Origin of the sequence: Collinsella sp. AF29-7AC (assembly GCF_003475665.1) — a bacterium.
Taxonomy (GTDB): Bacteria; Actinomycetota; Coriobacteriia; order Coriobacteriales; family Coriobacteriaceae; genus Collinsella.
Map to the genome: position 1 here is coordinate 1 of NZ_QRQX01000006.1, position 57671 is coordinate 57671.

Annotated in this window: 52 protein-coding genes and 1 riboswitch; of the genes, 42 read left to right on the forward strand and 10 right to left on the reverse strand. The window is 59.7% G+C overall.

The genetic code is table 11. The features are described 5' to 3' along the window. Window positions 1-151: 151 nt before the first annotated feature. The 29 genes from argF (at window position 152) to DWZ15_RS03800 (ending at window position 32317) form a co-directional block, all read left to right on the forward strand. Window positions 152-1147 (forward strand): ornithine carbamoyltransferase, encoded by a 996-nt coding sequence (gene argF, locus DWZ15_RS03660; RefSeq protein ID WP_117584234.1) that lies wholly within the window; start codon window positions 152-154, stop codon window positions 1145-1147. Window positions 1148-1285: 138 nt separating this feature from the next. Continuing rightward, entirely contained in the window at window positions 1286-2773 is a 1488-nt protein-coding gene (locus DWZ15_RS03665) for a YfcC family protein (protein WP_369833210.1), read from the forward strand. A gap of 605 nt (window positions 2774-3378) precedes the next feature. Next, complete coding sequence (locus DWZ15_RS03670; protein WP_006234276.1) at window positions 3379-4860, forward strand: DUF1846 domain-containing protein; 1482 nt, start codon at window positions 3379-3381, stop codon at window positions 4858-4860. A gap of 256 nt (window positions 4861-5116) precedes the next feature. After that, window positions 5117-5455: a hypothetical protein gene (locus DWZ15_RS03675; protein ID WP_040358312.1), complete on the forward strand. Its 339-nt coding sequence runs from the start codon at window positions 5117-5119 to the stop codon at window positions 5453-5455. 178 nt (window positions 5456-5633) lie between these two features. Further along, window positions 5634-7295 carry a CTP synthase gene (locus tag DWZ15_RS03680; RefSeq protein WP_055286060.1) on the forward strand — a complete coding sequence of 554 codons (1662 nt, stop codon included), beginning with the start codon at window positions 5634-5636 and terminating at the stop codon, window positions 7293-7295. Between the two features lie 2 nt (window positions 7296-7297). Beyond that, window positions 7298-8239, forward strand: coding sequence for a site-specific tyrosine recombinase XerD (gene xerD / locus DWZ15_RS03685; protein WP_199580022.1), 942 nt, complete (start codon window positions 7298-7300; stop codon window positions 8237-8239). A gap of 461 nt (window positions 8240-8700) precedes the next feature. Then, window positions 8701-9135: a division/cell wall cluster transcriptional repressor MraZ gene (locus tag DWZ15_RS03690; RefSeq protein WP_006234269.1), complete on the forward strand. Its 435-nt coding sequence runs from the start codon at window positions 8701-8703 to the stop codon at window positions 9133-9135. A 20-nt stretch (window positions 9136-9155) separates the two neighbouring features. Next, the gene (gene rsmH, locus DWZ15_RS03695) at window positions 9156-10121 is read left to right on the forward strand and encodes a 16S rRNA (cytosine(1402)-N(4))-methyltransferase RsmH (protein WP_006234266.1); all 966 of its coding nucleotides are present in this window, start codon (window positions 9156-9158) and stop codon (window positions 10119-10121) included. A 90-nt stretch (window positions 10122-10211) separates the two neighbouring features. After that, window positions 10212-10682: a hypothetical protein gene (locus tag DWZ15_RS03700; RefSeq protein WP_022094483.1), complete on the forward strand. Its 471-nt coding sequence runs from the start codon at window positions 10212-10214 to the stop codon at window positions 10680-10682. Window positions 10683-10942: 260 nt separating this feature from the next. Next, entirely contained in the window at window positions 10943-12565 is a 1623-nt protein-coding gene (locus tag DWZ15_RS03705; RefSeq protein WP_118449471.1) for a penicillin-binding protein 2, read from the forward strand. 127 nt (window positions 12566-12692) lie between these two features. Beyond that, a complete protein-coding gene (gene murF, locus DWZ15_RS03710; protein WP_118449473.1) occupies window positions 12693-14117 on the forward strand; it encodes a UDP-N-acetylmuramoyl-tripeptide--D-alanyl-D-alanine ligase in 1425 nt (474 codons plus the stop codon). Window positions 14118-14120: 3 nt separating this feature from the next. After that, complete coding sequence (mraY, locus tag DWZ15_RS03715; protein ID WP_089571579.1) at window positions 14121-15140, forward strand: phospho-N-acetylmuramoyl-pentapeptide-transferase; 1020 nt, start codon at window positions 14121-14123, stop codon at window positions 15138-15140. 9 nt (window positions 15141-15149) lie between these two features. Continuing rightward, window positions 15150-16556, forward strand: a complete 1407-nt coding sequence (murD, locus tag DWZ15_RS03720) for a UDP-N-acetylmuramoyl-L-alanine--D-glutamate ligase (protein WP_118449475.1) — start codon at window positions 15150-15152, stop codon at window positions 16554-16556. Between the two features lie 168 nt (window positions 16557-16724). Then, window positions 16725-18086 (forward strand): putative lipid II flippase FtsW, encoded by a 1362-nt coding sequence (ftsW, locus tag DWZ15_RS03725; RefSeq protein ID WP_158572491.1) that lies wholly within the window; start codon window positions 16725-16727, stop codon window positions 18084-18086. Then, window positions 18076-19191 (forward strand): undecaprenyldiphospho-muramoylpentapeptide beta-N-acetylglucosaminyltransferase, encoded by a 1116-nt coding sequence (gene murG / locus DWZ15_RS03730; protein WP_118449479.1) that lies wholly within the window; start codon window positions 18076-18078, stop codon window positions 19189-19191. Before ftsW ends, murG begins: the two co-directional genes overlap by 11 nt. Before the next feature lie 97 nt (window positions 19192-19288). Beyond that, a complete protein-coding gene (murC, locus tag DWZ15_RS03735) occupies window positions 19289-20707 on the forward strand; it encodes a UDP-N-acetylmuramate--L-alanine ligase (RefSeq protein WP_118449481.1) in 1419 nt (472 codons plus the stop codon). A gap of 5 nt (window positions 20708-20712) precedes the next feature. Beyond that, window positions 20713-21624 (forward strand): UDP-N-acetylmuramate dehydrogenase, encoded by a 912-nt coding sequence (gene murB, locus DWZ15_RS03740; protein ID WP_117564655.1) that lies wholly within the window; start codon window positions 20713-20715, stop codon window positions 21622-21624. 193 nt (window positions 21625-21817) lie between these two features. Next, window positions 21818-22837: a cell division protein FtsQ/DivIB gene (locus tag DWZ15_RS03745; protein WP_233544628.1), complete on the forward strand. Its 1020-nt coding sequence runs from the start codon at window positions 21818-21820 to the stop codon at window positions 22835-22837. Window positions 22838-23036: 199 nt separating this feature from the next. Further along, window positions 23037-24191, forward strand: coding sequence for a cell division protein FtsZ (gene ftsZ / locus DWZ15_RS03750; protein WP_055251674.1), 1155 nt, complete (start codon window positions 23037-23039; stop codon window positions 24189-24191). A gap of 210 nt (window positions 24192-24401) precedes the next feature. Beyond that, window positions 24402-25202 (forward strand): polyphenol oxidase family protein, encoded by an 801-nt coding sequence (locus DWZ15_RS03755; protein WP_089571585.1) that lies wholly within the window; start codon window positions 24402-24404, stop codon window positions 25200-25202. Next, window positions 25199-26035 (forward strand): phosphate ABC transporter substrate-binding protein, encoded by an 837-nt coding sequence (locus DWZ15_RS03760; RefSeq protein WP_089571586.1) that lies wholly within the window; start codon window positions 25199-25201, stop codon window positions 26033-26035. The genes DWZ15_RS03755 and DWZ15_RS03760 overlap by 4 nt, the downstream gene beginning before the upstream one ends. A gap of 1 nt (window position 26036) precedes the next feature. Continuing rightward, window positions 26037-26963 (forward strand): phosphate ABC transporter permease subunit PstC, encoded by a 927-nt coding sequence (gene pstC, locus DWZ15_RS03765; protein WP_117736389.1) that lies wholly within the window; start codon window positions 26037-26039, stop codon window positions 26961-26963. Window positions 26964-26966: 3 nt separating this feature from the next. Next, window positions 26967-27872, forward strand: coding sequence for a phosphate ABC transporter permease PstA (gene pstA / locus DWZ15_RS03770; RefSeq protein WP_055251684.1), 906 nt, complete (start codon window positions 26967-26969; stop codon window positions 27870-27872). A gap of 12 nt (window positions 27873-27884) precedes the next feature. Beyond that, the gene (gene pstB, locus DWZ15_RS03775) at window positions 27885-28688 is read left to right on the forward strand and encodes a phosphate ABC transporter ATP-binding protein PstB (RefSeq protein WP_035137966.1); all 804 of its coding nucleotides are present in this window, start codon (window positions 27885-27887) and stop codon (window positions 28686-28688) included. Between the two features lie 92 nt (window positions 28689-28780). Continuing rightward, entirely contained in the window at window positions 28781-29638 is an 858-nt protein-coding gene (locus DWZ15_RS03780; protein ID WP_117564647.1) for a PhoU domain-containing protein, read from the forward strand. Between the two features lie 119 nt (window positions 29639-29757). Next, window positions 29758-30495: a YggS family pyridoxal phosphate-dependent enzyme gene (locus DWZ15_RS03785; protein WP_118449483.1), complete on the forward strand. Its 738-nt coding sequence runs from the start codon at window positions 29758-29760 to the stop codon at window positions 30493-30495. A gap of 60 nt (window positions 30496-30555) precedes the next feature. Further along, window positions 30556-31278, forward strand: coding sequence for a cell division protein SepF (locus DWZ15_RS03790; RefSeq protein ID WP_022094497.1), 723 nt, complete (start codon window positions 30556-30558; stop codon window positions 31276-31278). 57 nt (window positions 31279-31335) lie between these two features. Beyond that, window positions 31336-31581 carry a YggT family protein gene (locus DWZ15_RS03795; RefSeq protein ID WP_227790178.1) on the forward strand — a complete coding sequence of 82 codons (246 nt, stop codon included), beginning with the start codon at window positions 31336-31338 and terminating at the stop codon, window positions 31579-31581. A 61-nt stretch (window positions 31582-31642) separates the two neighbouring features. Next, entirely contained in the window at window positions 31643-32317 is a 675-nt protein-coding gene (locus tag DWZ15_RS03800; protein WP_117854958.1) for a DivIVA domain-containing protein, read from the forward strand. Between the two features lie 165 nt (window positions 32318-32482). On the opposite strand, the gene DWZ15_RS03805 is transcribed toward DWZ15_RS03800, so the two are convergent. From DWZ15_RS03805 to DWZ15_RS03815, 3 genes are all read right to left on the reverse strand, one after another. Beyond that, window positions 32483-33013: a nitroreductase family protein gene (locus DWZ15_RS03805; RefSeq protein ID WP_118449485.1), complete on the reverse strand. Its 531-nt coding sequence runs from the start codon at window positions 33011-33013 to the stop codon at window positions 32483-32485. 283 nt (window positions 33014-33296) lie between these two features. Continuing rightward, window positions 33297-33920 (reverse strand): DUF47 domain-containing protein, encoded by a 624-nt coding sequence (locus DWZ15_RS03810; protein ID WP_055251695.1) that lies wholly within the window; start codon window positions 33918-33920, stop codon window positions 33297-33299. A gap of 67 nt (window positions 33921-33987) precedes the next feature. Then, window positions 33988-35037, reverse strand: coding sequence for an inorganic phosphate transporter (locus tag DWZ15_RS03815; RefSeq protein ID WP_118449487.1), 1050 nt, complete (start codon window positions 35035-35037; stop codon window positions 33988-33990). Between the two features lie 286 nt (window positions 35038-35323). Between DWZ15_RS03815 and DWZ15_RS03820 the strand changes: the two genes are divergently transcribed. From DWZ15_RS03820 to DWZ15_RS03840, 5 genes are all read left to right on the forward strand, one after another. Then, entirely contained in the window at window positions 35324-35626 is a 303-nt protein-coding gene (locus tag DWZ15_RS03820) for a hypothetical protein (RefSeq protein ID WP_118065208.1), read from the forward strand. Window positions 35627-35706: 80 nt separating this feature from the next. Beyond that, window positions 35707-36402 carry a Bax inhibitor-1 family protein gene (locus tag DWZ15_RS03825; RefSeq protein ID WP_117854963.1) on the forward strand — a complete coding sequence of 232 codons (696 nt, stop codon included), beginning with the start codon at window positions 35707-35709 and terminating at the stop codon, window positions 36400-36402. 140 nt (window positions 36403-36542) lie between these two features. Beyond that, a complete protein-coding gene (locus tag DWZ15_RS03830) occupies window positions 36543-37676 on the forward strand; it encodes a TIGR02452 family protein (protein ID WP_118449489.1) in 1134 nt (377 codons plus the stop codon). A gap of 78 nt (window positions 37677-37754) precedes the next feature. Further along, window positions 37755-38414 (forward strand): SGNH/GDSL hydrolase family protein, encoded by a 660-nt coding sequence (locus DWZ15_RS03835; protein WP_117584214.1) that lies wholly within the window; start codon window positions 37755-37757, stop codon window positions 38412-38414. 85 nt (window positions 38415-38499) lie between these two features. Then, window positions 38500-39105: a pentapeptide repeat-containing protein gene (locus DWZ15_RS03840; protein ID WP_233544629.1), complete on the forward strand. Its 606-nt coding sequence runs from the start codon at window positions 38500-38502 to the stop codon at window positions 39103-39105. A 145-nt stretch (window positions 39106-39250) separates the two neighbouring features. On the opposite strand, the gene thiD is transcribed toward DWZ15_RS03840, so the two are convergent. Together thiD and thiC are read right to left on the reverse strand one after the other, a co-directional pair. Further along, complete coding sequence (gene thiD, locus DWZ15_RS03845; protein ID WP_117757013.1) at window positions 39251-40081, reverse strand: bifunctional hydroxymethylpyrimidine kinase/phosphomethylpyrimidine kinase; 831 nt, start codon at window positions 40079-40081, stop codon at window positions 39251-39253. Between the two features lie 178 nt (window positions 40082-40259). Continuing rightward, on the reverse strand, window positions 40260-41594 hold the full coding sequence (gene thiC, locus DWZ15_RS03850; protein ID WP_118449491.1) for a phosphomethylpyrimidine synthase ThiC: 1335 nt from the start codon (window positions 41592-41594) through the stop codon (window positions 40260-40262). Beyond that, window positions 41587-41702, reverse strand: a riboswitch (TPP riboswitch). It overlaps the preceding gene by 8 nt. A 63-nt stretch (window positions 41703-41765) precedes the next feature. Between thiC and DWZ15_RS03855 the strand changes: the two genes are divergently transcribed. Beyond that, on the forward strand, window positions 41766-42281 hold the full coding sequence (locus DWZ15_RS03855) for a hypothetical protein (RefSeq protein ID WP_117637535.1): 516 nt from the start codon (window positions 41766-41768) through the stop codon (window positions 42279-42281). 40 nt (window positions 42282-42321) lie between these two features. Here DWZ15_RS03855 and DWZ15_RS03860 read toward each other — a convergent pair whose 3' ends face one another. Together DWZ15_RS03860 and DWZ15_RS03865 are read right to left on the reverse strand one after the other, a co-directional pair. Next, a complete protein-coding gene (locus DWZ15_RS03860) occupies window positions 42322-43131 on the reverse strand; it encodes a YaaA family protein (RefSeq protein WP_117798204.1) in 810 nt (269 codons plus the stop codon). 103 nt (window positions 43132-43234) lie between these two features. After that, window positions 43235-44632, reverse strand: coding sequence for an aminopeptidase (locus tag DWZ15_RS03865; RefSeq protein ID WP_117637537.1), 1398 nt, complete (start codon window positions 44630-44632; stop codon window positions 43235-43237). 166 nt (window positions 44633-44798) lie between these two features. Here DWZ15_RS03865 and polA point away from each other — a divergent pair, with 166 nt between their 5' ends. Continuing rightward, window positions 44799-47543 carry a DNA polymerase I gene (polA, locus tag DWZ15_RS03870; RefSeq protein WP_118449493.1) on the forward strand — a complete coding sequence of 915 codons (2745 nt, stop codon included), beginning with the start codon at window positions 44799-44801 and terminating at the stop codon, window positions 47541-47543. A gap of 277 nt (window positions 47544-47820) precedes the next feature. Here the strand turns inward: polA and DWZ15_RS03875 are convergent, their stop codons facing one another. Beyond that, window positions 47821-48648 (reverse strand): Cof-type HAD-IIB family hydrolase, encoded by an 828-nt coding sequence (locus tag DWZ15_RS03875; RefSeq protein WP_118449495.1) that lies wholly within the window; start codon window positions 48646-48648, stop codon window positions 47821-47823. A 553-nt stretch (window positions 48649-49201) separates the two neighbouring features. On the opposite strand from DWZ15_RS03875, the gene DWZ15_RS03880 reads away from it, so the two are divergent. The 4 genes from DWZ15_RS03880 (at window position 49202) to ndk (ending at window position 53170) form a co-directional block, all read left to right on the forward strand. After that, the gene (locus DWZ15_RS03880; protein WP_118449497.1) at window positions 49202-50428 is read left to right on the forward strand and encodes an argininosuccinate synthase; all 1227 of its coding nucleotides are present in this window, start codon (window positions 49202-49204) and stop codon (window positions 50426-50428) included. A 233-nt stretch (window positions 50429-50661) separates the two neighbouring features. After that, window positions 50662-50832, forward strand: a complete 171-nt coding sequence (locus DWZ15_RS10480; protein WP_156058436.1) for a hypothetical protein — start codon at window positions 50662-50664, stop codon at window positions 50830-50832. A 118-nt stretch (window positions 50833-50950) separates the two neighbouring features. Continuing rightward, entirely contained in the window at window positions 50951-52381 is a 1431-nt protein-coding gene (gene argH, locus DWZ15_RS03885; RefSeq protein ID WP_118449499.1) for an argininosuccinate lyase, read from the forward strand. Window positions 52382-52765: 384 nt separating this feature from the next. After that, window positions 52766-53170 carry a nucleoside-diphosphate kinase gene (ndk, locus tag DWZ15_RS03890; protein ID WP_055251725.1) on the forward strand — a complete coding sequence of 135 codons (405 nt, stop codon included), beginning with the start codon at window positions 52766-52768 and terminating at the stop codon, window positions 53168-53170. Between the two features lie 180 nt (window positions 53171-53350). Here the strand turns inward: ndk and rpiB are convergent, their stop codons facing one another. Next, entirely contained in the window at window positions 53351-53818 is a 468-nt protein-coding gene (gene rpiB, locus DWZ15_RS03895; RefSeq protein WP_035138007.1) for a ribose 5-phosphate isomerase B, read from the reverse strand. A 270-nt stretch (window positions 53819-54088) separates the two neighbouring features. Between rpiB and DWZ15_RS03900 the strand changes: the two genes are divergently transcribed. After that, window positions 54089-55408: a serine dehydratase subunit alpha family protein gene (locus DWZ15_RS03900; RefSeq protein WP_117629410.1), complete on the forward strand. Its 1320-nt coding sequence runs from the start codon at window positions 54089-54091 to the stop codon at window positions 55406-55408. Here the strand turns inward: DWZ15_RS03900 and DWZ15_RS03905 are convergent. Further along, on the reverse strand, window positions 55405-56163 hold the full coding sequence (locus tag DWZ15_RS03905; protein WP_117757023.1) for an HAD family hydrolase: 759 nt from the start codon (window positions 56161-56163) through the stop codon (window positions 55405-55407). The two genes, DWZ15_RS03900 and DWZ15_RS03905, sit on opposite strands and share 4 nt — an antisense overlap. A 315-nt stretch (window positions 56164-56478) precedes the next feature. On the opposite strand from DWZ15_RS03905, the gene rpsA reads away from it, so the two are divergent. Then, entirely contained in the window at window positions 56479-57645 is a 1167-nt protein-coding gene (rpsA, locus tag DWZ15_RS03910; RefSeq protein WP_022095232.1) for a 30S ribosomal protein S1, read from the forward strand. The last annotated feature ends 26 nt before the right edge of the window (window positions 57646-57671 follow it).

A 57671-nucleotide genomic window follows, 5' to 3' on the forward strand; every position in this document is an offset into this window, starting at 1 on the left:
CGGCCCGCGCTGCATGAGCATGCCCTTCTGGCGCGAGGACCTCTAAGTCTTTCCGTTTCCGGTGCGGTCCCCCTACAACCGCACCGGTTTCGCCCGTCAAACGGGCACCGCTACTATTTACGTAATTCATTTTTTCGAAAGGATTTGAACCATGGGTGTTAACCTCTCCGGCCGTAGCTTCCTCAAGCTCCTCGACCTCACCACCGAGGAGATCGAGTACCTGCTCAAGCTCTCCAAGAACTTTAAGGACATGAAGCGCGCTGGCGTTCCGCACCGTTATCTCGAGGGCAAGAACATCGTTCTGCTCTTCCAGAAGACCTCCACTCGTACCCGCTGCGCCTTCGAGGTCGGCGGCATGGATCTTGGCATGGGCGTCACCTACCTCGATCCCGGTTCGTCGCAGATGGGCAAGAAGGAGTCCATCGAGGACACCGCCCGCGTTCTCGGCCGCATGTATGACGGCATCGAGTTCCGTGGCTTTGCCCAGGACGACGTCGAGGAACTCGCTGCTAAGTCTGGCGTGCCCGTGTGGAACGGCCTGACCACTGAGTGGCATCCCACCCAGATGCTCGCCGACATCCTGACCGTCCAGGAGAACTTCAACTACGACATCAAGGGCAAGACCCTCGTCTTCATGGGCGACTGCAAGAACAACGTTGCTCGCTCCCTCATGGTCGTCTGCTCCAAGCTCGGCATGAACTTCGTGGCCTGCGGCCCCGAGGAGTGCATGCCCGCCGATGACGTCATCGAGGCCTGCAAGCCCATCGCTGAGGCCAACGGCTGCACCATCAAGCTGACCACCGACGTCAAGGACGGCGTTACCGGTGCCGACGTTCTCTACACCGACGTGTGGGTCTCCATGGGCGAGCCCGACGAGGTTTGGGCCGAGCGCATCGCTCAGCTCACCCCGTATCGTGTCACCTCCGAGGTCATGGCTATGGCCAACCCGGGTGCCATCTTCCTGCACTGCCTGCCCAGCTTCCACGACACCAACACCACCATTGGCGCCGAGAAGTGCGAGCAGTTCGGCATCACCGAGCAGGAGGTCACCGACGAGGTCTTCGAGAGCCCCGCTTCCAAGGTCTTCGACGAGGCCGAGAACCGCATGCACACCATTAAGGCTGTCATGTACGCCACGCTCAAGTAAGAGCATCTAGCATCTCGCTCGGGGTGTATTGCTGCACACCCCGAGCGGTTTTATCTGGTAAAAATCTCGCATCAAGCGGCAGGCACGGCACGGAAGAGCCGCTTCGGGCGAGATCAGTAAATGATTTATGAAGGGGGGATGAGAACTATGACTGAGACCGCTAAGAAAAAGCGCGGTATGCCTTCATCGTTCACCATTCTTCTTGCTCTGCTGGCAATCGTCGCGGTTATCACCGTTATCGTCTCCGGTACGTCCGGTGGCGCGGTTACCGCTGCCCGCTTGAGCGATTTCTGCACCGCCCCGGTCAAGGGCTTCGCTGACGCTCTGCCCGTCTGCCTCTTCGTTATGATCCTCGGCGGCTTCCTCGGCATGATGACCGAGACCGGCGCCCTGGACAACGGCATTGCCGTTCTGGTGCAGAAGCTTAAGGGCAATGAGATCATGCTCATTCCCGTGCTGATGTTCATCTTCTCCCTCGGTGGTACCACCTATGGTATGTGCGAGGAGACCGTTCCCTTCTACGCCCTGCTCGCCGCCACCATGATGGCTGCTGGCTTCGACCCCATGGTCGGCGCTGCTACCGTCCTGCTCGGCGCTGGCTGCGGCTGCCTCGGCTCCACGGTTAACCCGTTTGCCGTCGGTGCTGCCGTTGACGCTCTGACTGGCGTTGGCATTGAGGTCAACCAGTCCATCATCATCGGCCTCGGTGCCGTCCTGTGGATTGTTACCACCGTCATGTCCATCGTCTTCGTCATGAGCTATGCCAAGAAGGTCAAGGCTGACAAGGGTTCCACCATCCTTTCGATGCAGGAGCTCAAGGACGCCGAAGAGGCTCACGGTAAGGCTGCTTCCGAGGTTAACAAGGAGGTCAAGCTCACCGGTCGTCAGAAGGGTGTTCTGATCGCCTTTGCCTTCACCTTCGTCGTCATGATCGTCGGCTTCATCCCGCTGGCCGACCTCAATGAGGGCGTCGCCAACTTCTTCGATGCTGGCGCTGTCTATGACGCCGACGGTAACGCCATCGTTCAGGGCTGGTCTGCCCTGATCACCGGCCTGCCCATTGGCCAGTGGTACTTCGACGAGGCTTCCACCTGGTTCTTCCTCATGGCTGTCCTGATCGGTATTATCGGCGGCCTGTCCGAGAAGCAGATCGTCAACACCTTCATCACCGGCGCTGCCGACATGATGTCCGTTGTCCTCGTTATCGCTCTTGCCCGTGGTATCTCCGTCCTCATGGCCAGCACCGGCCTCGACGTCTACGTCCTCGACGCTGCCGCCAATGCTCTGTCCGGCCTGTCCGGCGTGATCTTCGCTCCCATGAGCTTCTTGGTCTACTTCGGCCTGTCCTTCCTGATCCCCTCGACCTCCGGCATGGCCACCGTCTCCATGCCCATCATGGGACCGCTGGCTGTCAAGCTCGGCTTCTCGCCCGAGGTCATGGTCATGATCTTCTCCGCCGCCATCGGCGTTGTGAACCTGTTCACCCCGACTTCCGGCGCCATCATGGGCGGTCTCGCTCTGGCCAAGATCGAGTGGACGACCTGGCTCAAGTTTGCCCTTAAGCTCATCGTCGCTCTCTCCGTCGTCTGCGCCATCATCCTGACCGTCGCTTGCGTGATGCTCTAAGTACCCAACGGGTACCCCACGGAAACCTTGACGATCCTGTAAAGGATCATCTGGTCATCGTCTGTCCGGTGGGGTCAACCCACCGGTAGACTCCTACCTTTAGCCTCCTCCCGTTCCGTGCGCGGGGGGAGGCGCTCTTGTGTTCCGGCGTTTTACCAAACGCCGGAACCACTCGACGCTGCAAGCCCGCCAGAGCGGCAATCTGACGTTCAATCGTCGGGCATGGCCAAAAGGCCTATGCCCTCCTCTTTCACGTCACCTTGCTCGCTCTGGTGGGCTTTCGCTGACTTATGCTCAACCTGCGGCGCTGCCATTGTTGGCGCAGGGGGCGGCTTGCTCGCTCTGGTGTCTGTTCGCTGTCCGTTCTCTGCCCGCGACGTTTCTGCTGTTGGTGCAAAGGGGTCAGGTTACTTTGCGCCAAAAGGTGAAGTTGCGGTGGAATAGTTCCCGTTTGGCCGTCTTGAGGGGTTAAACAGGAGCTATTTCACCGCAACTTTTCGATGGCGTGTTTGGTTGGTGCCTGTTGATGGTCTGGTTATCGGGGAGGGCGGGCTCCGTTATAATCGCGTAGGAACTTAATTTACGAAACGGGACGGGAGCCATATATGCGCCAGGGTTTCGACAACGCGAAGTATATCGAGCTGCAGGCCGCTCATATTAAGGAGCGCATCTCGCAGTTTGGCGGCAAGCTGTATTTGGAGTTTGGCGGCAAGCTGTTCGATGACTATCATGCCAGCCGCGTGCTACCGGGTTTTGAGCCGGACAGCAAGTTCCGCATGCTCAAAAGCATCGCCGACGATGTCGAGGTTATCATCGCGATCAACGCGAACCACATCGAGAAAAACAAGGCTCGTGGTGACCTTGGCATTACCTATGACGAGGATGTGCTGCGCCTGGTTGACCTGTTCCGCGGCAACGGCTTTGCTGTCGCGGCCGTGGTCATCACCCAGTACGCTGGACAGCCCGCTGCCGATGTGTTCCGCAACCGCCTGAACGCGCTCGGTATTCCCGCCAAGCTGCACTATCCCATCGAGGGGTATCCGCACGATGTCGATCTGATCGTGTCCGACGACGGCTATGGCAAGAACGAGTTTGTCGAGACCACCCGACCGCTCGTTGTCGTGACGGCGCCCGGCCCTGGCTCGGGCAAGCTCGCCACTTGCCTGTCTCAGCTCTATCACGAGCACAAGCATGGCACGGCCGCCGGCTATGCCAAATTCGAGACCTTCCCGGTTTGGAATCTGCCCCTTACGCATCCGGTCAATATTGCCTACGAGGCCGCCACGGCAGACCTCGATGACGCCAACATCATCGACTCCTTCCACCTGGAGGCCTACAACAAGACCACGGTCAACTACAACCGCGACGTCGAGGCCTTCCCGGTGGTCCGTGCTCTGATGGAAAAGATCCTGGGCAAGAGCCCCTACCAGAGCCCCACGGACATGGGCGTCAATATGGTCGGCTTTGCCATCACCGACGACGATGCCTGCCGCGACGCTTCCAAGATGGAGATCGTTCGCCGCTACTTTACCGCGGTCGAAAATGTGCGCCGTACCGGCGTGGGCGATGAGCAAGTCGACCGTCTCAAGATTATTATGAAGAAAGCCGGCATCGATAAGAACTACTCACCGGCACGCTCGGCGGCCCTCACCAGGGAACAGCTGACGGGTGGTCCCGTGGGTGCCATGGTCATGCCCGATGGCTCCGTGGTGACCGGTAAGACCTCCACGCGCCTGGGCGCCGCAAGTTCGCTCATTATGAACGCCCTCAAGCATGTCTCGGGCGTCGACCTTGAGCTCGAGGTCATTAGCGATGAGGCGATCGAGCCCATCAGCAAGCTCAAGACGCATTTCCTGGGTAGCAAAAACCCGCGCCTCCACACCGACGAGACGCTTATGGCGCTGTCGATCACCTCGGCCACGAGTGAGACGGCCGCTCGCGTCCTTTCGGGCCTGGAGCAGTTGCGCGGTTGCGATGCCTTCTTTAGCGTGATCATCTCGCCGACGGACGAGACGGTACTGCGCAAACTGGGTATCAACGTGTGCTGCGAGCCCAAGTTTGAGCGCCGCGGTTTCTTCCATCGCTAAGTTTGAAGCACCGCGGTAATTGCATTGCAGTTTGGCCGTATCGGGTTAGCGCCCGGTACGGCTTTTTGATCAATAAAGTGCCTATTTCGGCGAAAAATAGCCGTTTACCTGCCTAGAAACAATTTGAGCGGTATACAATAACCGTAACTGTTTCATCCTTAGCGGGATGCCGCATGATGGATATTACCTGCCATCGTGAGGTGTGTCGGTCGCGCACGGCGCGTTAGATGCTCGTGCTCGGTTTGAGGAGGCTGCTATGGCGGGCAAGGGTCGTGCGAGTGTCAACGATATGAAGCGTGTCGAGGTGCTGGTGTTGATGGAGATCGACCAGCAAACCGAAGACAATGGCGGGCCGTATGGTTTCTCGCGCAAAACGCTTGCCGAGCGCGTGGGGGTTTCGCCGTATCGTGCCCGCGCCGCAATCGATCGCTTGGATTCCGAAGGCATGATTGATGTCGTCTCGCGTTATAGCGACGACGGCGGTCAGCTTGCAAATGGCATTTGCCTCACCGAACGTGGCGAGTGGTATCTTGAGGGCGTCCGTACCGGCATGCTCGTTCAAGAAATGCTTGAGGACGAGGTTGCTGATCGATAGCAGCATGTAACCCTTGCCATAGCGACGCCGCCTGGGAAACCGGGCGGCGTTTTGTTTCAAGATTGAGAAATGCAATCGCGCGCGAGAAAAATTGCGGACGGTCCGCGGCGCGAGTATTACAATGAAGACCCGTAAGATGTGGATAAACAACTTCTACGGGAAGCGCAGGTAACTCAATATGACCAAGCATGTGTTCGTAACCGGTGGCGTGGTTTCGTCCCTGGGCAAGGGTATCACCGCGGCCTCGCTGGGCCGTCTGCTCAAGTCGCGTGGCTACAAAGTAACGATGCAGAAGGCCGACCCGTATCTGAACGTCGACCCCGGTACCATGAGCCCGTTCCAGCATGGTGAGGTCTTTGTAACCGAGGATGGTTACGAGTCCGACCTGGACCTGGGTCATTACGAGCGCTTTATTGATGAGAACCTGACCCGCGATTCCAACTTTACGACCGGTGCCATCTACAAAAGCCTCATCGCCCGCGAGCGTCGCGGCGACTTTTTGGGCGGTACCGTGCAGGTGATTCCTCACGTCACCAATGCCATTAAGGATAAGTTCCGCCGCATCGAGGAGCAGACCGGCTCCGATGTAGTCATCACCGAGCTGGGCGGCACGATCGGCGACATCGAGTCCCAACCGTTTGTCGAGGCCATTCGTCAGTACCGCAAGGAGGCCGGCCCCGAGAACGTCTGCTACATCCACGTGTCGCTCGTTCCCTATATCGCCGCCGCCCACGAGGTCAAGACCAAGCCCACGCAGCATTCCGTCAAGGAGCTCCGCAGCTTTGGCATCCAGCCCGATATTATCGTGTTGCGCTCCGACCACCATATCGATGACGCTATCCGCGGGAAGATCGCAAGCTTCTGCGACGTCGACACCGATTGCGTCTTTACCAACGAGGACTGCGCGAGCATTTACGATGTTCCGCAGCTGCTTGCCGAGCAGGACTTTGACCTGCGCATTTGCGAGCGCCTGGGTCTGGACCCGCGTGAGCGCGACATGAGCGAGTGGAATGAGTTCCTGCGCAAACAGAATCACGCCAACCATCACGCCGACAAGGTGAAGATCGCCGTCGTGGGCAAGTACACGCAGCTGCCCGATGCGTACCTGTCGGTTATCGAGGCCCTGCACCATGCGGGCGTCTTCTACGATCGCCATGTGGACGTCCAACTGGTCGACGGCGAGAGCCTCGACGAGCAGAATGTCTCCGAGGTTCTGGGCGACGCCTCGGGCATCCTGGTCCCCGGCGGCTTTGGCAAGCGCGCCCTGGAGGGCAAGATCCTCGCGGCCGAGTTTGCCCGTGAGCACAAGATTCCGTATCTGGGCATTTGCCTGGGTATGCAGGTGGCCGTGTGCGAGTTCGCCCGCAACGTCGTCGGCCTTGCCGGCGCCAGCTCCTCCGAGTTCGATCCGGACGGCCCATTTAGCGTCATCGATCTGATGAGCTCGCAGGAGGACGTGACCGAGAAGGGCGGCACCATGCGCCTGGGCGCCTATCCGTGCAAGCTCGCCGCCGATACCCTTGCTCGCGAGGCATATGGCGAGGAGCTCGTCTACGAGCGTCACCGTCACCGCTTTGAGTTCAACAACGCCTTCCGCGACCAGCTTGAGGACGCCGGTTTGGTTATCTCGGGTCTGTCGCCCGACGAGCGCCTGGTCGAGATGGTCGAGCTGCCGCGCGACGTGCATCCTTGGTATGTGGCAACCCAGGCTCACCCCGAGTTCAAGAGCCGTCCGACCAACCCGCAGCCGCTGTTCCGAGAGTTCGTGCGTGCCTCGATCGGTCAGCACGAGGGCGTCGATCGCCTGCAGGTGACGCCCATGAACCTCGCTACGGACTAAGGGTGCCGGCGAACAAAGAACATACCGAAGCTACTCCCTCGTCGCTCGCCGTGGCGGCGGGGGAGTATCTCGATTACCTCGCGGTCGAGCGGGGTTTGGCGCGCAACACGATTGCGGCCTATCGTCGTGACCTGACGACGTACTGCGCGTATCTGGAGCGGGCGGGCATCATGTCTTTTGATGAGGTGACTCGTCAGGTCGTGGAGGGCTTTGTCGCCGACCGTCGCGATGGGGGCTATTCCGATGCCTCGGTGGAGCGTGCGCTTGCGGCCGTGAAGGGCCTGCATGCCTTTTTGGTGCGCGATGGGATTGTGGCCCAAAATCCAACGGCGGCGTTGCGCCTGCCTAAAAAGGCTGAGCGTTTGCCGGAGTATCTATCGGTGGAGGATGTCTCGGCGCTGCTCGATCAAGACTTCCCCGAGGGCGAGATGGGCTTGCGCGACCATGCCATCTTGGAAGTGCTCTACGGATGCGGCTTGCGTGTGAGCGAGTTGGTGGGGCTCGATGTGGGCGATATCCATATCGACGATGGCTTTGTGCTCGTTCGCGGTAAGGGCTCAAAGGAACGCCTGTCCCCGCTGGTGGGAAGCGCGGCGCGAGCTCTGACGCTCTATTTAACTGAGGGGCGTTCTCGCTTGGCGGCCCATGCCCACGGAACCGAGACCTCGGCGGTCTTTTTAAATAAGAACGGCCGCCGTCTGTCGCGCCAGGGCATCCATGCCATCTGTGAGCGCTATGGGCGCCAGGTGGGGCTGGTGGGACTCCATCCCCATACGCTGCGTCACTCCTTTGCCACCCATATGCTTGCGGGCGGCGCAGACCTCCGTGTGCTGCAGGAGATCTTGGGACATGCCGATATATCGACCACGCAGGTCTACACGCATGTCGATCGTACGCAACTTACCGAGGTCTATCTGGCAGCGCACCCGCTGGCACATCGTTAACACATCGCTGGCCTGCATATCTATAGGTATTTGGGGACGGGCCCCAGATTGCCGCGGCGTGCTTTTGCGCGCGCATGGGCAATCTGGGGCCCGTCCCATTTTCGCCACTTGTCGTCGTGGTGGTGGGACGCACGTGCCTTGGGTGGGGGAGTTTGGGGGCGATGTGAACGGCATGTAAAGGGACGCAAAAATCGCCTCAAGGTCAACTTGAAGGTTGAGGTTGAAAGGCGGGGTGCCACAGGTGGCATCCCGCCGTTGCTGTAAACACAACATATTGTGTTTTCGAACATATGATTGGGGGTGTTTTGCAATATATGGTGGGTGGAGTGGTGGGGCGGGGTGGGGGAAGGGGTGGGGAAAGGTGTTGAAAAATGGGGCAGTTCCCCATATTATTAATGACGTCGACAGGCGGGGTGGTTCCCCGCGTACGTGCCATCTGAGTAACCGAGGGGAGGGCGCACATGGGAATGACTGGTGCATACGAGCGCAATCTCGATGCAAAAGGTCGTCTGTCCCTGCCTGCACCCCTTCGCGAGGAGCTTGGAGAGCACGTTCGCGTGTTCAAAGCCCTGGATGTCGATGCTCTGTACGTGTTCTCTGCCGAGGCCTTCGATAAGTGGGTCGAAGGACTCTTCGCGGGTCGTGAGGGCCACGAGGGTTTTAACCCGCGTGACATTAATGACCAGAAGCTCATGAGGGCGATCAACAAGCGCACCACGTCGATGGACGTGGACAGCGCCGGTCGTATCGGTCTTTCCGAGTCTCTCCGCAAGCAGGCGAACCTCGACCGCGAGGTCACGGTTGTGGGCAACTACGACCACCTTGAGGTTTGGGATCGCGCCGCGGCCGATGAGGACGATGACGATGAGGCCCTGCTGGACCTCTTCTTCTCGTAAGGGCAAGGCACGGGTAACGGATGGAGCGTGGGATCTTGACACAAGAATATCGGCATGAACCTGTCATGCTCGGCGAAGTGCTTGAGTCGCTGCGGCTAAAGAGCGGCTCCGTTGTCTGCGATTGCACCCTTGGCGGTGCCGGCCATTCGGTAAAGATGGCCGCGCAGGTGGGGGAGACGGGCCTTTTGCTCGGCGTCGACCAGGACGACATGGCCCTCGAGGCCGCTGGCGCCCGTCTGGACCGCGAGGTTCCCGGCGTTCCGCACCAGCTGCTGAAGGGCAACTTCGGCGACTTGGACGAGCTGCTTTGCTCGGCCGAGGTGCCCGGGGTCGATGGCTTCCTGTTCGATTTGGGCGTTTCGTCGCCGCAACTCGATATCCCTGGCAGGGGCTTTTCGTATAACGAGGACGCCCCATTGGACATGCGGATGGATCCGGGTAATAACACCTTAAACGCAGCTGAGGTCATCAACACCTATAACGAACACGACCTCGCCCGGATTCTACGCGTCTACGGCGAAGAGAAGTTCGCCTCGCAGATCGCGCGCGAGATCGTGCGCCGCCGCGAGCAAGAACCGATCGAAACCACCGGCCAATTTGTCGAGATCATCAAGGCGGGTATCCCGGCTGCCGCTCGTCGGCATGGCGGACACCCGGCCAAGAAAAGTTTCCAGGCCATTCGCATCGAGGTCAATCACGAGCTCGATGTGCTCGAACGAGGGCTTGATGCCGCCACCAGGTGGCTCAACCCGGGCGGACGTATCTGCGTCATCTCGTATCACTCGCTCGAGGACCGTATCGTAAAGAACCACTTTAAGGAGATGAGCCAGGGGTGCACGTGTCCGCCGGAGATTCCGGTGTGCGTGTGCGGCAACGTGCCGATACTCAAGGTCATCACCCGCAAACCCTTGGTTGCCCAGCCTGATGAGGTTGAGCGCAACCCTCGGGCGAGATCAGCCAAAATCCGCGTGGCGCAGCGTCTGTAGGCACGACCGCGCGATATTGGACCTCCCGCTCGCACCATAAACGAAGCTTAAACACACTACCAACGTACTCGGGATGGGAGGCGGCATATCATGGGCTACAACACTTCAAGCGCAGCACTCGCCTATGATATGAACGCCATGCCCGCCTATCGTGAGACGCCGCAGGCCCCCGTTGCTCCCCGTGAGCAGCGCACGCCGCGCTTTGATGTCTACACGGGCGCGGGCCGTCAGGCAAACCAGGCGGTAAGCCCGGTTTTCATGAGCGTTCTTAAAACGTTTTGCATCATTGCGGCCATCTTCATGACGATCGGCGTCGCCCGCGTGGCGCTCGCCGGCGTTACGGCCCAGGTGCTCAACAGCAACGCCGAGCTTACCAACACGCTCGAAAAGGCGACCGATGAGAGCTCCGACCTGGAGGTCATGCATTCGGTCTATGGCGCCGACACGCGTATTCGCGACCTTGCGGGCGCTTATGGCATGGTGGAGCCCAGCGAGAGCGTTACACTTGACTTTTCGCAGGATGCAGCCGCGGGCGCCAACGCGACCGCGACCGCTCAGTAGCAAGACGGTAGCTGAGTATGACAAATGACTATCGCCGCGGTTCCGATGGGGGCCGCGGTTCTGGACATCCCTCGTCGCGGGGACGTTCTGGTTATCAAGGAACGGGTCGGCAATCTTACAACGCCGGGCAGTCCCGTGGCAACGACCCGGCGTCGCGACTTCGCGGCTCGGGCGGCCCTCAAGTGCATAACACCAGGTCGCGCAAGAGTTCGTCGACCGAATGGCTCACAGGCACGCCTCTGCCTCGCCGCAAAGCCGTCATGGGCTTCATTGGGCTTGGCTTGGGCTTGGGCGTCTTTCGCCTTGCCGACTATCAAATTGTCGAAGCCGATAAACTGCGCGAGCGTGCTGATGCGCGTCGCCTGCTTGCGCAGACCCTCTATGCCAAACGTGGCACCATCTACGACCGCAACGGTAACGTGCTGGCGTCGTCGGTCGAATGTCGCAACATCGCCGTGAACCCGCAACTTGTCGAGGACGTTGACAAGACGGTGTCGGCGCTGGTCAAGGCAACTGGAATCGATAAAAAGACCTGCCGCAAGCTCGTCGAGTCCGATGGAACCTGGGTGTATATCAAGCGCCAGGTGGACGAAGACGATGCTGTGGTGCTGGAGAAGAAGAACCTGCCCGGCGTGCTTTTTGAGCAGGCCATGAAGCGCGTATATCCATACGGCAATCTGGCATCGCAGGTGCTGGGTGTAGTGAATGTAGACAACGACGGCTTGACTGGTCTCGAAAAGCAATACAACAAGCTTCTGACTGGCACGAACGGTTCTCTCGTACGCGAGCGCGCGAGGGACGGCAGCTATATCGCGGGCGGTGCCTATAAAAAGGTGGCTGCGGTCGACGGCGTTGATATCGTGACGACGCTCGATGTCAATATCCAGCGTGCGGCTGAGGACGCTCTGGCAGAGGCTGTCGAGAAGACAAAGGCCAAGAACGGCTCGGCTTTGGTCACCGACCCCACGACCGGCGAAATTCTCGCCGCCTGCTCGTATCCGACCTACGACCAGACCGATTTGGAAAACGCCAAGACCGAGGATATGAACCTGCGCCTGGTTACCGACGCCTACGAGCCCGGCTCGGTCTTTAAGACACTCGTGGCGGGCGCCGGCTTCGACTTGGGCGTCGTGCGATCGAGTACGTCGTTTGAGGTGCCGGCGAGCATCAAGGTGGGCGACGATACCGTCACCGATGCCGACAAGCGCGACTATGCCATGACCATGGACGTGCGCGAGATGATGCGCCGTTCGTCCAACGTGGGCTTTGTCCTGGTGGGGCGCAAGATCGGTGCCGACGACTTTGCCGCCTATGTGGACAAGTGGGGCATCGGTCACAGCTCGGGTGTCGATTTTCCGGGCGAGAGCCTGGGCATCGTCAAGGAGCGTGACCAGTATGACGGCGCCACCCTGGGCTCGATGAGCTTTGGACAGGCGCTGTCTGTCTCGCCGATTGAGATCGCACGTGCCGTGGGCGGCATCGCCAACGGCGGCGTGATGATGACCCCGCACTTCTATAAGTCCAGCAAAGGCGACGAGAAGGACTGGGGCGAAGGTGAGCGCGCGATTTCGGAGGACGCTGCCGCCCAGGTGACATCGTGCATGCAGACGGTCGTGTCCGAAGGCACGGGCGTTGGCGGTGCGGTCGATGGCTATGACGTGGCGGGCAAGACCGGTACGGCCGAGCGTGCTGACGAGAACGGTGGTTACCTCAAGGAGAACTACATGTCGTCCTTTATGGGCTTTGCGCCGGCACAATCGCCCAAGGTGCTGTGCTATATCACACTCGATGGAACGCCGAGCGGCTCGGATGCCGCCGCGGTGCCATTCCAGTCCATTATGGCCAACGCACTCGACGTGCTGGGTATCCCGCGCACGAAGTAGGGGGTTACAATCTTTGGGGCGTGGTTTGTTGTCCCATATGAGGGGTGTTCACATGCCCTGCACCACGCATGCGCGGCGCTGGGATACAATACGCCGATAGCATTATTAGGTTTACAGGGGAGCTGCAATGATAGAGATCGCCGTCAACAACCTCGCGGCCTCAACGGGGGCCCGAACCGTGACGGAAGAAGTCGATCGGGTATGCCGCGGGTGCGTTATCGACTCGCGTCAGGTCGAGGAGGGAACGATTTTCGTCGCCTTTCCCGGTGAAAACGTCGACGGCAATGATTTTGCTTCCCGTGCCGTCCAGTCGGGTGCCGGCGCCGTCGTGATGACGCGTGAGCCCGATGCCGAGTTGGTCTCGCTGGCGCAGGACAAGGGCTGTGCCATCCTGCTGACCGATGATCCCGAGGAGTTTCTGCTGCGTTTGGCGCACGCGTATCGCCTGGAGCTTGGCTGCCTGGTCATTGGCATTACCGGTTCCATCGGCAAGACGACGACCAAGGACGTGCTCGCCGCTGTTCTCGCCAAGCGCTATCGTGTCTGGGCCACCAAGGGCAATTTTAATAACCTGATCGGCATGCCGCTCACGGTGCTTTCCGCTCCGGCCGATACCGAGGTCCTGGTGCTCGAGATGGGCATGAACCATTTCCACGAGATCGAGCGCCTGTCCCAGTCCGCCAATCCCAACCTTGCCATCGTGAGCAAGATTGGCACCTCTCATATCGGTATTTTGGGCAGCCGCGAGAACATCGCCCGCGCTAAGGCCGAGATTGTCCAGGGCATGTGCGCCGCCGGCGACTATTTGCCGCTGCTGGTTTTGGGCGGAGAGGACGACTTTACGCCGTTCATTCGCGATACGTTCGCCCGGCCTGCTGGTATCGACGTGATGCTGGCCGGCGTCTCGGACGACGATGAGGTCCGTGCCCGCGACATTCGTGTTGATGACGAGGGCCGTCCGGTCTTTACGCTCGATTTTGGCCAGGGCGAGACGATCGATACCATGCTTGCCATCCCCGGCGTGCAGTCCGTTCCAAATGCCGTTAAGGCCGCCGCGGTTGCCTATCGCCTGGGCGTGACGCCCGAGCAGATCGATGCTGCCTTTAGGGGCCTCACAATCACCGGTCATCGCCAGGAGATCAAGCGCGCCAAGAGCGGTGCCCGCGTCATCGATGATTCCTATAACGCCAGTGCCGAATCCATGGCAGCCGGTCTCGACCTGCTGTGCTCGCTTTCGTGCACGGGGTCTCGCATGGCGATCCTGGGCGAGATGGGCGAGATGGGCGATGAGGCTCCTCGCATGCATGAGCTCGTGGGCGCCTATGCCGCCGCCAAGAAGCTCGACATGCTGGCGTGCGTGGGCGGTGAGCTGGCCCAGCTTATGGCCGATGCCGCACGCATGATGGGCATGGACGAGGACCGCATCCAGGTGTTCTCCGATTATCAGCAGGTGCTCGACCGCATGGGCGGCGCGCTTGAAAAACATGATGTTGTACTGGTCAAGGGTTCCCGCTTTGTTGAGCTCGACCGCTTTGTGGAAGGTGTGTGCTAGCCCATGTTCGGCAATCCCTCGTATCCAACGTATCAGGCTTTTTTGGGGCTTGGCATCGCCGCTGCCATTGCGCTGCTGCTCATGCCGTGGTGGATCAAGCTGCTCAAGGTCGAGGGTATCGGCCAGCAGGTTCGTGCCGACGGCCCCAAGCGTCATTTGGTTAAGCAGGGAACGCCCACCATGGGTGGCGTTGTCATCCTCGTCGCGATCTCGCTGACCTGCCTGCTGATGGGCAAGCTCACCACCGAGCTCGTGCTTGTGCTGCTCGCCACGCTGGCGACCGGCGTGCTGGGCCTGATCGACGACCTGACCTCCGTTACGCATGGGCGCTCGCTCGGTCTGACGCCTCATGCCAAGATGATCGGCCTAACCATTATCTGTGTCACCTTTACGGTACTTGCCGTCAACTGGTGCGGCGTCGCCCCCGAGATTCGTTTTCCCGGTGGGTTGACGATCGACCTTGGCGTGCTTTCGACTACCATCTGCGGCTATTCGTTCCCGTGGCTCTATATTGTCTTTTGCTGGCTGATGATTGCCGGTCTTTCTAATGCCGTGAACCTGACCGATGGCCTTGACGGTCTTGCTGGCGGCACCTCCATGATCGCCATGCTCGCCATGGCTGCCATGGCGTTTTTGCACGGAGACGTGAACCTGTCCATCTTCTGCACCGCGTGTGCCGGTGCCTGCTTGGGCTTTCTGTGGTTCAACTGCTATCCGGCGAGCATCTTTATGGGCGATACCGGCTCGCTTGCCCTGGGCGCCGCGTTTGCCTGCACGTCCATCATGACCAACACCGAGGTCGTCTCCCTCATCATCGGCGGCCTGTTTATCGTTGAGACCCTGTCGGTCATGATTCAGGTTGTCTACTTCCACTTTACGCACAAGCGCGTCTTCCTTATGGCGCCCATCCATCATCATTTCGAAAAGAAGGGTTGGGCCGAGACCAAGGTCGTCATCCGTTTTTGGATTATCGCTGCGGCATTTGGTGCCGTTGGCCTTGCTCTGTTCTTCCAGTTGGGATAGTGGTCTTTCATGCCTCTTGCTGATGTCTTTAGCCTGCTCGTTTTGGGTCAGGGCAAATCCGGCCTCGATGTCGCCCGCTGGGCGCTGGCACATCCAGAGCGCGTAAGCGCCGTTACCGTGTATGGCGGCGGCACCTCTGAGCCCAATGACGCCACGCGTGCGCTCGAGGCTGCTGGTGCGTCGTTTGTCTATGGGACCGAACAGGTCGAGGGCGCCTATGACGTATGCGTGACGTGCCCGGGCATCTCGGAGTTCTCGGGCTTCTTTAAGGCCGGGCGCGAACATGCCGCTCAGATTTTGGGTGAGCCAGAGTTTGCCTATCGTCTGTCGCCCGATAACTGGATTGCCATCACGGGCACCAACGGCAAGACGACCACCACGTCGCTGACTGATTATCTGCTCAAGGCTGCCGGCGAGGCCAGCGTAGCTGTCGGCAACATCGGCGAGCCGCCGGTCAACGAGATTGACGGCCGAGCCCACAACGAGTGGTTTGTGGCTGAGCTCTCGAGCTATCAGATTGCTACGACCACCGAGCTCCACCCTCGTGTGGCTGTGCTGCTCAACATCACTCCCGACCACTTGGGCTGGCATAAGAGCCATAAGAACTATGCGCTTGCCAAGATCAAACTGTTTGACAATATGGTCGATGACGATCTGGCGGTTGTCGACGTCGAAGATGCCGGCATTCACGAGTTCGATGAGTACATCTACACGCCGGGTCGTCGCATCTGCAAGGTTGCCTTTGACGAGCCAGAGGGTGAGGATGTCGCCTTTGTGCGCGATGGCAAGATGATCGTGCGCCTGAAGGGCGTCGAGACCCCGCTCATCGCTACATCCGAGCTCAAGATCTCGGGCCATCACAATGTTATCAATGCCTTATGTGCCGCCACGGCTGCTCTGGCCGTCGGTGCCGATGTCGATGGTGTCCGCCGCGGTCTGGCCTCGTTCCAGCCGCTCGAGCATCGCGTGGAGCCGTGCGGCGAGATTGACGGTGTGCGCTACGTCAACGATTCCAAGGCGACCAACACCGACGCGGTCGAGAAGGCACTGACGGCATTTCCCGATGACGACGTGATCTTGCTGCTCGGCGGCCACGATAAGGGCACGCCGCTCACGGACTTCGCGCGCGTTGTTATGGATAACGTGCGCTCGGTCGTCTGCTTTGGCGATGCGCGCGAGCGCTTCACCGCCGCTATGGACGAGGCCGATGTCGATGGCGATGTGGATATCGCCCAAGCGGATGACCTACGCGATGCCGTGGACGTTGCCCGTTCGCTGTCGAGCCGTGGCGACGTGATCTTACTTTCTCCTGCCTGCTCTTCGTTCGATGAGTTCTCGGGCTATGAGGAGCGCGGACGCGTGTTTAAGGACTATGTGGCCCAGCTTGCCGCTGCAGCGAAATCGCAAATGGAATAGGGGTTGCCGGTGAGAGAGGAGAGCCCCCGACAAGGTATGAGGAGGCCCGACTCGGACCGTGCTTCCTCGCGGCGTAGCACACCGCGTTCCGGTCGCGGCGGGCGGTCGTTTAGCGAACGCTATATTGCCGGCGTTCCCGCCCGTATCATGCGCCCCCGGTTGATATTCATGGCCTGCCTGTTTACCTTGATGTGCTTTGGCCTGCTGATGGTGTACTCGGCATCTTCGGTCGAGGCACTGCACGAGAATGGTTCGGCGACGTTTTTTTTGGGTCGACAGGCCGCGTTTACCGCGATCGGTGTTCTAGCGCTGATTGCCATCGTGCGCGTTTTGCCGGACAGCTGGTTTGGGGAGGATGTGCTCAGGATCTTCCTTATCGGCATGATGCTCTTGCTTCTGCTGGTTTTCTTGGTGGGCAGCGGCAGCCGTGGCGCCACGCGCTGGCTCAACATCGCCGGCATTCAGTTCCAGCCTTCCGAGTTTTTAAAGCCATTTGCCATCGCGTATTCGGCCATCATGCTCGACCGCTTCTTTTCGCCCGGTGGCAACATCAACGAATTCCTTCGCAAGATGGGCATCTACCTGGGCATTTCGCTCTTTCTGATCTTTATCCAGCCCGATTTCGGTACCGTCCTGATCATCCTGTTGACCCTCATGTGCATGGCGTTGTTCGCGGGTCTCGACCCCAAATTCATCCTCGGCGTGATAATCTTCGGCATTCTCGTGATCGTGATTGCGCTTGTCGCAGAGCCGTACCGTATGGTGCGTATTCAGGTTGCCTTGAACCCTTGGGCCGACGAGTATGGTGACGGCTATCAGGCCACGCTTGCGATCATGGCCTTTGCCTCGGGTGGTCTGTTCGGCCGTGGCATCGGCAACTCAACCATGAAGTACTCGTATCTTCCCGAGGCGCACAATGACTACATCCTGGCCATCATTGGCGAGGAAGTTGGCTTTATCGGAACCGTGCTGTTCTTCTTGGTGTTTGCGATGCTGATCTACTCGGCGTTTCGCATTGCCGAGCAGGCGACCGACCGTCGCGGAGCGCTTATGGCGTCTGGCTCCGCGGTCATCCTTGCGGTGCAGTTTTTGATCAACGCGCTGGGCATTCTCAATGTGTTTCCCATGACGGGCAAGCCGCTGCCGTTTATTAGCTACGGCGGCTCGTCGATTATTGTGTCGCTTATGTTCGCCGGTCTGATCCTGCGCGTTTCGTACGAGAGCGCCCGTCGCGATGAGCATGACCGCCGCCGTGAGAGCTTTGCCGTTATGGACGAGAGCACCGCCGGCGTGGCCCATGTGCGCGGTGAACGACCTTCGCGTGGCGGCTTTACCGTTCTGGATGGCTCTGCGACCGAGCCGGCAGCCCGTCCGCGTCAGCGAACGGCGCCGCAAGGTCGTCCGCAGCGCCCCAGCCCTCGCAACGCGGGCGGCGGATATAATCGAATCGATTTGAACTCGGACCCGTCGGCGCGTCTGCGCACCGACGACCAGGGACCGCGTGTACGAAGGGACTACCATGACCGATAAGATGACCGTTGCTATTGCAGCCGGCGGCACGGCAGGACACATCAACCCCGCGCTCGCCTTGGCCGAAGAGCTGCGTGACCGTGGCCACCACGTTGTGTTCGTGGGCCAGTCGCGCAAGCTCGAGGGTCGTCTGGTCCCCGAGGCTGGGTTTGATTTTGTGCCCATTACGGTCACGGGCTTCGACCGCTCCCGTCCCTGGACGGCGCTGACCTCGCTGTGGCGTGTCAACAAGGCCAAGCGTGCGCTCGCCAGTCATTTCTCAAAGGTCGGCAAGCCCGATGCTGCCATCGGTTTTGGTGCCTATGTCGAGGTTCCGCTGCTGGGGTGGTGCAAGGGCGCAGGCGTTCCGTATCTGCTACATGAGCAGAACTCTGTTCCGGGCCTGGCCAACAAGATGATGAACTCCCACGCCGCTCGCGTGTGCATCTCGGTGCCGGCAGCGCGCTCGGTCTTTGAGCGCGAAGGTGACCCTGACCACGTGCTCATGACCGGCAACCCCGTACGTCGCTCGGTGATCGAGGGCGATCGCGCTCGCGGCCGCAAGGCACTTGGCGTTCCCGAGGACGCTACGCTGCTGCTCGTCTTTGGCGGTTCACTTGGCGCCCAGCACCTCAACGAGCGCGCGGTTTCGCTCAAAAACGGGCTGCTTTCGCGCAAGAACCTCTATGTGTTGCATTCGACGGGTGCCGACGGCTTTGAGGAGACCGAGCGCGCTTTGGCGCTGACGCCCGAGGAGGCGAAGCGTTACCGCGTCCAGCCTTACATCGACAACATGGGCGATATGCTGGCTGCTGCCGATTTGGTGCTCTCGCGTTCGGGTGCATCGAGCGTGGCCGAGATCGCTGCGCTCGCCGTGCCCTCGATACTCGTGCCGTATCCGCATGCGACGGCCGACCACCAAACCACCAATGCCCGTTATCTGGTCGACGCCGGGGCCGGCGTGCTCTGTGCCGATGCCGATATCGACGGTTCTGCCTTTGCCGATGAGCTGCTGCACCTGGTCGATGACGCGGCAGAGCGCGACGTCATGCGTCAGGCGGCGCGTGGTCTGGCTCAGGATAGGGCCGCCGCTCTTCTGGCCGATGCGGTAGAGGGTTTGCGTTAGTTAGACGGGATATCGTCGGTCGCCCTCGCGCTGATGCGGTAGGTGCGGTACAGTTAACGGGTTACAGGCAGTGTTTACGCAAGGAGTACACGAGCACATGGCTGATTCCCAGACTGCAACCTCCGCGCCCGAGTTTAAGAGCGCCCACTTTATCGGTATCGGCGGCGCCGGCATGAGCGGCATCGCCCTCGTTCTGCACGAGCGCGGTTATGACGTTACCGGCTCCGACCTTAAGACGTCACGTTATATCCGCCAGCTTACACGCGCTGGTGTGAAGGTGCATGTGGGCCATGAGGCAGCCACGATCGACGAGGTCAAGCCCGACGTGGTTGTTGTCTCCACCGCTATTCCGGAGTCCAACCCTGAGCTCGTGCGCGCTCGCGAGCTGGGCATTCCCGTGTGGCCCCGTGCCAAGATGCTCTCTGCTTTGGGCCACGGCTACACTACCGTCGCTGTTGCCGGCACGCATGGCAAGACCACCACGTCTTCGATGTGCGCCACCATGCTCGACCGCATGGGTCTGGATCCGAGCTTCTTGATCGGCGGCATCGTCGAGGGCTATGACACGAACGGCAAGAACGGCTCGGGAGACTACTTTGTCGCCGAGGCCGACGAGTCCGACAGCTCCTTCCTGTTCCTGAACCCCAACGTGGTCATTGTGACCAACGTCGAGGCCGACCACCTCGATCACTACTCGGGTATCGAGGAGATCGAGGCAACTTTCGCCAAATTCATGAGCCTGGTGGGCGAGGACGGCACCGTCATCGTCTGCGGCGAGGACCCGCATCTGGTCGAGCTCGCCAAGTCGACGGGCCGTCACGTGCTTTCCTACGGCTTTGCCGAGAGCAACGACATCGTCTGCGTGCACCCGGATGTCAAGGGCATCCAGAGTGACTTTATCGTTCGCTTTGAGGACGGCACTGAGCACGCTGTGGAGATCAAGAGCAATCCCGGTCGCCACAACATGCTCAACGCCACGGCCGTGCTCACCGTCGCCCATGTCCTGGGCCTTGACATCGACGCCGCCGCCAAGGCGCTCTCGAGCTTTGAGGGCGTCCGCCGTCGCTTTACCCACGTGGGCGATATCGATGGCATCACCGTGGTCGATGATTACGGCCATCACCCCACCGAGATCAAGGCGACGCTTGCCGCCGCTTCGTCGCTGGGCTACAAGCACGTCGACGTCGTGTTCCAGCCGCACCGCTATTCGCGCCTGCAGGCCCTGTGCGACGACTTTGCCGATGCATTTGCCAATGCCGATAAACTGCTGCTGATTGATGTGTTCTCGGCTGGCGAGATGCCCATTCCGGGTGTCACCTCTAAGATGCTCGCCGATGCCGTGCGCGCCAAGCATCCTGGCAAGGAGGTCGTGTACTGCTCCAGCCGTCTTGAGCTCAATCAGGAGCTCGAGCAGATGGTGGGCGAGGGCGACCTGCTGCTCACCATGGGTGCCGGCGACGTTACGACCGTCGGTCCCGAGTTCATTGAGTATCTGACTGCCAAGAAAGACGCTTAAGTCTAATGGGTCTGTTTAACGCCGTCATGGCGCTCTCGGGCATGATCGACACGGATGTGATCGAGGACGAGCGCCTTGCGCGTCATACGAGCTATCGTATCGGCGGCAAGGCCGACCTCTTTGTGACGTGCCATAGCTATCATGCCCTCCGCCGCGCCGTGGCGGTGCTCGATCGCGAGCAGGTGCCGTGGGTCATCATCGGCAAGGGCTCCAATCTGCTGGTTGCCGATGGCGGTTATCGCGGTGCCGTCATTTCGCTCGGACGTGAGTTTCAGCGCACGGTTGTTGCCGATGACGGTTGTACGCTGACGGTCGGTGCGGGCGTGATGTTTGCGCGCCTGGTCAACGATGCCCTGTCGCGTAGCCTCTCGGGCCTTGAGTTTGCCGTTGGCATTCCTGGTTCGGTCGGCGGTGCGATATCTATGAATGCCGGCACACGGACCGAGTGGATTGGCTCGCTGGTTGAGGATGTCGTAACGTTTGACCCGGCATCCGGTATCAAGCATTATGCGGGGTCCGAGATCACTTGGGGCTACCGCGAATGTAGCCTTCCCCGCAATGAGATCATCCTCGAGTGCGTGTTCAAGCTTAAACCGGCGCCCAAGGCCGACATTCGCGAGCGCATGGAGCGGTACCTTACAAGGCGCAAGCGTACGCAGCCCATGGGTCGCGCATCCTGCGGGTCTGTCTTTCGCAACCCGCCCGATGCGAGTGTGGGCAAGCTTATCGAGGATTGTGGATTAAAGGGTTTTTCAATTGGCGGCGCGGAAGTTTCGCCCGTTCACGCTAATTTTATCGTTAATAACGGAACTGCCTCGGCCGATGACGTTGCCGCGGTTATCAGACATGTGCACGGAAAGGTGAGGGAGGCGTATGGCATCGAGCTCAGACCGGAAGTTAAATTCCTCGGCTTCTAGAGCATCGAAACCCACCTTCCGCCGCGCCGGAGGGCGTTCCGGCGCGCCTGCCAAACCTCAACGCAATACCGTCGCGCACTCTAAGTCTGTCGGGCATGCTCGACAGACCAGTCGTCCGGTCGTCGGCTCGCAGCTCGGTAATCGTCCAGCCGCAAAAAAGTCCTCGCGTCCCTCGGTGACGTCAAAGCCTGTTATGGGCGCCAAGCCTGCCCGTCCCATGGCAGCTCCCAAGCCCTCGACGGGAACTAAAGCGGCGCGTCCAGGTCGCACGCTGGGCGCATCGAAACCGCGCTCGCTGACATCGGTGCCGGCTACCGCCAAGAAGCCTTCGAGTAAAAAAGGTTTCAACCCGTTATCTTCACTTGGAGCGATGGCAAATAAAACATCAGACGCCGCTTCTGTCGTTACAGGCAAAGGCAAAATCGTGGGCGGCGTTCTGGCCGTCTTGGCCGTGCTCGTCGTCGTTGCCATCGTGGTGATCAACTCTGGATTGTTTACTGCCACTGATATTCAGATTCAAGGCAGCGAGCATGTGACGAAGCACGATGCTATCCAGCTGATCGACTTGCCCGAGGGAACGTCGCTTTTTAACGTCGATCCCGACCAGATTACCGAGGATCTCAAGCAGAACCCGTGGGTTTCGGGCGTGGATGTCCAGCGCCAGTTTCCCCATACGCTTATCATCACGCCGACGGAGCGTAAAGTTATCGCCATTGCGTATATCAGCTCCGACGACCTTGCCTGGGCTATCGGAGACGATGACACCTGGATCGCCCCGCTGTCGACGTCGGTCGAAGTGGACGACCAGGGCAACGTCATCACGACAGGGCAGGGCTCAAATACCTTGACCGGAATCGATGCCGCGCTGGCGCTCGCCAAGCATTATGGCGCGGTGTTGTTGACTGATGTCTCGGCGGATGTCGCTCCGGTTTCCGGCCAGGCGGTTAACTCCAAAGCCGTTAAGGCCGGCCTGGATTATGTGCGTGGTTTTTCGAGCGAGTTCTTGGGACAAGTCAAGGATATTTCCACGCCTTCGGTCGAAGCCATCTCGGCAAACCTCAATAACGGCATTGAGGTGTCGCTGGGCGATTCGGACGATATCGCCAAGAAGGAACGCGTAGTCACCAAGTTGCTTTCGCAGGTAGAGGGCGTAACGTATATCAATGTGCGCTCTCCGGGCAACTACACATTTAGGAATGCTCCGACCTCGTAGCGCTGGTTGATGCTTTGTTGAGGGGCCATACCACGCCGTTTATCTGGTTTGTTTGGTTTTCACGGTCAATTATTTGACTGATACGTTCATAATGTGCAAACATAATACGGTTTACCTTTGCATTTACTTTCAACCTGAAGGTTAATGTGCGCAGGGGTCGACCCATGCTATGGCTATAACCTTTGTTCGGAGGACCGACATGCACGAGACAGAGATCAACAACTACCTTGCCGTCATTAAGGTGGTCGGCGTCGGCGGCGGCGGTACCAACGCGGTCAATCGAATGATCGAAGAGGGCATCCGCGGCGTCGAGTTTGTTGCCATCAACACCGATGCTCAGGCACTCGCGATCTCTGATGCCGATATCAAGGTGCACATCGGCACCGACCTTACCCGCGGCCTGGGCGCCGGCGCCAATCCCGAGGTTGGCCGCAAGGCTGCCGATGAGTCCCGCGACGACATTGCCGAGGCGCTTGCTGGCGCCGACATGGTGTTTATCACCTGCGGCGAGGGCGGCGGCACCGGTACCGGCGCTGCTCCCATCGTTGCCGATATCGCGATGAACGAGGTCGGCGCACTGACCGTCGCCGTCGTGACCAAGCCCTTCACCTTCGAGGGCCGCAAGCGTAAGAAGAGCGCCGAGGAGGGCATCAAGACCCTCTCCGATTGCGTCGACACCATGATCGTCATTCCTAACGATAAGCTGCTCGACATCGCCGAGAAGAAGACCACCATGCTCGAGGCCTTCGCGATTGCCGATGGCGTCCTTTCCCAGGGCACCCAGGGCATCACCGACCTCATCACCGTCCCCGGTATCATCAACCTGGACTTCGCCGATGTTAAGACCATCATGAAGCAGGCCGGTACCGCCATGATGGGTATCGGTACCTCTTCTGGGGATACTCGTGCCGTCGACGCTGCCCAGCAGGCCATCTCCAGCCCGCTGCTCGAGAGCTCCATCGATGGTGCCACGCGCGTGCTGCTCTCCATCGCCGGTTCCAAGGACCTGGGCATCCAGGAGATCAGCGACGCCGCCGACGTTGTCGCCAACGCCGTCGACCCCGAGGCGAACATCATCTTCGGTACCGTTGTCGACGAGTCCCTGGGCGATCAGGTGCGTATCACCGTCATCGCTACGGGCTTCTCCGATTCCAACGTCAACCGTCAGGACGAGCTCTTTGCTGCTCAGCAGTCTCAGAGCAAGGCCGCTGCCTCCGCTGAGCCGCAGCGCACCGCTCCGGCTGCCAGCCCGGCTCAGGCCGCTCCGACCCGCAACGTCGGTGGTACCGAGCTGCCCAACTTTGGCAACGACCAGTTCGAGCTTCCCGACTTCCTGAAGCGCGGCAGCTTCTAGTTCGTTTTTCTCAACGACCTGCACGGGGTGTGTCCATTTGGATGCACCCCGTTTTGTTTCTCGTTTGTAAACGAAAGCCTCCAATCTCCTTACGTTCCCTTTACGTTTGGTCCCTACCGCTGCGGGTATCCTTTTAAGGAAGTATGACAGCCGTATAAACGCGGACTGCGCGGCGACGCCGCGGTACTTGTGTTATTAGGAGGCTTTAGTATGGCAGCACGTGCGGACAACGTTTCGCGTGTCGACCATGATGGAGTTACGTTGGTGGAGGGCGCGACATCCGATGTCCGTTTTGCCTTTACCGAGCGCACCGGTGGCGTTTCTGAAGATGCGTACTCCTCGCTCAACCTGGGCTCGCATGTAGGCGATGACCCCTTTGCTGTTCAAGAAAATCGTCGTCGAGCGCTCGAAGCTATGGGCGCCACTGAGTGCGAGCATAATCTGCTCGTGCCCAATCAGGTACATGGTGACCATATCGTTACGGTGACTTCGAACGGCGCCGACGATCTTGAGGCTGTTCGCGAGCAGATTGCCGAGGGCTGCGATGCCATCGTCTGTACGGCCCATGACGTGCCCGTGCTGCTCTGCTTTGCCGACTGCGTTCCCGTGGTGCTGGTGGCCCCTGGCGGATTTGCCGTGGTGCACTCCGGTTGGAAGGGCACGATTGCACGTATTTCTGCCAAGGCGTGCCAGGCGCTTTGCGATGCTGCCGGCTGCGATGCGAGCGACGTTTCCGCCTATATCGGCCCCCATATCTTGGCTGACGAATATGAGGTATCCCAGGAACTCATGGATCGCTTTGCCGTCGAGTTCTCTTGCATCGATGCGAGCGCCTCTCGCATGCTCGATCTTTCCGCTGCCATTTGTGAGGCGCTGGTAGATGCCGGTGTGGACGCGGATAATATCGTGGATACCCAGCTTTCGACTGTGCGTCAGAACGACCGCTTTTATTCCTACCGTAACGAGGACGGCACCTGTGGGCGCCATGCTGCGATCGGCGTGATGCTATGAGAAAGATCGTATCGGTCCTGAGCGCCGCTGTGCTTACGCTTACGCTGTGCGCCTGTTCTTCGGGATCTTCTACCTCTTCCATTACCGTGGCCGGCTCCACGACCTGCCTTCCTATCGCCGAAATTGCGGCAGAGGGCTTTAAGGAGGAGACCGGCATCGACGTGCTCGTTTCCGGTTTGGGCTCTTCCGCTGGCATCGAAGCCGTCAGCGCTGGCACGGCCGATATCGCCAGCTCCTCCCGTGGACTCAATGCCGACGAACAGGATCTGGGCCTGACTCCCATCGTCATTGCCCACGACGGTATCGCGGTCATCGTGAACGAAGACAACCCCGTCGATAACCTCTCGACCGAGCAGCTCCGCGATATCTATGCCGGCAAGATCACCAACTGGAAAGAAGTCGGTGGCGAGGACCTGAAGATTCAGGTTATCAACCGAGATGAGGCGTCTGGCACGCGTGAAGCCTTCCGCACCATCGTGATGGACGGCACCCCGTTCGATCGCCGCTCCGCCGTTCTTTCGGGCACGGGCCAGGTGCGCGACGTGGTATCTCGTTCGCGCGGGGCTATCGGCTACATTTCGCTGGGCTTCGTCGATAGCCTCAACGCCAAGACCTCGGTCAAGGCCGTCTCGGTCAATCATGTTGAGGCGTCCGAGAAGACGGTCGCGAGTGGCGGCTATCCCATCTCGCGCGACCTTTACTTCTTTGTGAAGGGTGCGCCTTCGCAGCAGGCGCAGGATTACATCGACTACGTGACGTCCGAAAAGATGGACAAGCAGATTCGCGAGGCGGGCTTTATTCCCGTCACCAACGACGAGAAGGGGAGTGAGTAGCATGGAAGCACAGGAAAACTCCCAGACTGAGCAGAATGCTCAGGCGCCCAAGAAGCGCGAGCTGGCGCTCGTATCGCGCAGCACCTATATCAAGGAGAAGGCGCTGCAGTGGATTTTCTTTGCCTGCGCGTTCTTGGCGGTTGTTACCGTCATCCTGATTTTTGTCTTTACCACGTACTCGGCGCTGCCCGTCTTTACCGACATCGGTCTGGCGGACTTCTTTAGCTTTACGTGGGCGCCCTCTGAGGGCCACTACGGCATCGTGTCGCTGCTTGCCGGCTCGGGTCTGGTGACCGTCGGTGCGCTCGCCATGGGTGTGCCCCTAGGCGTGGGCACGGCCGTGTATCTGGTCGAGATCGCCAGCAAGCGCGTGCGCAAGCTCATCAGCCCTGCCGTTGACCTGTTGGCCGGCATCCCTTCTATCATCTATGGCTTCTTTGGCATGATCATCATCCGTCCGTTTATCGCGCAACTGACCGGTGGTCTTGGTTTTGGTGCGCTGACGGCGTGGTTCGTGCTTGCCATCATGATCGTCCCTACCATCACGACGCTTACCATCGATGCCCTCAATTCCATTCCCATGGGTATTCGCGAGGCATCGTATGCCATGGGTGCTACTAAGTGGCAGACCATCTATAAGGTCGTGCTACCTGCCGCCAAGCTGGGTATCGTGGATGCGATCGTGCTGGGTATGGGCCGTGCCATCGGCGAGACCATGGCCGTGCTCATGGTCGTGGGTAACGCCCCGGTTATTCCCGACAGCATTGCGAGCCCCATCTCGACGCTCACGAGCCAGATTGCGCTCGACATGAGCTATTCCTCGGGTCTGCATCGCTCGGCGCTGTTCGGCATGGGCGTGGTCCTGTTTATCATTTCCGCCACGCTGGTGGGCATCGTCCGCCTGGTTTCCAAGAAGAAGAGGGGGTAGGCTATGTCCGATTCCGTTGACACGACGGTCGATACGACCTCGTCGCGCGAGCGCATCAAGCGTGCCCTTTCCCACGGCAAGAAGGGCCGCATCAACAAGGACCTGTCCAACAAGATCATGCTTGGCGTGTTCCGTGCCGCGGCATACATCACCACGCTGGTGCTGGTCGCTATCATCGCCTACGTGGTCATCAACGGCCTGCCACACATCTCGCTCGACTTTATCTTCGGTTGGCCCCAGGGCGTCAACGCCGAGGGCGGTATTTGGCCCACGATCGTCTCGACCGTCTATGTGACGGCGCTCGCCATGCTTATCTGCACGCCGATCGCTGTGCTGGCAGCCGTCTATCTGGCCGAGTACGCCAAGCAGGGCAAGATCGTCGAGCTCATTCGCTACGCTGCTGACGCTTTGGCCTCGGTGCCCTCCATCGTTATGGGCCTGTTTGGCTACGCCTTGTTTGTCGAGGCCATGGGCCTGGGCCTTTCGATGGTCTCGGCCGCTCTGGCGCTCGCGCTCTTGATGCTTCCCATCGTCATGCGCACCACCGAAGAGGCCATTCGCGCCGTCCCGCGCTATATCCGTTGGGGCGCGTACGGCCTGGGCGCCACCAAGTGGCAGGTTGTCTCCAAGATCGTGCTTCCTTCTGCCTTTGGCCGTATTGCCACGGGCATTGTCCTTGCCATCGGCCGTGCCATTGGCGAGACCGCCGTGGTGCTCTACACCATGGGCCAGGCCATCAATCTACCTATCTCGCCGCTCGATTCCGGCCGCCCCATGACCGTTCACCTGTACCTGCTTGCCAACGACGGCATCAACATGAACGCAGCCTACGGCACCGCGCTCTTGCTGATGGTGATCATTCTGGCCTTCAACCTGTTTGCGCGCTTCCTGTCGCGCAAGCGTCGCTAGTTAAGGAGTCCCATGTCCGTTTATCAGTCCGCTCCCACGCCGGAGCAAGCGGCCATTACGGCCAAGGATTTCAACTTTTGGTACGGTGACTTTCATGCGCTGACGGGGCTCGACCTCAACATCGCTAAAAACGCTATCACCTCCTTCATTGGCCCTTCGGGCTGCGGTAAGTCGACGTTTTTGCGCTGCATCAACCGCATGAATGACCTGATCGAGGGCACGCGCGTCGAGGGCACCATGACGCTCGACGGCAACGATATCTATGCCGAGGGCGTCGACCCGGTCGACCTCCGTCGCCGCGTGGGCATGATTTTTCAGCAGCCCAACCCGTTTCCCAAATCCATCTACGAGAATGTCGCCTTTGGCCCTCGTCTGCAGGGCGTGACTAGCAAAAGCGACCTCGATGACATCGTGGAAGAATCGCTCAAGCGCGCCAACCTCTGGAAAGAGGTATCCAATCAGCTCAACAAGGATGGTTTGGCGCTCTCGGGCGGTCAGCAGCAGCGTCTGTGCATCGCGCGCGTGCTTGCGGTGCAACCCGATGTTCTCCTGATGGACGAGCCCTGCTCCGCCATCGACCCCACGTCCGTCTCTAAGGTCGAGGATCTGATGGCCGAGCTGGCGCCCGAGATGACGATCATCATCGTCACGCATTCAATGCAGCAGGCAGCTCGTATCAGCGACTACACCGCATTCTTCTTGCAGGAAGTTGCCGGCGAGCCCGCCACGCTCATCGAGTATGGTCAAACCGACGCGATCTTCACCAGCCCGGTGGACTCGCGGACGGAAGACTATATCACCGGCCGCTTTGGCTGATCGGTGCGACTAGTCCCAAGCCGATCGGACCTAGTCCGGTGCGTATTCACTGTGCGGGCGGCATGACCGCACCCAACTGATTGGAGTGAACCATGCGCAAACTGTTTTCCCGTCAGCTCGTCGAGGCCCGTCACGAGATGCTGAGCATCTATGAGGCCGTCGATCTGGCCCTCCACGATGCCGTGAAGGCCTATGTGACCGACGACCGCAAGCTCGCCACCAAGACCAAGAAGCGCACGCTTTCGATTGACGCGCGCTGCGCCAACCTGGAGGCCGTCTGCTACAACCTGATCGCCACGCAGTCACCGGTTGCTTCCGACTTCCGCCTGCTTCAGACGATCATCTACGTCGACTTTAACCTGCAGCGCATGACCGATAAGGTCCGTCAGATCTGCCGTGCCACGCGTCATATGATCAAGGCCGACATCTCGCTGCCCCAGGAGCTTGTCGGCACGGTCGAGGCCGAGGCTGAGGCCGTGTACCAGGTGCTAGGCTCGTCGCTTTCTGCGCTCGTCACCAACGACATGTCCATCATTTGCAACCTGGCCGTCGAGGACGAGCCGGTGCATGCGGCATACGAGAAGTTCTTCCGCACCTTTAACCGTATGGATACGGGCGACTTTATGGACGATGACAGCAACTACGACGACCTGCGCCGCGCCATCATGGTTTCGCGCTACTTGGATCGCATTGCCTCGATCTCTATCGATGCCGCCTGCCGTCTGACCTTCCTTTTGACCGGACAGCGCATGACTGCCGGCGATATCGCCCGTGTGGACGAGGATGAGCTCGAGAGCATGCGCGTGCCTTCGGGCGAGGGTGTTATCATGAGGCCCGCCGTCGACGCGCGCTACGTTGCCAAGGTGCCCGCCAACGAGGTCAGCGAGGGTCTTCGCTACCTGCTCGATCATCTTGAGGACGAGGACGATGGCGAGGACGACGAGGAGTAAGTGACCCCGTTCGTCGAAAGATTGTAAATACCTAAGTGAGCGCGGCCTTGCACATGCGGGACCGCGCTCTTGCGTTAGCATGGGACTACTTGTTTGGCTGTCAGCGGAGGCGATTAGCAATGGATAACTATTTGGACTTGATGCGCGCTCGCCGCGAGCAGATTCTGGAACGTTTTTATGCGGCGCTCGATCGCGCGGGCCGCCCCCACGACGCCGCGCGCCTCATTGCCGTGTCCAAGACCGTTGGTGTCGATGAGACCGTTGCCGCCATCCAGGCGGGGTATCGCCATTTTGCCGAGAACCGCCCGCAGGAGCTGGTTCGCAAGCTCACGGGTCTGGCGGAGCATCCGGAGCTGCCCGAGGTGCGCTTCGATATGATCGGCAACCTGCAGACCAATAAGATCAATGCGGTGCTGGGCTCAGCCGAGCTGATTCACTCGGTGGGTTCGCTGCATCTGGCACAGGCGATCTCGAGCCGTGCTGTCCGCAAGATTGAGGCAGGCGAGCTCGCCGTCCTCCAGCGTGTGCTCATTGAGGTCAATGTGAGTGGTGAGGAGTCGAAGGGAGGCTTTTCGCCCGATGAGATTCGCGCCGCCGCGGGTGAGCTTGCGGAGCTTGAGGGAATTTGCGTGCAGGGGCTTATGACTATGGCGCCCCGGGGGAATAAGGATGTGGCACGCCGCACCTTTGCGGGGCTTCGTGAGCTGAGGGATGAGCTGGAGGCGGCGCATCCCGATTTGAACCTGCCTGAGCTTTCCTGCGGCATGAGCGAGGACTTTGAGCCTGCCCTTGAGGAGGGCTCTACGCTCGTTCGCCTGGGCAGGGTAGTATTTAGCCCGGAGTTTGCAGTAAAATAAGGCTCTGAAGTGCGCACTGATTATCGGGGCGCCTGCACTAAACCGCGAGAGGACACAACCATGGGCTTCCTTGACGAGATTAAAAATAAGATGCACCTGGGCGGCCAGCAGGGTTACGACCAGGGTTATGGCCAGGACGACGACTACGGCTACGATGACGGCTATGACGATGGTTATCAGGGCAACGGCTACAGCGGTGCTTCGGGCGAGGGCTTCTACACCCAAGACGAGCCGAGCAACGGCCTGCTTGGTCAGACGCGCCGTGGTGAAGCTGAGTCGGTTGCCGTGTATACGCGCTCCGGTCAGCTGGTCGGCGATGACTCCCGCCATGCCACGACGTATAACCCGCCTTCGCGCTCGCAGGACAGCGTTGCGAGCGGTTATCGTCCTGGTGCCTATGACACGCCGTCGAGCTACGCCGAGAACACCCGCGCCCGTGCCGCCGCTGCGCCCGCGCCTGCGCCGAGCGATGCCTCGGCCTATGCGAGCAATATCATCAACGCCACGCCGCAGCTGCCGGCCTATGTCCTGCGCCCCGAGAGCTATGACGACGTAGAGACCGTGGTACGCCGCGTTCGCACCAAGCAGCCTGTCGCACTGATTTTTGTGGGCGTACGCACCGAAGTTGCCAAGCGCGTCTTGGACTTCTCTTACGGCTTTGCCTGCGGTCTGGGCGCCACGGTCAAGGAGGTAGGCGACCGCGTGTTCATGGTGCTGCCCGCCGGTTGCGAGGTCAAAGATTCCGATCTCAAGAAGCTTCGTGCCGACGGCTACCTTAAGTAAAGACAAGACGAGGAGATTCCCATCAACATCTACACTATCGTCCAGCTGGTCAACACGCTGTTCAACTTCTATTCCACGCTCATTGTCGTCTACTGCTTTATGACGTGGATTCCCATGAAGCAGGGTGGTTTGCTTCAGGATATTGCCGCGGTGCTTGATAGCGTGTGCGGTCCGTGGCTCAACCTGTTCCGTCGTTTCATCCCGCCGATGGGCGGTATCGATTTTTCGCCGGTCGTTGCGATTATTGCGTTACAGTTGGTGCAGAGGCTGGTTCTGCAGCTTCTTATAGGTATACTCGTGTAGAACTGACTTAGTAACTTACGTCGGGCGTGTAGCGCCGAGGCGATGAAAAAGGAGACTTGTTATGGCTATTACCCCTGCAGACATCCAGGCTCAGACTTTCTCTGAGGCCAAGCGTGGCTACGATCCTGCCGAGGTCGACGTCTTCTTGGAGACACTGTCCTCCGAGGTTGACGCTATGCTCGCTAAGATCGTCGACCTTAAGGGTCGTCTGACTGCTACCGAGCAGCAGCTTGCCGATGCGCAGGCTCAGCTTGCCCAGGCTCAGGATGCCACCGCCCAAGCCGTTCCTGCCGCCCCCGTGGCTGCTCCCGCCCCTGACTTCTCCGCTCAGGAGCGCCAGATTTCCGCTGCCCTGATCGCTGCCCAGCAGACCGCTGAGACCATCGTCAACGATGCCAACGAGAATGCTGAGCGTATCCGCAACGAGGCTGACGCCAAGGCCCGCGAGGTTATCCGCCAGGCTCTGACCGAAAAGCAGGCCGAGCTCGAGGAGATCGATCGTCTCAAGGCTTCCCGTGAGGAGTTCAAGGCCGAGTATCTCAAGCTCATCCAGCACTTCATGGACGATGCCCAGAACTCCTTCCCGGGCGACCTCATGGCCTCCACGCCGGTCGGTTCTGCCGCTTCTCCTGCGGTGACTGTTCCCGCCGAGCCGCTGCCCGTCGCTGACCCGGTTGTCCCCGTGGCCGATCCCTTTGCCCCGATCGACAACTTTGCTGCCGACGACCTGGACTAGCATCAGAGCTACAATCTAGTGTCCTTAAGAGGAGCTCGCACCTGCGGGCTCCTTTTTTGTGGCTGTATACGGGTTGGGAAACAAAACGCCGAGCTCTGCATGCGATAGGACAGAACTCGGCGAAGGGCGCGTGGTAAAAGGTAGATTTTAAGGTATGTCTAAAAACTACTTGAGGAGGAAGTTGGAGAGGGGAATAGTGCGGGCCTCGCGATGCTCGGGATCGGCGATGTGGTCGGCGGGATAGCCACAGACGAGCATGTGATAGGGATAGACGCCCTTGGGCAGATTGAACTGCTCCTGTGCCACCTCAGGCTTAAAATGGCATACCCAGCACGTTCCCAGGCCCTGCTCGGTGGCCTCCATCATCATCTGGTCGCACACGATGGACGTATCGATTTCACTGGAATTCATCTGGTCATACGGGCGTACCCAAGCATCATCGGTAACGCTGCAAATAAGGAAGACAAGCGGAGCTCCAAAGATAGACCCATCACGAGCAAACCGAGGCTGACAAGCAGCAGCCTTCTCCAACAGCTCAGGCGTATCCAGCACCATCACACGGGCTGGATGATTATTACAAGCAGAAGGAGCAATACGCCCAGCCTCAACAATGGCATCCACCACAGCCTGCTCAACAGAACGATCCTCAAACTCGCGACAAGAATAACGACCCCGAGCCAGATCCAAATACGACATGCAAGCCCTCCAACAATTATAAATCAAACAAACCCAAAGTAACCCAAACAGTACCCAAAACAGCAATCAGCCAAACGCTCATCAAGGGCCAAAGTGTCCGAACGGGTACCATAGGTCCCTTCAGCCAAACCCCCATCGCGCTAAATCTATCAGCCAAAGTTCCCAATGGTGGTACGTAAGGCGAAGGGCCGGCCACGGTTTACTTTCGAACGACTCTGCAAAGCAGCCGGAGTGAGAAAGCAAACCGTGGCCGGCCCTTCGCCGCCGGGACACGTACCCCCAATTAACTGTTCTTCATGACAATCGAATCCACGACATCGGCCACATTCTCGCAGCAGTCGGCGCAGTACTCCAGGAAGGCGTACACGTCACGCCAAGCGATGACCTCGAGCGGGTCCTTGCCGTTAACGTGCAGGTTACGCATGGCGTTGATATAGAGCTCGTCGGCCTCGGACTCGATGGTGTTGATCTGGATGACGAGCTCGCGCAGCGTCTTGGACTTGCGGTAGTTAGGCAGCTCGACCATCAGGTCCTTCATGGCGCGGCAAGCGTCGGTCACCTTGTGGGCGATGACGATGGCGTCGGGATGGATGCTCTGGATGTTGGTGAAGTAGACGCGCTGCACGACGCCCTCGATACGGTCGAGCACGGTGTCGAGCGAGCAGCTCATCAGATCCAGGTCCTCGCGCTCAAGCGGGGTGATAAAGGCCGTGAGCAGGGCGTCCTCAAGCTCATGGTGCTTCTTGTCGGCCGCATGCTCGATCGCGTGCATCTTGTCGAGCATATCGTGAATCTTCGCGGGATCGAAGTTCTCGAAAATCTTGGTAAGCAGCTCGGCGGCCTGGACGGCAAGGTCGGCGCAGGCGACGTAGTTGTCAAAGTAGAACGAATCGGGTTTCTTTGCCATGAGTGGGTCCTTTCGAGGCGAAGACGGGTGGGCGAAGTTTTGCGGTCCGGATGGACGCTCGTTTTGACTAGATGAACATCATGAACAGCTTGGCCATGACAAAGCTGATGAGTCCGCAGGCGGGGAAGGTGAAGAACCAGGTGAACATCATGTCCTTGACGACGCCGAAGTTGATGGCCGAAAGGCGCTTGACGGCGCCGACGCCCATGATGGCGCAGGTCTTGATGTGCGTGGAGGACACGGGGATGCCGGTAAGGGTGGCAAGCAGCAGGTTCGCGGCGCCCGCCAGGTCGGCGGAGAAGCCCTGGTACTTTTCGAGCTTGACCATGCTCTGGCCAACGGACTTGATGATGCGCTCGCCGCCCACGCTGGTGCCGATGCCCATGGTGGCCGAGCATAGCAGCATAATCCAGATGGGGATGCCGGCATCGCCGACGCTCGTCTGGCCGCTGGCAAAGGCCACGCCTAAAAAGAGCACGCCGATGAACTTCTGTCCATCCTGCGCGCCGTGCATAAAGCTCATGGCCGCAGCGCTCGCGATCTGAGCGTATTTAAAGAAGACATTGGCACGTCGCCTGTTGGCGGCGGCGAAAAGAATCGAGACGAGCTTGCACAGGACCCAGCCCATGACAAAGCCCAGGCCGATGGAGAGCGCCAGGCCGTAGATGACCTTCATCCAATCGTGGACGTTGACGCTGCTCGCACCGCCGAGGGCGATGGCGGCACCGGTCAGGCCGGCGATAAGGCTGTGGCTTTGCGAGGTGGGGATGCCAAAACGCGACGCTGTGGCGCCGTAGACGACGATGGAGAACAGCGCCGCGCACAGGCAGGCGAGCGCCATGGTACTGTTTCCGCCAAAGTCGACAATATGGGAGATGGTGTTGGCGACGCTCGCGTTAAAGTGCGTCATGATGAGCACGCCGAGGAAGTTGAATGCGGCACTCATGAGAATGGCGGCGCGGGCGGGCATGCAACGCGTAGTGACGCAGGTCGCGATGGCGTTGGGTGCGTCGGTCCATCCATTGACGAAGATGGCGCCGAGCGCGAGGATCACGGTGACGGCAAGGACTGGGTTCGACACAAGTTGGCCGAGGAAGGTTGAGAACGTTACGTCCATATATGGGCTTTCTCGAAGTTTGCAGGCACGTTACAGAAACATGATAAATCGTATCACCTCCTGCGGGTTTCTTTACCGAGTTCTGATGGGAGCAGTGAATTTTTTGGCACTAAAATTGAATATTATCCCTGTTGACCGCGGGTGTTCTTTTTGCTAACACGCCATGCGGACACATGCGCGCGCCCCAACACCCCAAAACCACAGTCTGTTCGCTTTACAATATGCAAACATGCGTTCGATAATAGGAGACATGGAATATCGACAGACAGATGGCAAAACTCGGCGCGTGCACAAGCAGTATGTGGACGTCGTGGCTCGCATCCTCGCGGGCGGACAGGTCGTGCCGGTCACCGTCTGCTGGGTCGACGGTCGTTGCTTTACGATTGACGAGATTGTCTCGTCCACCGGTTTTGGCCTGACGGTTCACGGCATTCGTACGGCGACTTATAAGGTTCGTTTTGGCGGACATGCGACCGAACTGTATCTGGAAGAACAGGCACGCGAGCGACCGGATGGCTCGCAGACTCATCTGATGCGTTGGTGGGTGTGGGCGTTCGACCGAACACTCGAGAGCGAGCGCCGCAGGTAAGAACGCGTGGCGTTCGGGTACAATGGCAGGAAACTTGTCAGCTACGGCGCCGTCGCGGTGCTTTTTGAAAGGACGAAAGTATGAACGATATCCAGGGCTATCAGAATGGCCCCATCGAGACCGGCGCAAGCCGTGCCAAGGAGATGTCGCCGCGCGCGTACAACCTTGTCATGTCTGCTCTCATCTTTTTGGGCTTTTGCGCCATGGGCGCCGGTGCTTACTTTACGAGCACCATGTCGTTTGCGCGCATGATGATGAGCGGCGCCGCTTTGCCGCTGGTCTTTGGCTCATTTATTTTGACCATCGTCGGCATGGTCATGATGTCGGCTGCTGCCAGCAAACAGTCCGTGGGCCTGTCACTCGTGGGCTACGTGGTCTTTGCGAGCACCTTTGGCCTGACGGCGTCGTTTGGTCTTGCCAACTACGACCTGCCTACCATTAACACCGCCTTTATCGCCACGGCCGCCATCACCTTTGTCTTTGGTGCGCTGGGCGTGACCTTCCCCAAGTTCTTCCAGCGTGTGTATGGCATTGGTTTTGGCATCCTGTTTGCCACGATTCTGGTCGAGATCGTGCTGATGTTCATGGGCGTTTCGCAGTCCATCACCGACCTGATCGTGATCGTGGTGTTCGCCGGCTTCATCGGTTACGACACCTATGTTGCCACGACGGTGCCGCCCACGCTGCCCAACGCCGTGCTCATGGCATCCAACCTGTTCGTGGACATCATCAACGTGTTCTTGCGCATTCTGAACATCCTCGGCCGTCGCGATTAAAGCGCGGCATTGCGATGCTTCCTGCCGGACACGGTAAAACGATGCGAAAGGCGGTCCTTCGGGGCCGTCTTTTTTGTGCGCGGCGGGGTATCATGGATGAGAAAAGCCGATAGCGGCAGCGACAGGAAAGGTGACCACTTATGGCAGACGTCGACAACAGGAACCGTAACCACAGGTCCAACCGAGCGGGTCAGCCCAATCCCAAGCGCGAGGCCCGTGCCAAGGCCGCCGAGCGCCATGTGATGACTGTGTCCGAGGCCTGCGCCAAGGATATCGAGCGTTCGCTTGCCGGTGTTCGCGAGTTTGACGGCATGCCCACCGGCTTTGTCGCGGCGATGAAGGCCAAGGTTCAGACTGCTGTGGCCCCCGAAGAGCAGGTCGCCGAGGACGTCGAGAACGCGGAGACTACCGAGGTCGAGGCAGCGCCCGAGACCGAGGCGGCGCCCGAGCCCGTCGAGGAGCCTGCCGAGGAAATCGCCGAAGTTGAGTCCGCGCCTGCTGAGGAGCCCGCTCCGGTCCTGCCCGAGGTCACTGTGCTTGATGCCTCCGCCACGCAGGCAATCCTCGATAACGGTCGCGGCTATGCGCAGTTCTGCGACATGGCCGTGCTCGCCTTTGCCTCGTTTACCAATCCGGGCGGTGGATATATTCAGGGTTATCTGGGCCAGGAGGCCACGCTGTGCGCCGATTCGTATCTGTACAACGTCCTCGATAAGCAGCGTAAATGGTACGGTGAGAACCGTCGCCGCAACATCAACTGTGAGCTCTATCGTAACCGTGCCCTAGTGGTGCCTGCGGTGCGCTTCGACCGCAACCACGTGCATGCATACGCCGACGTGATCGTGGCCGCCGCGCCCAACGTTAAGCGCGCCCGCCAGGAGTATCGCGTGAGCGACGATGCTCTGCTGGATGCCCTGCGCGACCGCATCCGCTTTGTGCTCGCCATCTGCGACGAGTTGGGTCGCGAGAAGCTCGTGCTGGGCGCATGGGGCAGCGACAACAACGGCTTTGATGCCGAGGCCGTGGCCGAGCTCTTCCGCAAGGAGCTCGCATCGGGCGACTTCAAGGTCAAGCAGGTCTTCTTTGCCGTGCCCTCTACGCGCTGGGACGAGGACTTCGCCAAATTCGAGCACGTGCTGGCAAACTTCCCCGAGCGAAACGAGGAGTCCTATGCTCAGGTTGCCGCCCGCGCCGCAGCCGCCCGTGCCGCCGAGCAGGCTCAGGCCGCTGCCGAGGATGACGAGGATGGCGACGACTGGCGCAAGTACCTGTAAACGGTGCTCGTGATGCGATATACCGAGCCGACGGGAGAGGCTGCTCCTGTCGGCTTTTTATTGAGTGGGGAGCTTACGATGAAAAACGTTCTGTGCTTTGGTGACAGCAACACCTATGGTTACGATCCGGCGGGCATGCGCGACGGTACCGCGGTGCGCTATGCGCAGGATGTGCGCTGGTGTGGCGTGGTCCAACGTGACTTAGGCGAGGGCTGGCATGTAATTGAAGAAGGCCTCAACGGCCGCACGACGGTACGCGACGACATGTGCCATCTGGACACTAACCTCAACGGCATTCGCGCGCTTCCGATGCTGCTCGAGGCTCATAAGCCGCTGGACGCCATTGTGATCATGCTGGGTACCAACGACTGTAAGACGGTCTTTAACGTGACAGCTTCCGATATCGCCCGTGGCGCCATGGCGCTGATTCGCGCCGTCCGCGCGTTTCCGTGGACCGACGCTGCGCCTTGCCCGCGCATCCTGCTGATGGCTCCTATCAAGATCAAGCCGCAGATCGCCGATGTATATATGACCGATTTTGACGAGCGTTCCGTCGAGGCATCTGAACATTTTGGCGAGTACTATGCGCACGTGGCCGAGCAGTTTGGCTGCGACTTTTTGAATGCCGCCGAGTTTGCCGAGCCGGGCGATATCGACTATCTGCATATGATGCCCGAAAGCCACGAGAGCTTGGGACATGCCGTGGCAGCCAAGCTCCAAGAGATGCTCGGTGAGTAGCGCGACCCCAAGCCACCGCAAAGGGGACAGGCACCTTTGTGGTGGTTTTGCCCGGGTAAACGAACGGATTGGCTGCCATATGGGCATGGACGAGCTCATCGACCTCTTTGCCGAGGGCGATGAGCTCGTCTCCAATACCGCTTTTGAGGATTTGGATCTTGCCTACGACGTGGCGAACGGCGCGACCTTCGATGGCGTTGTGTTCCGATCTTGCGAGTTCGATAGCGTTGACTGGAGCGGCTCGACGTTTCGCGACGTGGTGTTTCGCGGTTGTCGCTTTATCCGCTGCAACATGGAAGGCTGCTGGCTCAGCCGCTGCGACTTCGTTGACTGCTCGGCACCGGGACTCAACTTGCTCAAGGCGCGCCTGTCGAGCGTGTCGTTTGGATCGTGCGATTTGAGCTATGCGAACCTTTCGGAGGGACGCATTGGCCCTATGACAGCATGCGATACACGTCTGAGAGAGGCTGCGTTTCAGGGTGCCAAGCTGGGTCAGATACGCCTGGATGGCTGTGACCTGACGCGTGTTGATGTGTTCAAGACGTCGCTTTCCGGCGTTGATGTGTCGCGCTGTACATTTGCAGCGCCCGTTGTTTCGGGCGATTACCATGAGTTGCGTGGCTTGACGGTCAATGCCGAGCAGGCGCTGGCACTCTCGGGTTTGTTGGGAATTCAACTCGCCGACGAATAGGCGCTCTGGTCCTTTGCTCGACCGCTATCTAAAATCAAACCGTCGCAACATTTAATGATATTTCGCGTTTGCACGATTTTCATCGAATGTTGCGACGGTTTTTGGTGCAAGGTAGCCTGTCTCTTTTTGGCAGGTTACTGGCTATTTAGTACTGCCACATGTGGTTGACGGGGCCAGAGCCTTTGCCCATGTCAAAGCCGGCGGCGAGAGCGCCCGTTAGGTAGGCCTTGCCGGCGTTGACGGCGTCGGCAAGATCCATGCCCTGAGCCAGCGCGCAGGCGATGGCGGACGAAAGCGTGCAGCCGGTGCCGTGTGTGTTGTCGGTCTCGATGCGCTTGTGGCGGAACCACGTGGTGAGCGGATCGCCCAGATGGTTGCCCTCGTCATCGAGTGGCGCGGGTTCGGCCAATACATCGTTGGCCTCGTTGACAAGATGCCCACCCTTAACGAGGGATGCGCAGCCAAAGCGGCGGGCGAGGAGCATGGCAGCATTTTGCTGCGTGCGCTCGGAGTCGACCTCGTAGTCGAGCAGGGCCATGGCCTCGGGAATATTGGGCGTGATAACCGTCGCCAGCGGGAACAGGCGGCGGGTGAGCGCCTCGGCGGCATCTTCGGCAATCAGCCGTGCGCCCGAGGTGGCTACCATGACGGGGTCGACTACCACGTTTGTCGCGTTCCAGGCGCTCAGGCGGTCGGCGATAACCTCGATAATCTCGGCAGAGGAAACCATGCCGATCTTGACGGCGCTTGGGCGGATATCGTCAAATACGGCGTCGATCTGCGCAGCGACGATATCAGGGGAGATATTCTGCACGGCGGTGACACCGAGCGTGTTTTGTGCGGTGATGGCGGTGATGGCCGTCTCGGCATACAGACGGTGCGCCGTGATGGTCTTGATGTCGGCCTGAATGCCGGCGCCACCGCTGGAATCGGATCCTGCGATGGACAGGACGGCAGGTACCTTACTGCGATCCATGTTTGCTCCCTTGTTCGGTCGGAATCAAATGGGTCTTTAAGCCAGCATTATAAAGATGCCCGGGCCGACTCTATGTCGAACCCGGGCGGGCGATGCAATCTTTACGCAAATGTGAGCAAATGTTCACACGTCAACAATTGACGAACACCATGTTACTGATTGTGGCTCCGGTGACGAGTTAGTCCTCCATGCCGAGATCGATCGTCGTACCCTCGAACACCTTGTTGACGGTGCGGACGGCGCACATCTTGCCACACATGGTGCAGGTGCCCTCGGTGGCGGCGGGGGACTCCTCGTAGCGCTTCTTGCCGGTGACCGGGTCGAGCGCGCACTTCCACATGGAGTCCCAGTCGAGCTTGCGGCGTGCCTGGCCCATCTTGTCGTCCATGTCGCGGGCGTGCGGCACCTTCTTGGCGATATCGGCGGCGTGCGCGGCAATCTTAGTGGCCATGAGGCCATCGAGCACGTCTTGGGCGTTGGGCAGGCACAAGTGCTCGGCCGGCGTCACGTAGCACAGGAAGTCGGCGCCGGAGCTGGCGGAGATAGCGCCGCCGATGGCGGCGGTGATGTGGTCGTAACCCACGCCGATATCGGTCACCAGCGGCCCGAGCACATAGAACGGGGCGTTGTGGCACAGGCGCTTCTGCAGTTTCATGTTGGCGGCGATCTCGTCGAGCGCCATGTGACCCGGGCCCTCGACCATGACTTGGACGCCGGCGGCCCAAGCGCGCTTGCACAGCTTGCCCAGCTCGATCATCTCGGCGGTCTCGGTGGCGTCGTTGGAGTCGTAGAGGCAGCCCGGGCGGCAGGAGTCGCCGAGCGAAATCGTCACGTCGTACTCGTGGCAGATCTCGAGCAGCTCGTCAAAGTACTCGTAGAAGGGGTTTTCGTTGCCGGTGACCTCCATCCAGCCAAACAGCAGCGAGCCGCCGCGGCTCACGATGTTCATCAAGCGGCCGGTCTCCTTAAAGGTCTTGGTGACCGACTTGTTGATGCCGCAGTGGATGGTCATAAAGTCCACGCCGTCCTCGGCGTGCGCGCGCACGACCTCGAACAGGTCATCCTTGGTAAGCTTGACCAGCGGCTTTTCCATGTAGCCGATGGCGTCGTACATGGGGACGGTGCCCACCATGAGCGGCGTCTCGTCGATGAGCTGCTGGCGGAACTGGCGCGTCTTGCCCGAGTTGGAAAGGTCCATGATGGCGTCGGCGCCAAAGTCCTCGGCGATCTTGACCTTCTTCCATTCCTCGGCGGCATCGGCTTTATCGCCCGAGATGCCCAGGTTGACGTTGACCTTAGTAGACAGGCCCTCGCCGATACCAAAGGCGCGCATGCCTTTTTTGATGTGCACGATGTTGGCGGGAATGGCGATGCGGCCGTCGGCCACGCGCTCGCGGATGTACTCGGGGTCGCGATGCTCGCGCTCGGCGACTTCCTTCATCTGCGGCGTGATCTGCCCGGCGCGGGCGAAGTCGATTTGCGTGACGAGCTTGGGCTCGGTCTGTGTGCTCATTGGCACGGCTCCCTTCGTTGGCATTACCCATATCAGGTTTGCGGGTCAGGGCGGGCGCGCCCAGTCTCAGCCTGCCGTCCTGTCCTGCAAGCTCCCCGTTTATGTAATGGGCTCAAGTATAGCTCGAATGGGTACGATTGGCCTAACGAGCGTGCCTGTGGGGAGGCGAACATGGAAGACAAGCATCTATATCGAGAGACGCAATGGGATGTATCGGCCGAGGAAAGCCGTGCGCACCATGGCCTTGTCGCGATCGGTTTTGCGGTGCTTGCCGTGCTGGTGATTGCCTTTTGTATCTGGACGTTTGGCGGTCACGGCGGCGCTGCATGGGAGTTCGAGGCCGACGATGCCCTGCCGATCATGACAGTGAAGGTTACGGGCGGCAATACCGTTGCCGCGCCGGGCGACTATTGGTATTCGCGCGATGGATTTGTCCAGCTTCAGCTGAGCGGTGGGTCTATTCCTGGTGAGGAAATCGAACGCGTGACGTATGATGCGGCGCTCAAAACGCTGACGGTGAAGCTCAAGAATCAGGGCGACGTGCCTACGACTATGGATATCGCGCTGACGGAATGGCGCTTGGAGCCCCCGACGGGTGTTGCGGTGTCCGAGGTGGAGCATGTCAAGATTACCTATCAGGACGGCTCGACAAACGAAGTTGCCAAAGCCGACGGCTTGGCGGAATAGACGCCGTGCCTGGGCAGCACATTCAAAAGTAGCGGTGGTCCTACAAGGTCTGTTCGTTCAGGAAGACCAAAGTGTTCTTATTTGAAAGCTCGGGAAAGTGACGATAACCAACGTCAAACGCGGTGAGCCCGCTTACATCCTCGAGCTTGTTTTCTGCCATCCAGCGCACCATGGAACCACGTGCCTTTTTGCTGGCGGTCGAGCGCTGGATGGGCTTGCCGTTGCGGATGCCTTCGCCAAAGAGGCACGTGACGACCGTGGCGTCGCCCGCGAGATGGGGCAGAACGGCTTTGGCGTACTCTACGCTGGCGAGGTTGACGATCGTGGTGTTTGAGCCTGCCGGGGCGATAGCCCGCGCGAGCTTGTCGCTCCAAAACGCGTAGAGGTCTGGGGCATCGTCAACGGCGAGCTTCGCGCCCATTTCCAGCCGATATGGTTCCACGGCATGAAAGGGGCGAACGCACCCGTAGAGGCCAGAGAGGATCCACAGGTGGCTTTGCAGCCATGCGAGCTGCGCGGAATCCATCACCTCGGGCGCCATGCTCTGGTATTGAATGCCGTGGTAGGACATGACGGCAGGGGAGAGGTGACAGGCGAGTGCGGGATTGTCGAGATCGCCGTTTTTCAGGATGGGCCCGAACTCATGCAGGGTGTTGAGGCAAGGCCCCAGCAGTTTGTCACTCACGTTCCATAGCGCCTGCAGGCTGTCGCTGCCTTCATTCCGCTCGATATCTAGCAGTGCGCGGTGGAGGCGAGCCGTCTCGCGCGCAAAGGGTGGGATGCCCAGGACTTCAAAAGCATCTTGGGCCGCGCGCATCTGCTTGGCGGGCGAAATGACGACCTGCAGCATGGACTCTCCTCTGCCAAAAAGGAAGTTGCGGTGGAATACGGTCTGTTTTGGCCGTTTATGGGCCAGGTTAGTCTGTATTTCACCGCAACTGATGAAGGGTTGGTTACGCGCGCTCGATGAAGGCCTTGTAGCCGCGATAGGCCTCGTAGATATCGGCCTTGTTGGCGACCTCCCACAGGGCGTGCATGGACAGGACGGCAACGCCAGAGTCGATGACGTTCATGCCGTACTTAGCCATGATGTATGCGATGGTGCCGCCGCCGCCCGCGTTGACGCGACCGAGCTCGCAGGTCTGGAAGTCCACGCCGGCCTCGTCCATGATGTCGCGGATGAGGGCCACATACTCGGCGTCGGCGTCGTTAGAGCCGCCCTTGCCGCGGCTGCCCGTGTACTTGTTAAAGCACAGGCCGCGACCCATAAAGGCTGCGTTCTTGGTTTCGAACTTGCCGGCGTAGCCCGGGTCGAAGCCGGCGGACACGTCGGAGGAGAGCATGCGGCTGCGGGCGAGCGCGCGGCGCAGGGCCAGCGGGCTATCCTCGCCGGCGAGCGTCATGATCTCGGCGACGGTGTTCTCGAAGAAGCGGCTCGTCATGCCGGTGGCACCCACGGAACCGATCTCCTCCTTGTCGACGATGAGTGTGATGCTCGTGCGCTCCACGTTGGCGACGTTGATCTGGGCGAGCATGGACGGATAGGCGCAGACACGGTCGTCGTGGCCATAGCCCAGAATCATGGAGCGGTCGAGGCCCATGTCACGGGCGGGGCCGGAGGGCACGACCTCGATCTCGGCGGAGAGGAAGTCCTCCTCCTCGACGTCGTACTGCTCCTTGAGGATATCCAGGAACATCTGCTTGACGGGCTCCTTGGGAGCGTCCTTGTCGTCCTCGTCAAACTTGACGGGGCGGCCGCCCACGATCACGTCGAGGATCTCGGCGTCGACGGCGTCCTTGGCGGGCTTGGCCATCTGCTCACTCGAGAGGTGGATCAGCAGGTCGGAGATGGTAAAGACCGGGTCGTCGGCCTTGTCGCCGATGTTGATGTCGACGGTGGTGCCGTCCTTTTTGCAGATGACGCCCACAAGCGCGAGCGGGGAGGCCACCCAGTGGTAGCTCTTGACGCCGCCATAGTAGTGCGTGTCGAGATAAGCCATGTCGCCGGCCTCGAAGGCGGGGTTCTGCTTGAGGTCCAGGCGCGGCGAGTCCACGTGGGCGCCCAGGATGTTAAAGCCCTGCTCGAGCGGGGCGGTGCCCAGGTTGACGAGCATGAGGTCCTTGCCGTGGTTGGCGGCGTACACCTTGTCGCCGGCCTTGAGCGCGCGGCCCTCGGCGATCACGGTCTCCAGATTGACGTAGCCCGCCTCCTCGGCCATCTTGATACCGGCCTTGACGCACAGGCGCTCGGTCTTGTTCTCACTCAAAAACTGCTTATAGCCGCGGCAAAGCTCCTCGAGCTCCTCGATCTGCTGTGGCGTGTACTTTTTCCATGCGCTGGGACGCTCCATGACGCAGGCTCCTTTCGGATCGATCGTGCTGGTTGATGTACCGTGAGCCATCGTATCACGCGCGGGCCCGCGGCGGCAGGGAAGCCTGATGTGCGGTGGCCGCGGGGCGGGGAGCGTGTAAACTGGTGTGAGCAAACCGTGCCCAGCCCAAAGCGAGGTATTCAATATGTCTGAAAAGCGCCGTACCTTTGCCGTCATCGACGGCAACTCGCTCATGCATCGCGCCTTCCACGCCGTGCCGCCGACCATGAACGCGCCGGACGGTCGCCCCACCAACGCGATCTTTGGTTTTCTGAACATGTTCCTCAAGATGATCGATGCCTTTAATCCCGACGGCGTTGTCGTGGCGTTTGACAAGGGCAAGCCGCGCGTGCGTATGGAGATGCTGCCGCAGTACAAGGCGCAGCGCCCGCCCATGGATCCCGACCTGCACGCGCAGTTCCCCATGATCAAGGAGCTGCTCGCCGCGCTCAACGTGCCGATTCTGCAGTCCGAGGGCTGGGAAGGCGACGATATCCTGGGAACCATGGCGCGCTTGGGTGAGGAGGCCGGCTGCGACATGCTGCTGGTGACCGGTGATCGCGATATGTATCAGCTCGTGACCGAGCACGTTAACGTGGTCTCGACCCGCAAGGGCCTGTCCGACGTGGCGATCATGACGCCCGAGAGCGTGGACGATCTGTATCACGGCATCACGCCGGCGCTCGTGCCCGACTTTTATGGTCTGAAGGGCGACACGTCCGACAACATCCCCGGCGTGCCGGGCATCGGCCCCAAAAAGGCGAGCGCGCTCATTGCGCAGTACGGTAGCCTGGATGAGGTCATCGCACACGCCGACGAGGTCAAGGGCAAGATGGGAGAAAACCTGCGCGCACACATCGACGACGCGCTGCTGAGCCGTAAGGTGGCGACCATCCGCACCGATGCACCCGTTGAGCTCGATTTTGAGGCGACGTCCTTCCCGGCGTTTTCCGCCGATGAGGTTTCCGCGGCGCTGGGCACGCTTGGTATCACCGCCATGCAGAACCGTTTCTTGGCGCTGATCGGCGGCGAGGGCGGGGCAGCTGCCAGCACGTTTGAGATTCCCGCCGTTTTGCGCGCAGCCGCCGGCGATGCTGGCGCGCTTGGTGCCGTTGCGGCTGAGGTCTCCCGCGTGATTGATGCCGGCGAGTGGGTCGCCGCCGTGGTGGACGATGACAAGGAAGAGGGCGCGCTCTTTGGGCTGACGCGCACGTTGTGGTTGGCGACGTCCAAGGGCCTGTTTGCGCTCGAGGAGGGCGACAGCGGTGCGGCGGCTGAGGTTGAGGGCTTCAACTTCGCCCACGGCGTGATTGCCGGCGTGCTCGCGCGTCTGTTTATGGAAGGCCGTGCGGCGAGCCCGGATATGAAGGCGCTTCTGCATGAGCTTTCGCCCATCGATTCTTCTGAGCTCGAGCTCATGGATCCGCTGGCAGTCGATTCCACGCGCATCTTCGATACCGTTGTTGCCGCCTACCTGTTGGATTCCGACCGCTCCGAGTTTGACGAGGTGTATCTGGCCGATACGTATCTGCAGATGGCGCTGCCTGCGGCGCGCGGCGCAGAGGGTGCTGGCGAGGACGCTCCTGCGCCCGCCGCTCGCACGGCGGCCTTGACGCTGGCGCTGGTTGCACCGCTGCGTGACCGCATGGCCCGCGAGAACGCCGCCAACGTGTTCGATGGGATCGAGATGCCGCTCGTGCCGGTGCTTGCCAAGATGGAGCGCGCGGGCATGCTCGTGGACCCCGACCGCCTGCACAGTCTGTCCGAGGGCCTGGCGACCCAGATTGCCGAGGTCGAGCGCAGCATTCGCGACCTGGCCGGCGACGAGACCTTTAACATCGGCAGCCCCATGCAACTCTCGCACGTGCTGTTTGATGTTATGGGACTTCCGACCAAGGGCCTCAAAAAGACCAAGCGCGGCTACTATTCGACCAACGCCAAGGTGCTGAGCGACCTTGCCCGCGACCACGAGATCGTGCGCCTGATTTTGGACTGGCGTGAGAAGTCCAAGATTAAGTCGACCTATCTGGACACGCTGGGCCCGCTGCGCCGTGGTGACGGGCGTGTGCACACCACGTACAACCAGACCATCACCGCGACGGGGCGTTTGTCTTCGAGCGACCCCAATCTGCAAAACATTCCGACGCGCTCGGAGCTGGGGCGTACCGTCAAGACGGCGTTCTCGGCGGGCGAGGGCAGCGTCTTTTTGGCGGTGGACTACTCGCAGATCGAGCTACGTCTACTCGCGCATCTCTCGGGTGACGAGCACCTGGTGCGCGCCTTTAACGAGGGCGAGGACTTCCACGCCGAGACGGCCGCGCGCGTGTTTGGCGTGCCGGTTTCCGAGGTAACGCCCGACCTGCGCAGCCGCGCCAAGGCCGTGAACTTTGGCATCGTGTACGGTCAGCAGGCCTACGGTCTGTCGCAGTCGCTGCACATCTCGATGGCCGAGGCGCGCGACATGATCGACCGCTACTACGAGGCCTACCCGGGTGTGCGTACGTTCCTCGACAACGTGGTGGCACGTGCCAAGCAGACGGGCTACGCTGAGACCATGTATGGCCGCAGACGCCATATTCCCGAGCTCAAGGCCAAAAATCCGCAACTCCGCGGCTTTGGCGAGCGCACGGCCATGAACCACCCCATGCAGGGCACCGCGGCCGACATCATCAAGATCGCCATGGCCCGCGTAAGCCGCCGCCTGGAAGAAGAGGGTTTTGCCGCCCACATGATCTTGCAGGTACACGACGAACTGGACTTTGAGTGCCCCGTCAACGAAGTCGAGCGCCTTACCGCCATGGTCCGCGACGTCATGGAGCACGTCGTAGACCTACGCGTACCCCTCATCGCCGAAGCCAGCACCGGCATAACCTGGGCCGACGCGAAATAGGAACGCAACCACAGTTCCAAAGTAACCAAAAACAGAAGGACGCCCCTCATCAACAAGGAGCGTCCTTCGTTCAATTAAATTCAGCCAAAGTATCTAGGCGCCAAGACGCCATCCAGGCGGCAAGCAAGTCACCGCAGGACCTGGCCGGGCGAAGCGGGTAAGTTTTTCGTAGATTCCGCACGAGCCGGAAAGCACTTAATGTGCTTTCCGAGCGAGCCCAGGACCTGACCGAACGAAAAACTAACCCGCCTCGCCCGGCCAGGTCCGACGATCTGCGTTAACGAGCCGCCAAGATGGCGTCGATGAGCGTCAGTACGCCCCCGTCGTTGTTGCTCGGAATACGCCACTTGGCATGCGCGTTCATGTGCTCCTCGGCATTGTCCACGATAAAGCTGTGTCCGACGCGCTCCAGCATGGGGATGTCGTTGTAGGTATCGCCCACGGCGGCGGCATCGGCGATATCAATGCCCAACTGCTCGCACAGATGCGCGACGCCGGCGCCCTTGTCGACACCCAGGTTCATAAAGTCGATCCACTCGCGGCCGGCATTGGTGACATAGAGCTGATCCGAGAACGCGGGGTTATAGGTCTCGCGGAACGCGGGCTCGGCATCGTAGGCAGGGAAAAAGATCGAGATCTTATTGGACTCGATATCAATGCCCTCAAAGGTGTCGACGTAGTTGATTGTGTTGTAGTAGACGCTGATCTCGTCGTGGTATTGATGGTCGCGGGCGAGAACATAGAACTCGTCGTAGCAGCACAGGACGGGAACGGCGCGCGGGTCCTCCGAGGCACGAGCGAGCACCTGCTGATACAGCGCCACATCGATGTTGCTCTTATAGATATAGCTGCCGCGATAGATGACGCAGGCTCCGTTGTCGGGACAAAAAGCAAGGCGGTTCTTGATGCCCTCGAACATCTCCTCGAGCTTGGGAGCGGGACGTCCGCTGGCGGGGCAGAATACGATGCCGGCGTCGGCGAGCTTGTCCAGACGCTCATCAAGACCCTGCGGCAACACGCGCTCGTCGGTGAGCAGCGTCTTGTCCATGTCGACGGCGATGAGTTTAATGTTGCCGATGTTGGCGTCTGATTCATAAGTCTGCATAAATGCGCCTTTCCGTTTCCAGATTGTTTCGGGCGTAATGACCCTCTGCTATGTAATCGAGCGTATTTTCGCAGGAATGGTGCGTACTTGCACTGCAATTCACAAACTAATGAAAAAACTTTTCAGAAATTTGAATTTGTCGCTTGTACAGCAGGCACTTTAGCGTAATATAGCGACCATCGAAAACGGAGACGGCAAAAGCACCGCTTACCGAGGAAAAGGTACCGTTTACGATATTAGAATTGCGCCCGGCGATAGGTGAAAGGAGAGGCAGATGCAGTTCGTAAAGATCATCACTACTGCAGACAATGCCATCCGACGCCAGCGCGCAATTTCCCGACGACGATAACAATCGTCTCTGTCCGTATGGGGCGAATTGCCTCAACAGAGTCATTTTGAGGTCGTTGGGTTTTAGCACGACATTGCTGCATGTTTCTAGGGCATGTTGTGCTGCTTTTTGCTATTTAACCTGATATTGCACGGTTTTTGACCTCGAAATGACTTGCAACTGACCGATGTTCTAACTAGCTACCAAGGGCGAAAGGAAACAGCCATGAGCAAGGAAAAAGTCGTTCTCGCATATTCCGGTGGTCTTGATACATCCGTATGTGTCAAGTGGCTCCAGGACGAGAAGAATCTCGATGTTGTTTGTGTCTGCGGCAACGTGGGCCAGGAGGAGACCGGTCTGGACGCCAAGAAGCAGAAGGCCCTCGACCTGGGCGTTCTGGATTGCCAGGTGCTCGATCTGCGCGACGAGTTCTCCGATGAGTTCCTGACTAAGGCTATCGCCGCAAACTCTATGTACGAGAACAAGTATCCGCTGCTCTCCGCCCTGTCCCGCCCGTTGCTCGCCAAGAAGCTTGTCGAGGTCGCTCACGAGTTTGGCGCGACCTACGTCGCTCACGGCTGCACCGGCAAGGGTAACGACCAGGTTCGTTTTGAGGCTGCCGTCAAGGCCCTCGACCCCGAGCTTAAGGTTATCGCCCCGGTTCGCGAGTGGGATCTTAAGTGCCGTCCCGACGAGGTCGCCTATGCTCACGCCCACAACGTGCCGGTTCCCGAGGGCGCCAACGACAACCCCTATTCCATCGACGACAACCTGTGGGGTCGCGCCATCGAGTGCGGTCACCTGGAGGATCCCTGGAACGAGCCGCTCGACGACGCCTGGGTTATGACCAAGAACCCCGAGGACACGCCGGACACCCCGACCTACACCGAGATTGAGTTTGAGGCGGGCAAGCCCGTCGCCGTCGATGGCAAGAAGATGAAACTCTCCGAGATCGTCATCGCCCTCAACAAGATTTCGGGTGACAACGGCTTTGGCCGTCTCGACTTGGTCGAGGATCGTCTGGTGGGCCTCAAGAGTCGCGAGTGCTACGAGGTTCCTGGCGCCCTGACGCTCATCACCGCCCACAAGGCGCTCGAGGACATCTGCGTCGAGGGCGACCTGCTCAAGACCAAGATTAAGCTCGAGCAGGATTGGGCCACCGCCGTGTACAACGGCCAGTGGTACAGCCCGCTCAAAAACGCGCTCGATGCCTTTATGGCCGACACCCAGAAATTCGTGACCGGCACCGTCCGTCTGAAGTTCTTTAAGGGCAACTGCCATGTCGTCGGCCGCAAGAGCCCGTTTAGCCTGTATGACTACGGTCTTGCTACCTACGACCGCGACACTACGTTTGACGAGAAGGCCAGCGCCGGCTTTATCGAGATCGATACGCTGTCGCTCAAGACGTGGGCTAAGGTCCAGGGCCCCAGCTCTGCTTCCGCCCAGGCCTAGCGCCTCCTTCCTTTGGTATCCGCGCGGCCCATCCGCGTGATACATAACGGGCGCATGGGGTCCCTACCTTTCGTTATGCTTGCTGACACTTCTTAACATCGGTGGCCCCTACGTTCCGCCCGCATATATGATGCCGCGTCTGCGGCTGAGTCCGAGCCCCGCCGGGGTTGTCCGGCGGGGCTCCTCCTATCAATTTGACGGCCCTGCGCCTATATATATGGGGAGTATCCATTATGTTCAATGCTATCGCGCATGCTTTACTTGCCCTCGCGCCCGAGTTCGATGCTGCAAAGGTCGAGGACGTTCCTATGAGCCTAAAGGCCTGGATCGATGGTTCGCAGGGCAACATTCGGAGGGAGACGTTGGGCGCCAAGTGCATGGCGCGTCACTTCTTTGCAAATTAGCTATATGGCCTCGCACATGGTGGGGAATATGCAAAACTAGCGGTTGAGAAATCGCTTTAGCGACAGGGCGCATTGCTTTGGGCGCTTGTTTTGGGATTTGATGAAAGGGGACGGTTCCATGGCTCTTTGGGGCGGTCGTTTTGAGGCAGGCGTGGCCGAGGTCACGCAGGAGTTTGGCGCGTCGTTGCCGGTTGACAAACATCTCTATAAGCAGGATATCGCCGGATCTAAGGCACATGCCAAGATGCTGGCGGCCCAGGGCATTATCAGCGCCGAGGACGAGCAGGCGATTGCCGAGGGCCTGACCGGAATCGAACAGGATATCGATGCCGGCAACTTCACCTTTGATATCAACGACGAGGACATTCATATGTCCATCGAAAGCGAGCTGACGCGTCGTATCGGCGAGGCTGGCAAGCGCTTGCATACTGGGCGTTCGCGCAACGACCAGGTGGCGACCGATACGCGCCTGGGTGTCAAGGCGTTGGCCAAGGAGCTCATGGAGGCCAATCTTGAGTTGCGCCATGTGCTGGTGGATGCGGCCAAGAAGTACGACAAGGTGATTCTGCCGGGCTACACGCACATGCAGCATGCTCAGCCCGTGCTGCTGTCACATCATCTGCTGGCGTATTCCTGGATGTTCGCGCGCGACTTTACACGCCTGAAGGCCGCCTTTGATGCCGCCGACAACTGCCCGCTGGGTGCTGCCGCGCTTGCCGGTACGAGCTATCCACTCGATCGTCAGATGACGGCTGCCGAGCTTGGCTTTGCGGGTGTGATTCCCAACTCGCTCGATGCGGTTTCCGACCGTGATTTCCTGCTCGATCTGCATTACGCCGGCTCCGTCATGGCCATGCACCTGTCGCGTCTTTCCGAGGAGATCGTGCTGTGGTCGAGCTCCGAATTTGGCTTCATCACGCTTTCCGACTCCTACTCCACCGGCTCGTCCATCATGCCGCAGAAGAAGAACCCCGACTTTGCCGAGCTTATCCGCGGTAAGAGCGGTCGCGTGTACGGCAACCTGATGCAGCTGCTGGTAACCATGAAGGGCCTGCCGCTCGCTTATAACAAGGACTTGCAGGAGGACAAGGAGGGCGCGCTCGATACCGCTCACACGCTCATGCAGTGCCTGTCCGTTATGGCCGGAATGATTTCGACCTGGACCGTCAACGAGGATGCCATGGCGCGCGAGTGCGGCGTGGGGCACCTTGCCGCCACCGATGTTGCCGATTACCTGGCAAAGCGCGGTCTACCGTTCCGCGAGGCACATGCCGTGGTGGGGCACCTGGTCCTGCTGTGTGAGAAGCGCGGCTGCAATCTTGAGGACCTGCCGTTTGAGGTGTTCCAGGAGGCAAGCCCGCTCTTTGAGCGCGATATTACCGAGGCGCTCGATATCCCGTCGATTGTCGCCGCGCGCACGACCGAGGGCGGTACCGCCCCTGCCGCCGTTGCCGTGCAGCTGCAGCGTGCCGAGGCGCAGCTCGTGGCCGACGAAGGCGTGTTTGGATCGCTAACCAAGGTTGTCGAGATGGGTCACGGGGCAAAGTAGAGGTTTGGCTGAAGACGTATTGTCCATTTATTGATAAATCGTTTTAGCTTTACGGGCGTCTGCTGATGCGGGCGCCCCTATTTTGCTGCTATGGGGGAGGGGCTTGTCGAGAACTTCTGTAGGACCTTTGGGCAGGTTGTGAAGGGGGTACGTTCGCGGGTGGCAACCGACCGCCCGCTCTGTTCCATGTGGTTGATGAGCGGTCGGATGGTACTCTAATCGGGCTTCGAAACAGAAGTGACACATATGGAGCGCTTTAATAAATTGCAGCGTTTCAATAAACAGCTTTTTGTTTAACTGCAGCTAAAACTCTGTTACGATGCAGTCCAGGCGGGTGCCGGAATGGGACTTGGGCACGCGCGAACCTACTTGAAAGGCTACCTTATGGCTATCGAGAAGACCTTCATCATGATTAAGCCCGACGCGGTGCGCGATCGCAAGATCGGCGAGATCGTTGCTCGTATTGAGCGTAGCGGCCTTGTCATCGAGCGCATGGAGATGACCACGCTCGAGCGCGCTACCGTCGAGGAGCACTACGCCCATCTGGCCGACAAGCCCTTCTTTGGCGGTCTCTGCGACTTTATGACGAGCGGTCCGGTCGTCAAGATGGTTGTTTCCGGTCTTTCCGCTGTCTCCAAGATGCGCACCCTTATGGGCGCCACCAACCCGCTTGATGCTGCTCCTGGCACCATCCGCGGCGACTTCGCCGTCGATGTCAACGCCAACGTGATCCACGGCTCCGACTGCCTGGAGAACGCCGAGATCGAGATCAAGCGCTTTTTTGGCTAAACCAGCTTTGACTCCTTAAAGCTGTTAGCGTGTGGCTTGGGCGCCGCGGAACTTCATCCGCGGCGCCCTTTTTATCCCAGTAGACTTTTGGTAAACCCCCACAAATCTACTAAAGAGCCCCCGTCCGGATGTTTCTTCCGGGCGGGGGCTGGCGGTAGCGTCGTATGGCTTTGTGAATCTTTAGGCCTCGTCGACGATCTTAAGGCCGCGCGTGTGGTCGATCTCGTTGAGGAGGTTAACGCGACGCTCGTGACGGCCGCCCTCAAACTCGGCGTCGAGCCACTCGTCGACGATCATCTTGGCGAGCTCGGAGCCAACGACGCGGGCGCCAAAGGCGAGCACGTTGGTGTTGTTGTGCATGCGCGAGAGCTTGGCGCTGAAGGGCTCGGAGCACACGACGGCGCGTACGCCCTCGACCTTGTTGGCAGCCAGGCTGATCCCGACGCCGGTGCCGCAGATCAGGATACCCAGGTCAACGTCGCCGTTGGCAACGGCCTTGCCCACTTTGTAACCGGCGATGGGGTAGTCGAAGCTCTCGGAGGTGTCGGTGCCAAAGTTCACGACCTCGCAGCCGCGCTCCTTCAGGTGCTCGGAAATGATGTTCTTGAGCTCGACGGCGGCGTGGTCGTTACCGATACCGATCTTCATGGATGGTTCCTCTCTGGTCTGTGCGGCGCAAATGCTAAAGGTGTTTACCGCGTTCGACTGCATGATAGCGCGACTTTTGCGTAAACGCTCGGGCGTTTTTTGGTCAAACGCTTTAGCAGGCAACAAGACCGGCCTCTCATGAATAATGCCGCCAATTTGTGCTTGAGCGCCGTCCGCCGGAACCGTGGTTGCGGTTTTTGATGCATTGTTATCAAATAAAGGAGCCAACTTTTTTGAGAGTCCAGCCCGTTATGCAAGCAGGAGATACCTATGCCTACCGATTCCATCCGTGATGCCGCGTTTTGCGATGTTTTGAACCGCGAGCTTGTCTGTGCACTCGGCTGCACCGAGCCCATTGCCGTTGCCTATGCAGCGGCGCTGGCGAGCCAGACGCTCGGCTGCGAACCCGATCATATGGATGTTGCCTGCTCGGGCAACATTATCAAGAACGTTAAGAGCGTGACCGTGCCCAACTCGGGCGGTATGCACGGTATTGAAGCCGCGGCCGTGCTGGGTGCCGTGGGCGGCGACGCTAAGAGCGCGCTCGAGGTGCTCGAGAGCGTTAACGATGAAGACCGCGCTCGCGTGGCCGAGCTCCTCGCCGACGCCGGCTACTGCGATGTGTCGCTTGTCGAGGGTGTGCCCAACCTCTACATCAAGGTGACTGCGACGGCCGGGGGCCATACCGCGGTCGTCGAGATTACCGATCACCACACTAATGTCACGTGCCATACGCTCGATGGTATTCCGGTATGCGGCAAGTCGGCGGGGGAGTGCGCCGCCTGCGCCGAGCGCGTGGTGGCCGAGCGTGCGGCAGATAACGCCGATACGCCCATGTCCATTGATTCCATCATCGACTTTATCGAGGACGGTGACATTGAGGGCGCCCGCGCTGCCGTTGAGCGTCAGATTGAGCTGAATGGCGCAATCAGTGCCGAGGGCCTTGCGCACGCTTGGGGCGCCGAGGTGGGTCGTACGCTGCTGGGTGCTCGTGCCGATGACGTCGCCTGCCGTGCCCGTGCCCGTGCGGCCGCCGGGTCCGACGCCCGCATGAACGGTTGCGCGCTGCCGGTCGCCATTGTGTGCGGCTCGGGCAATCAGGGCATTACCTGCGCACTGCCCGTCATGGAGTATGCCGAGTACCTGCGCTGCGACCACGAGCGCCTGGTGCGTGCCGTGATGCTGTCCGATCTCATTGCCGTGCATATCAAGAGCTACATTGGTGCGCTCTCGGCGTTTTGCGGCGCTATTTGCGCTGCGTGCGGTGCCGGTGCCGCGATTACCTGGCTGTGCGGTGGCACGCGCGAGCAAATCGGTGCGACGGTCTCCAATACGCTCGGCAATGTGGGCGGCATCGTGTGCGATGGCGCCAAGGCGAGCTGTGCCGCCAAGATCTCGGCTGCCGTCGATGCAGCGATTCTGGGCCATGATATGGCCATGCAGGGTCGCGGCTTCCGCGCCGGCGAGGGCCTGATCCAAGATACCGTTGAGCAGACAATCGCCAGTATGGGCTACGTAGGCCGTGTGGGCATGAAAGATACCGACGTCGAGATCCTCAACATCATGATCGGCAAAACCCAAGTGTGCTAGGACAGTTCGTCGGCTACTTGGTGTTCGTAGAAGGCTTCTACTACGGCGTTAAAGTCGCGGGCGAAGCCTTCCATGGTTCCGCGCCAGGTGACTCGGTTGGGCTTGCCCTGGCCTACATAGGCAGTCTGAATGCCGCAGGCGGGGTTAGGGAAGTCGCGTTTGGGATCGTTGCCCACCATAAGGACCTCGTGCGGTTCGAGCCCCATCACCTGAAGCTGCTCTAGATAGTAGGTGGCATCAGGCTTGCAGCGGGTGGCGTTTCCCATGTGCGTGACGAGCTCAAAGGGGGCGTCGGCCAGGTCGCCCCAACCCATGCGGCACTCGATGGCCCCCTGCGGAAAGCTGGGGTTGGTAAAGAGCGCGCAGCGCAGCCCTGCGTCCTGTACGGCCTGAAGCGCGGCGTGTGCGCCCGGCATGGCATGGGCGTTGATGAGTTCGTCATTCTTGTACGGAAGAACTTCGCGGTCGTAGTAGGTAAACGCCTCGTAGATAAGTGGGTCCGAGAGGCAAATGCCGCATCGGCGCTCGACCTCTTCTTGGTAAAACTCAAGATTGGTGCGATTGTCCGTGCTGCTGCGGCGATTGGCGTTGAGGTCGACCAGGATGGTGCCGAGGCGTGCCATCGTGCCACCGCGGCTGCGGCGCCCGATATCCGCGAGCATCGAAGAGACATCCTTAAAATAGCGAAGGATGAACGCGTTGAGGTTGATGCTAAGAAGCGTTTCGTCCATATCGAAAACGACTGCTTTGAGCACGCGGGCACCTTTCTCGAAAAATCGATCTAGAATCGTTGGCTCCGGATACTTTACCCCAAAGCCGAATGCCTGGCTGGTTATCGTCAAGTTGCGGAGACGTGTGTTCATAAGATTACGAAAAAGTCTCCACACGAGTAAAAAATCGCAGTTCACGCTTGAAATCGAACTCATTTCCCCGTAACCTATACGAACGTGATTGCATAAGCGTCACATCAGTATCTGTCGGCTCCCGAGTGTTCCTAAACGTTGTGTGCTTGTCGCACCCTTCTGTAGGTCCTAGCAATCGGGGCCCCGTAGTTCGAAAGGGGTCCACCTTTGAGTGAGATTCAGAACTCGTCCATTTTCTCTCTTGACGATGTCAACGAGGAGGAGATGAACAACCTCATCGACGGTACGATTACCGACTTTGATGAGGGCGATCTCGTTAACGGCACTGTCGTTAAGATCGAGCATGACGAGGTGCTCGTTGACATCGGATTCAAGTCCGAGGGCGTTATCCCGGTCCGCGAGCTGTCCATCCGCAAGGACGCTAACCCTGCAGACATCGTTGCACTCGGTGATCCCATCGAGGCTCTGGTTCTCCAGAAGGAGGACAAGGACGGTCGTCTGGTCCTGTCCAAGAAGCGTGCCGAGTACGAGCGTGCTTGGAACCGCATCGAGGAGAAGTTCAACTCCGGCGAGAACGTCGAGGGCGAGGTTATCGAGGTTGTCAAGGGCGGCCTGATCCTCGACATCGGCCTGCGTGGCTTCCTGCCCGCTTCCCTCGTCGACCTCCGTCGCGTCAAGGACCTCACCTCTTACATGGGCACCCGCATCGAGGCCCGCGTCATCGAGATGGACCGCAACCGCAACAACGTCGTCCTCTCCCGTCGCGTCGTGCTCGAGGAGTCCCGTAAGGCCGAGCGCTCCGAGATCCTGTCCAAGCTCAAGTCTGGCATGCGTCTCCAGGGTACCGTTTCCTCCATCGTCGACTTCGGCGCCTTCGTCGACCTCGGCGGTATCGACGGCCTCATCCACATCTCCGAGCTCTCCTGGAACCACGTCAACCATCCTTCCGAGGTTGTCAAGGTCGGCCAGGAGGTCGAGGTCGAGGTTCTCGACGTCGATCTCAACCGCGAGCGCATCTCCCTGGGTCTCAAGCAGACCACCGAGGATCCGTGGCGCGCACTGGTCAAGAAGTACCCCGTCGGCGCTATCGTCGAGGGCACTGTGACCAAGCTTGTCCCGTTTGGCGCTTTCGTCGACTTGGGCGAGGGCATCGAGGGCCTGGTGCACATCTCCGAGATGGCCAACAAGCACGTCGACCAGCCTTCTCAGGTTACCCACGTGGGCGACAAGGTTCAGGTCAAGGTCATGGAGATCGACCTCGACCGTCGTCGTATCTCCCTGTCCATGAAGTCCGCTGCTGAGACTCTGGGCGTCGAGATCGAGGTTACCCCGCTGCCTTCCGAGAAGAAGGACGAGGAGACTGACGCCGAGTAAATCGGTTTGACGATCACTTGTTTTAA

Bases quoted from the DNA above. Each gene is read 5' to 3' on its own strand.
- DWZ15_RS03840 (WP_233544629.1), top strand. From the start codon at position 38,500: ATGGACGAGCTCATCGACCTCTTTGCCGAGGGCGATGAGCTCGTCTCC.
- DWZ15_RS03780 (WP_117564647.1), top strand. From the start codon at position 28,781: ATGCGCAAACTGTTTTCCCGTCAGCTCGTCGAGGCCCGTCACGAGATG.
- rpiB (WP_035138007.1), bottom strand. From the start codon at position 53,818: ATGAAGATCGGTATCGGTAACGACCACGCCGCCGTCGAGCTCAAGAAC.
- DWZ15_RS03810 (WP_055251695.1), bottom strand. From the start codon at position 33,920: ATGGCAAAGAAACCCGATTCGTTCTACTTTGACAACTACGTCGCCTGC.
- murF (WP_118449473.1), top strand. From the start codon at position 12,693: ATGATAGAGATCGCCGTCAACAACCTCGCGGCCTCAACGGGGGCCCGA.
- polA (WP_118449493.1), top strand. From the start codon at position 44,799: ATGTCTGAAAAGCGCCGTACCTTTGCCGTCATCGACGGCAACTCGCTC.
- DWZ15_RS10480 (WP_156058436.1), top strand. From the start codon at position 50,662: ATGTTCAATGCTATCGCGCATGCTTTACTTGCCCTCGCGCCCGAGTTC.
- DWZ15_RS03805 (WP_118449485.1), bottom strand. From the start codon at position 33,013: ATGTCGTATTTGGATCTGGCTCGGGGTCGTTATTCTTGTCGCGAGTTT.
- DWZ15_RS03785 (WP_118449483.1), top strand. From the start codon at position 29,758: ATGGATAACTATTTGGACTTGATGCGCGCTCGCCGCGAGCAGATTCTG.
- DWZ15_RS03700 (WP_022094483.1), top strand. From the start codon at position 10,212: ATGGGCTACAACACTTCAAGCGCAGCACTCGCCTATGATATGAACGCC.
- DWZ15_RS03865 (WP_117637537.1), bottom strand. From the start codon at position 44,632: ATGGAGCGTCCCAGCGCATGGAAAAAGTACACGCCACAGCAGATCGAG.
- mraY (WP_089571579.1), top strand. From the start codon at position 14,121: ATGTTCGGCAATCCCTCGTATCCAACGTATCAGGCTTTTTTGGGGCTT.
- thiC (WP_118449491.1), bottom strand. From the start codon at position 41,594: ATGAGCACACAGACCGAGCCCAAGCTCGTCACGCAAATCGACTTCGCC.
- DWZ15_RS03680 (WP_055286060.1), top strand. From the start codon at position 5,634: ATGACCAAGCATGTGTTCGTAACCGGTGGCGTGGTTTCGTCCCTGGGC.
- pstA (WP_055251684.1), top strand. From the start codon at position 26,967: ATGTCCGATTCCGTTGACACGACGGTCGATACGACCTCGTCGCGCGAG.
- DWZ15_RS03760 (WP_089571586.1), top strand. From the start codon at position 25,199: ATGAGAAAGATCGTATCGGTCCTGAGCGCCGCTGTGCTTACGCTTACG.
- DWZ15_RS03800 (WP_117854958.1), top strand. From the start codon at position 31,643: ATGGCTATTACCCCTGCAGACATCCAGGCTCAGACTTTCTCTGAGGCC.
- murB (WP_117564655.1), top strand. From the start codon at position 20,713: ATGGGTCTGTTTAACGCCGTCATGGCGCTCTCGGGCATGATCGACACG.
- DWZ15_RS03830 (WP_118449489.1), top strand. From the start codon at position 36,543: ATGGCAGACGTCGACAACAGGAACCGTAACCACAGGTCCAACCGAGCG.
- DWZ15_RS03900 (WP_117629410.1), top strand. From the start codon at position 54,089: ATGCCTACCGATTCCATCCGTGATGCCGCGTTTTGCGATGTTTTGAAC.
- rsmH (WP_006234266.1), top strand. From the start codon at position 9,156: ATGGAGCGTGGGATCTTGACACAAGAATATCGGCATGAACCTGTCATG.
- DWZ15_RS03690 (WP_006234269.1), top strand. From the start codon at position 8,701: ATGGGAATGACTGGTGCATACGAGCGCAATCTCGATGCAAAAGGTCGT.
- murD (WP_118449475.1), top strand. From the start codon at position 15,150: ATGCCTCTTGCTGATGTCTTTAGCCTGCTCGTTTTGGGTCAGGGCAAA.
- DWZ15_RS03880 (WP_118449497.1), top strand. From the start codon at position 49,202: ATGAGCAAGGAAAAAGTCGTTCTCGCATATTCCGGTGGTCTTGATACA.
- pstC (WP_117736389.1), top strand. From the start codon at position 26,037: ATGGAAGCACAGGAAAACTCCCAGACTGAGCAGAATGCTCAGGCGCCC.
- DWZ15_RS03665 (WP_369833210.1), top strand. From the start codon at position 1,286: ATGAGAACTATGACTGAGACCGCTAAGAAAAAGCGCGGTATGCCTTCA.
- DWZ15_RS03790 (WP_022094497.1), top strand. From the start codon at position 30,556: ATGGGCTTCCTTGACGAGATTAAAAATAAGATGCACCTGGGCGGCCAG.
- DWZ15_RS03705 (WP_118449471.1), top strand. From the start codon at position 10,943: ATGGGCTTCATTGGGCTTGGCTTGGGCTTGGGCGTCTTTCGCCTTGCC.
- DWZ15_RS03855 (WP_117637535.1), top strand. From the start codon at position 41,766: ATGGAAGACAAGCATCTATATCGAGAGACGCAATGGGATGTATCGGCC.
- ftsW (WP_158572491.1), top strand. From the start codon at position 16,725: ATGGCCTGCCTGTTTACCTTGATGTGCTTTGGCCTGCTGATGGTGTAC.
- thiD (WP_117757013.1), bottom strand. From the start codon at position 40,081: ATGGATCGCAGTAAGGTACCTGCCGTCCTGTCCATCGCAGGATCCGAT.
- DWZ15_RS03835 (WP_117584214.1), top strand. From the start codon at position 37,755: ATGAAAAACGTTCTGTGCTTTGGTGACAGCAACACCTATGGTTACGAT.
- DWZ15_RS03675 (WP_040358312.1), top strand. From the start codon at position 5,117: ATGGCGGGCAAGGGTCGTGCGAGTGTCAACGATATGAAGCGTGTCGAG.
- ndk (WP_055251725.1), top strand. From the start codon at position 52,766: ATGGCTATCGAGAAGACCTTCATCATGATTAAGCCCGACGCGGTGCGC.
- DWZ15_RS03825 (WP_117854963.1), top strand. From the start codon at position 35,707: ATGAACGATATCCAGGGCTATCAGAATGGCCCCATCGAGACCGGCGCA.
- murG (WP_118449479.1), top strand. From the start codon at position 18,076: ATGACCGATAAGATGACCGTTGCTATTGCAGCCGGCGGCACGGCAGGA.
- DWZ15_RS03815 (WP_118449487.1), bottom strand. From the start codon at position 35,037: ATGGACGTAACGTTCTCAACCTTCCTCGGCCAACTTGTGTCGAACCCA.
- DWZ15_RS03745 (WP_233544628.1), top strand. From the start codon at position 21,818: ATGGGCGCCAAGCCTGCCCGTCCCATGGCAGCTCCCAAGCCCTCGACG.
- pstB (WP_035137966.1), top strand. From the start codon at position 27,885: ATGTCCGTTTATCAGTCCGCTCCCACGCCGGAGCAAGCGGCCATTACG.
- DWZ15_RS03755 (WP_089571585.1), top strand. From the start codon at position 24,402: ATGGCAGCACGTGCGGACAACGTTTCGCGTGTCGACCATGATGGAGTT.
- DWZ15_RS03860 (WP_117798204.1), bottom strand. From the start codon at position 43,131: ATGCTGCAGGTCGTCATTTCGCCCGCCAAGCAGATGCGCGCGGCCCAA.
- argH (WP_118449499.1), top strand. From the start codon at position 50,951: ATGGCTCTTTGGGGCGGTCGTTTTGAGGCAGGCGTGGCCGAGGTCACG.
- argF (WP_117584234.1), top strand. From the start codon at position 152: ATGGGTGTTAACCTCTCCGGCCGTAGCTTCCTCAAGCTCCTCGACCTC.
- ftsZ (WP_055251674.1), top strand. From the start codon at position 23,037: ATGCACGAGACAGAGATCAACAACTACCTTGCCGTCATTAAGGTGGTC.
- murC (WP_118449481.1), top strand. From the start codon at position 19,289: ATGGCTGATTCCCAGACTGCAACCTCCGCGCCCGAGTTTAAGAGCGCC.
- DWZ15_RS03670 (WP_006234276.1), top strand. From the start codon at position 3,379: ATGCGCCAGGGTTTCGACAACGCGAAGTATATCGAGCTGCAGGCCGCT.
- DWZ15_RS03875 (WP_118449495.1), bottom strand. From the start codon at position 48,648: ATGCAGACTTATGAATCAGACGCCAACATCGGCAACATTAAACTCATC.